The organism is Ruegeria sp. TASC047, assembly GCF_059612445.1.
This window is the reverse complement of the sequence record NZ_JBXWQP010000044.1, coordinates 1-57,671: the sequence shown is the minus strand read 5'-3', so window position 1 is coordinate 57,671 and position 57,671 is coordinate 1. Positions and strand designations below refer to the sequence as shown.

Annotated in this window: 47 protein-coding genes, 1 tRNA gene and 1 pseudogene (1 of these 49 running past the window's edge); 23 read left to right on the top strand and 26 right to left on the bottom strand. The window is 55.4% G+C overall.

The window, feature by feature from the left end:
- Together AC2FLO_RS17155 and AC2FLO_RS17150 are read right to left on the bottom strand one after the other, a co-directional pair.
- Positions 1–433, bottom strand: partial view of an inositol monophosphatase family protein gene (locus AC2FLO_RS17155; RefSeq protein ID WP_496754428.1) — the 5' portion only. Its footprint begins 359 nt before the window's first position; only the first 433 of its 792 coding nucleotides appear in the window; it begins with the start codon at positions 431–433; its stop codon lies off the left edge, out of view.
- Between the two features lie 93 nt (positions 434–526).
- Positions 527–2,575, bottom strand: coding sequence for a dockerin type I domain-containing protein (locus AC2FLO_RS17150; RefSeq protein WP_496754426.1), 2,049 nt, complete (start codon positions 2,573–2,575; stop codon positions 527–529).
- A gap of 228 nt (positions 2,576–2,803) precedes the next feature.
- Here AC2FLO_RS17150 and AC2FLO_RS17145 point away from each other — a divergent pair, with 228 nt between their 5' ends.
- From AC2FLO_RS17145 to AC2FLO_RS17125, 5 genes are read left to right on the top strand one after another with little or no spacing between them, the layout of a single operon-like run.
- Complete coding sequence (locus tag AC2FLO_RS17145) at positions 2,804–6,634, top strand: beta strand repeat-containing protein (protein ID WP_496754424.1); 3,831 nt, start codon at positions 2,804–2,806, stop codon at positions 6,632–6,634.
- A 46-nt stretch (positions 6,635–6,680) separates the two neighbouring features.
- Positions 6,681–7,520 carry a SapC family protein gene (locus tag AC2FLO_RS17140; RefSeq protein WP_480588680.1) on the top strand — a complete coding sequence of 280 codons (840 nt, stop codon included), beginning with the start codon at positions 6,681–6,683 and terminating at the stop codon, positions 7,518–7,520.
- Positions 7,510–8,853, top strand: coding sequence for a TolC family protein (locus AC2FLO_RS17135; RefSeq protein ID WP_496754423.1), 1,344 nt, complete (start codon positions 7,510–7,512; stop codon positions 8,851–8,853). The genes AC2FLO_RS17140 and AC2FLO_RS17135 overlap by 11 nt, the downstream gene beginning before the upstream one ends.
- Positions 8,850–10,997, top strand: coding sequence for a type I secretion system permease/ATPase (locus AC2FLO_RS17130; RefSeq protein ID WP_496754421.1), 2,148 nt, complete (start codon positions 8,850–8,852; stop codon positions 10,995–10,997). Before AC2FLO_RS17135 ends, AC2FLO_RS17130 begins: the two co-directional genes overlap by 4 nt.
- Positions 10,981–12,291 (top strand): HlyD family type I secretion periplasmic adaptor subunit, encoded by a 1,311-nt coding sequence (locus AC2FLO_RS17125; protein ID WP_496754419.1) that lies wholly within the window; start codon positions 10,981–10,983, stop codon positions 12,289–12,291. The genes AC2FLO_RS17130 and AC2FLO_RS17125 overlap by 17 nt, the downstream gene beginning before the upstream one ends.
- Before the next feature lie 115 nt (positions 12,292–12,406).
- Here the strand turns inward: AC2FLO_RS17125 and AC2FLO_RS17120 are convergent, their stop codons facing one another.
- The 3 genes from AC2FLO_RS17120 to AC2FLO_RS17110 all read right to left on the bottom strand — a co-directional run bounded on the left by AC2FLO_RS17120 (position 12,407) and on the right by AC2FLO_RS17110 (position 16,743).
- Positions 12,407–13,108 carry a response regulator transcription factor gene (locus AC2FLO_RS17120; protein ID WP_480483716.1) on the bottom strand — a complete coding sequence of 234 codons (702 nt, stop codon included), beginning with the start codon at positions 13,106–13,108 and terminating at the stop codon, positions 12,407–12,409.
- A complete protein-coding gene (locus AC2FLO_RS17115; protein ID WP_496754447.1) occupies positions 13,108–15,003 on the bottom strand; it encodes a PAS-domain containing protein in 1,896 nt (631 codons plus the stop codon). The genes AC2FLO_RS17120 and AC2FLO_RS17115 overlap by 1 nt, the downstream gene beginning before the upstream one ends.
- Positions 15,004–15,204: 201 nt before the next feature.
- Positions 15,205–16,743: an alkaline phosphatase family protein gene (locus tag AC2FLO_RS17110; protein WP_496754417.1), complete on the bottom strand. Its 1,539-nt coding sequence runs from the start codon at positions 16,741–16,743 to the stop codon at positions 15,205–15,207.
- Positions 16,744–17,000: 257 nt separating this feature from the next.
- On the opposite strand from AC2FLO_RS17110, the gene AC2FLO_RS17105 reads away from it, so the two are divergent.
- Genes AC2FLO_RS17105 through AC2FLO_RS17090 form a run of 4 tightly spaced genes read left to right on the top strand, consistent with a single transcriptional unit; the run spans position 17,001 to position 20,917 of the window.
- The gene (locus AC2FLO_RS17105; protein WP_496811728.1) at positions 17,001–18,125 is read left to right on the top strand and encodes an ABC transporter permease; all 1,125 of its coding nucleotides are present in this window, start codon (positions 17,001–17,003) and stop codon (positions 18,123–18,125) included.
- 1 nt (position 18,126) lies between these two features.
- Positions 18,127–18,942, top strand: a complete 816-nt coding sequence (locus AC2FLO_RS17100) for an ABC transporter ATP-binding protein (protein WP_496754413.1) — start codon at positions 18,127–18,129, stop codon at positions 18,940–18,942.
- 5 nt (positions 18,943–18,947) lie between these two features.
- Entirely contained in the window at positions 18,948–20,264 is a 1,317-nt protein-coding gene (locus tag AC2FLO_RS17095) for an MlaD family protein (RefSeq protein WP_496754412.1), read from the top strand.
- Positions 20,261–20,917 (top strand): ABC-type transport auxiliary lipoprotein family protein, encoded by a 657-nt coding sequence (locus AC2FLO_RS17090; RefSeq protein WP_480588671.1) that lies wholly within the window; start codon positions 20,261–20,263, stop codon positions 20,915–20,917. Before AC2FLO_RS17095 ends, AC2FLO_RS17090 begins: the two co-directional genes overlap by 4 nt.
- A gap of 85 nt (positions 20,918–21,002) precedes the next feature.
- On the opposite strand, the pseudogene AC2FLO_RS17085 reads toward AC2FLO_RS17090, so the two are convergent.
- Positions 21,003–22,105 (bottom strand): annotated as a pseudogene (locus tag AC2FLO_RS17085) (glutamate synthase-related protein).
- Positions 22,106–22,833: 728 nt separating this feature from the next.
- Between AC2FLO_RS17085 and AC2FLO_RS17080 the strand changes: the two are divergent.
- Both AC2FLO_RS17080 and crcB read left to right on the top strand, forming a co-directional pair.
- Complete coding sequence (locus tag AC2FLO_RS17080; protein WP_480588669.1) at positions 22,834–23,202, top strand: fluoride efflux transporter FluC; 369 nt, start codon at positions 22,834–22,836, stop codon at positions 23,200–23,202.
- Positions 23,199–23,561, top strand: coding sequence for a fluoride efflux transporter CrcB (gene crcB, locus AC2FLO_RS17075; RefSeq protein WP_496754410.1), 363 nt, complete (start codon positions 23,199–23,201; stop codon positions 23,559–23,561). The genes AC2FLO_RS17080 and crcB overlap by 4 nt, the downstream gene beginning before the upstream one ends.
- Positions 23,562–23,761: 200 nt before the next feature.
- On the opposite strand, the gene AC2FLO_RS17070 is transcribed toward crcB, so the two are convergent.
- Positions 23,762–24,379 (bottom strand): TetR/AcrR family transcriptional regulator, encoded by a 618-nt coding sequence (locus tag AC2FLO_RS17070; protein ID WP_480483707.1) that lies wholly within the window; start codon positions 24,377–24,379, stop codon positions 23,762–23,764.
- 145 nt (positions 24,380–24,524) lie between these two features.
- On the opposite strand from AC2FLO_RS17070, the gene AC2FLO_RS17065 reads away from it, so the two are divergent.
- The 5 genes from AC2FLO_RS17065 (at position 24,525) to mtnA (ending at position 29,517) form a co-directional block, all read left to right on the top strand.
- Positions 24,525–25,454 (top strand): AEC family transporter, encoded by a 930-nt coding sequence (locus AC2FLO_RS17065; RefSeq protein ID WP_480588667.1) that lies wholly within the window; start codon positions 24,525–24,527, stop codon positions 25,452–25,454.
- Between the two features lie 99 nt (positions 25,455–25,553).
- Positions 25,554–26,387 (top strand): S-formylglutathione hydrolase, encoded by an 834-nt coding sequence (fghA, locus tag AC2FLO_RS17060; RefSeq protein WP_496754408.1) that lies wholly within the window; start codon positions 25,554–25,556, stop codon positions 26,385–26,387.
- 3 nt (positions 26,388–26,390) lie between these two features.
- Positions 26,391–27,848 (top strand): Si-specific NAD(P)(+) transhydrogenase, encoded by a 1,458-nt coding sequence (gene sthA, locus AC2FLO_RS17055; protein WP_480870495.1) that lies wholly within the window; start codon positions 26,391–26,393, stop codon positions 27,846–27,848.
- Positions 27,845–28,300 (top strand): YaiI/YqxD family protein, encoded by a 456-nt coding sequence (locus AC2FLO_RS17050; RefSeq protein WP_496754405.1) that lies wholly within the window; start codon positions 27,845–27,847, stop codon positions 28,298–28,300. The genes sthA and AC2FLO_RS17050 overlap by 4 nt, the downstream gene beginning before the upstream one ends.
- A gap of 122 nt (positions 28,301–28,422) precedes the next feature.
- The gene (mtnA, locus tag AC2FLO_RS17045; RefSeq protein ID WP_480588663.1) at positions 28,423–29,517 is read left to right on the top strand and encodes an S-methyl-5-thioribose-1-phosphate isomerase; all 1,095 of its coding nucleotides are present in this window, start codon (positions 28,423–28,425) and stop codon (positions 29,515–29,517) included.
- Between the two features lie 62 nt (positions 29,518–29,579).
- On the opposite strand, the gene AC2FLO_RS17040 is transcribed toward mtnA, so the two are convergent.
- Positions 29,580–30,815 carry an MFS transporter gene (locus AC2FLO_RS17040; RefSeq protein WP_496754404.1) on the bottom strand — a complete coding sequence of 412 codons (1,236 nt, stop codon included), beginning with the start codon at positions 30,813–30,815 and terminating at the stop codon, positions 29,580–29,582.
- Positions 30,816–30,964: 149 nt separating this feature from the next.
- On the opposite strand from AC2FLO_RS17040, the gene zapE reads away from it, so the two are divergent.
- A complete protein-coding gene (gene zapE, locus AC2FLO_RS17035; RefSeq protein ID WP_496754402.1) occupies positions 30,965–32,023 on the top strand; it encodes a cell division protein ZapE in 1,059 nt (352 codons plus the stop codon).
- A 60-nt stretch (positions 32,024–32,083) separates the two neighbouring features.
- Here zapE and AC2FLO_RS17030 read toward each other — a convergent pair whose 3' ends face one another.
- The 4 genes from AC2FLO_RS17030 to AC2FLO_RS17015 are packed head-to-tail and all read right to left on the bottom strand — an operon-like array spanning position 32,084 to position 38,332.
- Positions 32,084–33,358, bottom strand: coding sequence for a bifunctional folylpolyglutamate synthase/dihydrofolate synthase (locus AC2FLO_RS17030; protein WP_496754400.1), 1,275 nt, complete (start codon positions 33,356–33,358; stop codon positions 32,084–32,086).
- The gene (gene accD, locus AC2FLO_RS17025) at positions 33,355–34,287 is read right to left on the bottom strand and encodes an acetyl-CoA carboxylase, carboxyltransferase subunit beta (protein ID WP_209597255.1); all 933 of its coding nucleotides are present in this window, start codon (positions 34,285–34,287) and stop codon (positions 33,355–33,357) included. Before accD ends, AC2FLO_RS17030 begins: the two co-directional genes overlap by 4 nt.
- A gap of 60 nt (positions 34,288–34,347) precedes the next feature.
- A complete protein-coding gene (locus AC2FLO_RS17020) occupies positions 34,348–35,232 on the bottom strand; it encodes a CPBP family intramembrane glutamic endopeptidase (protein ID WP_496754396.1) in 885 nt (294 codons plus the stop codon).
- A complete protein-coding gene (locus AC2FLO_RS17015) occupies positions 35,225–38,332 on the bottom strand; it encodes an ABC transporter transmembrane domain-containing protein (RefSeq protein ID WP_496754394.1) in 3,108 nt (1,035 codons plus the stop codon). The genes AC2FLO_RS17020 and AC2FLO_RS17015 overlap by 8 nt, the downstream gene beginning before the upstream one ends.
- Before the next feature lie 250 nt (positions 38,333–38,582).
- Between AC2FLO_RS17015 and AC2FLO_RS17010 the strand changes: the two genes are divergently transcribed.
- Together AC2FLO_RS17010 and AC2FLO_RS17005 are read left to right on the top strand one after the other, a co-directional pair.
- A complete protein-coding gene (locus AC2FLO_RS17010; RefSeq protein WP_480920814.1) occupies positions 38,583–39,344 on the top strand; it encodes a DUF6478 family protein in 762 nt (253 codons plus the stop codon).
- Positions 39,345–39,355: 11 nt separating this feature from the next.
- Positions 39,356–39,715 (top strand): hypothetical protein, encoded by a 360-nt coding sequence (locus tag AC2FLO_RS17005; protein ID WP_496754392.1) that lies wholly within the window; start codon positions 39,356–39,358, stop codon positions 39,713–39,715.
- A 136-nt stretch (positions 39,716–39,851) separates the two neighbouring features.
- On the opposite strand, the gene AC2FLO_RS17000 is transcribed toward AC2FLO_RS17005, so the two are convergent.
- The 7 genes from AC2FLO_RS17000 to AC2FLO_RS16970 form a co-directional block, all read right to left on the bottom strand.
- On the bottom strand, positions 39,852–41,192 hold the full coding sequence (locus tag AC2FLO_RS17000; protein WP_209507125.1) for a S41 family peptidase: 1,341 nt from the start codon (positions 41,190–41,192) through the stop codon (positions 39,852–39,854).
- A gap of 6 nt (positions 41,193–41,198) precedes the next feature.
- Complete coding sequence (locus tag AC2FLO_RS16995; protein WP_496754390.1) at positions 41,199–42,329, bottom strand: murein hydrolase activator EnvC family protein; 1,131 nt, start codon at positions 42,327–42,329, stop codon at positions 41,199–41,201.
- Positions 42,326–43,843, bottom strand: a complete 1,518-nt coding sequence (gpmI, locus tag AC2FLO_RS16990; protein WP_496754388.1) for a 2,3-bisphosphoglycerate-independent phosphoglycerate mutase — start codon at positions 43,841–43,843, stop codon at positions 42,326–42,328. Before gpmI ends, AC2FLO_RS16995 begins: the two co-directional genes overlap by 4 nt.
- A 103-nt stretch (positions 43,844–43,946) precedes the next feature.
- Positions 43,947–45,617 (bottom strand): sulfatase-like hydrolase/transferase, encoded by a 1,671-nt coding sequence (locus tag AC2FLO_RS16985; RefSeq protein WP_496754386.1) that lies wholly within the window; start codon positions 45,615–45,617, stop codon positions 43,947–43,949.
- Positions 45,618–45,687: 70 nt separating this feature from the next.
- Positions 45,688–45,924 carry a (Na+)-NQR maturation NqrM gene (gene nqrM, locus AC2FLO_RS16980; RefSeq protein WP_298849225.1) on the bottom strand — a complete coding sequence of 79 codons (237 nt, stop codon included), beginning with the start codon at positions 45,922–45,924 and terminating at the stop codon, positions 45,688–45,690.
- Positions 45,925–45,939: 15 nt separating this feature from the next.
- The gene (locus tag AC2FLO_RS16975) at positions 45,940–46,965 is read right to left on the bottom strand and encodes an FAD:protein FMN transferase (protein ID WP_496754384.1); all 1,026 of its coding nucleotides are present in this window, start codon (positions 46,963–46,965) and stop codon (positions 45,940–45,942) included.
- 66 nt (positions 46,966–47,031) lie between these two features.
- Entirely contained in the window at positions 47,032–47,217 is a 186-nt protein-coding gene (locus AC2FLO_RS16970; RefSeq protein WP_496754382.1) for a hypothetical protein, read from the bottom strand.
- A gap of 123 nt (positions 47,218–47,340) precedes the next feature.
- On the opposite strand from AC2FLO_RS16970, the gene AC2FLO_RS16965 reads away from it, so the two are divergent.
- The gene (locus AC2FLO_RS16965; RefSeq protein WP_496754381.1) at positions 47,341–47,865 is read left to right on the top strand and encodes a CBS domain-containing protein; all 525 of its coding nucleotides are present in this window, start codon (positions 47,341–47,343) and stop codon (positions 47,863–47,865) included.
- 2 nt (positions 47,866–47,867) lie between these two features.
- Here AC2FLO_RS16965 and AC2FLO_RS16960 read toward each other — a convergent pair whose 3' ends face one another.
- Positions 47,868–48,632 (bottom strand): metallophosphoesterase family protein, encoded by a 765-nt coding sequence (locus tag AC2FLO_RS16960; RefSeq protein ID WP_496754379.1) that lies wholly within the window; start codon positions 48,630–48,632, stop codon positions 47,868–47,870.
- A 184-nt stretch (positions 48,633–48,816) separates the two neighbouring features.
- Here AC2FLO_RS16960 and AC2FLO_RS16955 point away from each other — a divergent pair, with 184 nt between their 5' ends.
- Positions 48,817–49,830, top strand: coding sequence for an NAD-dependent epimerase/dehydratase family protein (locus tag AC2FLO_RS16955; RefSeq protein ID WP_496754377.1), 1,014 nt, complete (start codon positions 48,817–48,819; stop codon positions 49,828–49,830).
- A 55-nt stretch (positions 49,831–49,885) separates the two neighbouring features.
- Here the strand turns inward: AC2FLO_RS16955 and nqrF are convergent, their stop codons facing one another.
- The 6 genes from nqrF to AC2FLO_RS16925 are packed head-to-tail and all read right to left on the bottom strand — an operon-like array spanning position 49,886 to position 55,749.
- A complete protein-coding gene (gene nqrF / locus AC2FLO_RS16950; RefSeq protein WP_496754375.1) occupies positions 49,886–51,109 on the bottom strand; it encodes an NADH:ubiquinone reductase (Na(+)-transporting) subunit F in 1,224 nt (407 codons plus the stop codon).
- Between the two features lie 13 nt (positions 51,110–51,122).
- Positions 51,123–51,731, bottom strand: coding sequence for an NADH:ubiquinone reductase (Na(+)-transporting) subunit E (gene nqrE / locus AC2FLO_RS16945; RefSeq protein WP_209507136.1), 609 nt, complete (start codon positions 51,729–51,731; stop codon positions 51,123–51,125).
- Positions 51,731–52,384 carry an NADH:ubiquinone reductase (Na(+)-transporting) subunit D gene (locus tag AC2FLO_RS16940; protein ID WP_267365754.1) on the bottom strand — a complete coding sequence of 218 codons (654 nt, stop codon included), beginning with the start codon at positions 52,382–52,384 and terminating at the stop codon, positions 51,731–51,733. The genes nqrE and AC2FLO_RS16940 overlap by 1 nt, the downstream gene beginning before the upstream one ends.
- The gene (locus AC2FLO_RS16935; RefSeq protein ID WP_496754373.1) at positions 52,384–53,199 is read right to left on the bottom strand and encodes a Na(+)-translocating NADH-quinone reductase subunit C; all 816 of its coding nucleotides are present in this window, start codon (positions 53,197–53,199) and stop codon (positions 52,384–52,386) included. Before AC2FLO_RS16935 ends, AC2FLO_RS16940 begins: the two co-directional genes overlap by 1 nt.
- Positions 53,192–54,400 (bottom strand): NADH:ubiquinone reductase (Na(+)-transporting) subunit B, encoded by a 1,209-nt coding sequence (locus tag AC2FLO_RS16930; protein ID WP_496754371.1) that lies wholly within the window; start codon positions 54,398–54,400, stop codon positions 53,192–53,194. The genes AC2FLO_RS16935 and AC2FLO_RS16930 overlap by 8 nt, the downstream gene beginning before the upstream one ends.
- A gap of 5 nt (positions 54,401–54,405) precedes the next feature.
- Positions 54,406–55,749 (bottom strand): Na(+)-translocating NADH-quinone reductase subunit A, encoded by a 1,344-nt coding sequence (locus tag AC2FLO_RS16925; protein ID WP_496754370.1) that lies wholly within the window; start codon positions 55,747–55,749, stop codon positions 54,406–54,408.
- A gap of 296 nt (positions 55,750–56,045) precedes the next feature.
- Here AC2FLO_RS16925 and AC2FLO_RS16920 point away from each other — a divergent pair, with 296 nt between their 5' ends.
- Entirely contained in the window at positions 56,046–57,161 is a 1,116-nt protein-coding gene (locus AC2FLO_RS16920) for a THUMP domain-containing class I SAM-dependent RNA methyltransferase (RefSeq protein WP_496754368.1), read from the top strand.
- Positions 57,162–57,279: 118 nt separating this feature from the next.
- Positions 57,280–57,356, top strand: a tRNA-Pro gene (locus tag AC2FLO_RS16915).
- The last annotated feature ends 315 nt before the right edge of the window (positions 57,357–57,671 follow it).

The window sequence follows — 57,671 nt, the reverse complement described above, 5'->3', positions numbered from 1 at the left end:
CCACGTGTATCGGTGAACCGTTCAGTGTCGCGCCCTCTCCGCGTGTTGCCACAAAGGTTTCATCCATATTAGGATCCCGGATCACACCCACCGCAGTGCGCCCTTCGGTGACACCGGCCAGAACAATCGTCCATACAGGTAAGCCATTGACGAAATTCGTAGTTCCATCAATTGGATCAATCACCCAGTCAAAACCGCTATTGCCTGTGGCAGCGCCGTGTTCTTCGCCAAATATCCCATCCTGCGGCCAAGCATCCATGATCTTTTGGCGAATGAAGGCTTCGACGTTTTTGTCCGCCTCGCTCACCCAGTCCTGAGCACCTTTTTGATCGATGACCAGATTACTCCTGTCCAAGAAGTATTTCTCGGCTATCACCCCAGCTTCTTCACAGACCGCGATGGCAAAATCTCTGCGTTCCGAAAGACGATTCATGGCCTGTCCTTTTGTGTTTGTGTATCTAAGGCCAACATTGCGGTCCAAGCGGAAGCCTTGCAATGACTGAATTGCAGCACCGTTCATTTCAATTCATGCCGCCTCGAGGTTGCCGAGCAAAATGGACGTCATATCGACGGTTATCACCCCGTCTATGGCTACAACATCCATTCCAGTCTGATAATCAACGTTGCTTTTTGTAACTCCCGACAAGTCCGCATCTGAATCCAAGAAGACCCATTGAGGTTCATGCGCAGTGGTTTGCCCAACAGCCACCTGCAAAATCGCCAGTGCATCCACGGCATTGATGGTTCCATCTTGATTGATATCCGCCGCGATCAGGTTTTCCGCATCGGCAGGCCCCCATGTCGGATCGAGGCCAACCGAAATGCGTAACACTTGCAAAGCATCCATCGCGTCGATCTCTTTGCTCGCCGTTGAATAATGTTTGACGATGTCCAGTCTTCCGGGGAACGTGCCATCCGGAAGGTCTAAGTCAAATTGCCCCTGATCGTCAGCCGTGACAGATACCGTACCACCGCCGATCGGAGTGAATCTAATCTCCGCATCCGACAATCCGGGATTTACAGATCGGCTGTCCACTGTGATTGGCCCAAGCACACCATCCGAACTGTCCGGCGTCAAACCGCCGAAATCACCGAATTCAACCGGAATGTGATCGGGGCCTTCAAACCCGACCCCGAAAATATCGGTACTGGTCAGCGTTCCGCCCGAAGCGGACTGAACCTGCACCACCTCGCCCCGATACTCTATCCGCGCCCCTTGAGTGGTGCTGGTGAATGTCAACTGCTGAGGGGACCGCAACAGCAAGTAGTCGAACATGTCCAGACGGTCCACACCCGGCTGAAAATCCGTGATCGTGGTCAGACCGCTGCCCGACTGCATCACGAAAATGTCGGCCCCTGCCCCACCTGACATGGTCGTAGCACCTGTTCCGGCTATCAGTATGTCGTCGCCATCGCCACCCATCAGAGTGGTATCCAGAATACTGCCGCTCAGCATGTCGTCTGAGGCCGTCCCCGATACTGTTCCAAACCCTTTGTTCACGACCCCAAGATCATCGACAGGAACCGAAATGACAGTGACTCCAGCGTCTTGTTGCGACGTAACCAGAATCTGCAACTCATTGCCGACGTGAGCAAGGCTCAGCGATTCGACATTCTGCAATCCACTACTCAAAGTGTCGGCGAAACTGTCCAGATAGACCAACTGGCCTTCCGGTGTCAGCGTGAACAATGTAAGCCCATCGTCGCCGCCACCCGCCACGACGAATACGCGCCCGTTGATGTCCACGACTTCAACGTCCTGCACGGATTCAAAGCGGGTCGTGTGCGAATCCAGAATATGGTCTGTGGCGCTCAGGCTGCCGTCAGCTTTCAATTGAATCACACTGAGCGAGTTGCTGCCTGCGCCCGCCACGATCACCCAGGGCTTGCCGTAGGCATCAATCGTTTCGACGGCTGTCGGAGTCGAGATTCCAAGGGTTCCCATAGCCGAACTGTTGTCAATCTCGGTCAACTGACCGGAAAGGCTGTCGATCCGATAAGTTGAGACTGTATTGCTGGCCGCATCACTTGAGATCAGGAAATGGTCTGTTCCTGCGCGCAGCGTCTGTATCGCGTCTCCAGAGCCAGCAACAAGACCAGCAAGGCTCAGCGTTCCATCTGGATTAACAAGATATGTCCCGATTTGACCCGTTTCTTCATGAGCCATTGCTAGAACATCCATGGGTCCGATCGACACTTGAACAATCGCCGAGATATCTCCTCCTCCTGCCAGAGATCCGGTTTCCGAAAGGCTGTCCAGGGTGCCATCCACGTTCAGGTCATATCCGACCAACCCGACCGCCATATTCACATCCAGTACAAGTTGTTCGGATCCCGCCAGCGTTATCGGTGTGCCACTGCAACCAACGTGAAACGTGATTGTGCCGCTGTAATATTCCGTGTCGACCAATTGAGGCAACGCGCCCTCGACCAGCCTCCAGACCGCGACGCCGCCGCCCGGTCCGGTGACGGTATAAAGATAGGTGGTTCCGTTAAACGTTTTTAAAGCCGTATCGCCGATACCTGAATCGAGCGCCGCGCTCCCCGTTGCCACCACACCTTCGAATTGAAGCATCACAGCTAAACCTCCATCGCCACCCCTGGCCTTGACCAAAAGATGACCTGATGCACGGACCGAAACAAAAGCGGAATTGTGGTGAAAACGAGAAGTTCGGTTTCAGATTAACTCAATTTTTCACTTTCGATCGCAACAGTAACCAGTGGGAAAGACAGATGAGCCTGCCGTTATTAGCGCGACCTGTCTTCCATTTCGGTGATCGCGGAAACCACATGTGAGGGTAAGATGACCAAAGCACCAGAGTTCAACAACCGTCCGGCGGCTGAACCTTCGGAAACGGACCGCAAGCAACACATTCGCCAGTGGATCGATGGAAAACTTGGCCGCTGGGCAGGGCGCGGCGCGGCCGGCGGGTTGATTTCAACTTTGATGGCCTTGCCCGCGTTATCACAAGCCACAATCGAAGAACTGTATGCTTTTCAGTTCGCGGAAACCATTCCAGGTGTTCGCTCGGTCAAGTTGATGAAGAATGGCGATGTTCTTCTAAAAATGGCCGATGGCCGGACAATGATCGTGGCGGCTGAAAACGTCCAGATCCTGGACAGCGGTGCCATCATGATCGCTGAGAACGCGGTTCAGGAGATTGCCCAGTTCAGCGCTGTGGAAGCAGATGTTTCCGCGGGTGCGTCGGCAGGCGGCATCAGTGGTGCCGGCGCGGCGTTGGGCGGATTGGGCCTGGCAGGGGCGGCTGCGGCCGCAGGAGGTGGCGGCGGTGGCGGTGAAGACAGCCCCGTCGTATCCGAACCCACCCCGACTTACACAAGCCTCAACCTCGCCGAGTTGCAATCCACTGCGCTGAACAACGTTAGCACCAACGCCATCGCTCCCGAAGGGACTGCGACCATCGAAGTCACAATAGGGTCACTGGTGAAAACCGTGACACCCAACCCCGATGGCAGCTGGAGCATCTCTCTGACAGCAGCCGAAGCCAGCGCGCTTCCACAGGGTGTGTCGACGGTGACCATCAGGAACCTGGATGGGTCGGGGGCCGAGCTGTCGACACAATCCGTTCAGTTTGACATCGATACTGTCCCGCCAAGCCTGTCGATCACCGGGTTTTCTGACGGGCCGGTACTCAACCTGGCAGAGCAGGCCACCGATCTGACGGTCACCGGTGTAACTGATGCTGAAGACGGGCAAATCGTAACGGTTTCACTGAACGGGCAAAGCTATTCCGGTACGGTTTCCGGAGGACAGTGGAGCGTAACCGTCCCGGCGGCTGACCTTAGCGCCTTTACTGACGGCGCAATCGTAAATGTAACGGCAGACGTGACTGACGCGGCTGGAAACCCGGCCGCACAAGTCAGCGGAAGCTTTGATACGGATTTCACCGCGCCAAGTGTTTCTCTGGATCCTGTTGCGGGTGGATCAATTGACCTGATTGATGTGGTTGGTGACTTAACCTTAACGGGTTCCACCACGGCCGAGGACGGGCAAACCATCATCGTTACGTTCGACGGGCAGGTGTACACCGGCACTGCGACAGGCGGAAACTGGACTGTCACGATCCCCAATTCTGACCTCAGCGGTCTGTCCACCGGAACACCTGCTGCAATTGTTGTGGCGGTCGAGGATATCGCAGGCAACCCGGCCGTGCCGATTCTTGTTACTGTACCAGTGGACCTGACCGGCCCCTCAATTTCGATATCTCCGCTTTCCGTCGGCGCAGTTCTCAACGCCGCTGAAGCCGCGGCAAGCTTGGCTATAAGCGGGACAACCGCCAATGTCGAAGATGGCCAGCAAGTCACCGTCACACTGGATGGTCAAACATATACCTCGACAGTGACGGGCGGAACATGGACTGTAACTGTCCCAGCCGGTGATCTGGCATCTTTGGCCGACGGAGGCAGCTTTCAGATCACTGCAGATGTCAGCGACGCAAACGGGCTGACAGCCCCTCAGGCTGATGTGACACTTTCGAAAGACGTCACAGGATCGACCCTCAGCATCGACACGTTCTCGACCGGCGCATTCATGAATGCTGCCGAACAAGCGGTGGACCTGACAATATCGGGCGCAACGTCGGCCGAAGATGGCCAAGTCGTGACCGTCACTTTGAACGGTCAATTTTACACTGCTACAGCCACCGGAGGGTCTTGGAGCACAGTTGTCCCCGCTGCCGACCTTGCGGCCCTCTCTGATGCTGCCACCGTGGCGGTAACGGCGGATGTCTCCGACGCCGCAGGAAATCCGGCGTCACAGGCCAGCAACAGTTTCACGACCGATTTCACACCCCCTACCCTGGGAATAACCAGTATTTCTGCCGGCACTGTCATGAACGCTGCTGAACAAGGCACCGACCTGATTGTCTCGGGAACCTCTGACGCTCAGGATGGAACGGTCATTACTGTGGAGATCGCGCGCGCAGACGGAACTGTAGATGTAAGCGGTACAGCAACGGTAACCGGTGGTATCTGGACCTATACCGCAACAGTTGCCGAACTTTCAGGCCTCCAGGACGCAAGTACTTATAATGTCACGGCTTCTGTTTCAGACACTGCAGGGAATGGCAACCAAATCTCGACGAGTTTCACAACCGATTTTACAGCGCCAGCAATCACGATCGACAGTTTGCCGGTTGGCTCCGTATTGGATGTAATGGAACAAGCTACAGACCTGACAATTTCAGGCACGACGACCTCGGAAGATGGCCAAATAGTCACTGTCACGTTTGGCGGGCAAACCTATACAGGTGTTGCATCGGGTGGAACCTGGGCGATAACTGTGCCAGGCAGCGACCTGGGTGCGCTTTCAGATGGAACAAACTACACCATCACCGCAACAGTTGACGATGTCGCTGGCAACAGCGCAGTAGCGGCAAGCAGTTCGGTAACAACGGACTTTCGGCCAGTTCTGATGCTGGACGATGTCGGCGTGAACAACGCAGTGGCCCTTGCTGATGCCAAGGCGTCAGGCATTACTGTCAGCGGTTCCTCTGCCGGGCTTTCAAACGGCCAGACTGTGGATGTCTTGCTGAACGGTAGTTCCGTCGGTAGCGCGACGGTAACCGCGGACGGATCCTGGACACTGGCTGTTGCGTCGTCAGATTTCGCCGCCATAGAAGCTGGGGATGCCCTGACTATATCAGCCCAGGCAACCGTTGCAGGGGGACCAGATCCCTTACCTGTATCGGATCAGGTGGTTGCTCATGAACCAGCTGCCTACGTGATCTCTGAAGTCGGGCGCAGTGGGTCAACCGTAACGTTTGCCATTTATGCCGATGCAAATCGTGACATCTCTGGTGGCCTGGCTTTTACAGCGGAGCTTGAGTTTGACTCATCTGTCGCCACTTTCGACATCGGGTCTGACTCGGAAAACAGCGCGTTCGATTTGTTTCTGGCAAACCCAGGCACAGGTGACATCATCAACTTCGCTGGGGCGGCGACTGTTTTTTCCGATTTGTCTCAACCTATTGTCACCTTCACGATGACAGTACAGGATGCTGCTCAACCCATTGAGTTAACGATCAAAACACCTGAAGGTGGCCCTGTTGCAGTTCAGTTTGGCACCAATGGCAATGACATCCTCACCGCAGCAAACACGGACACAATCATTCGTGGCGGTGGCGGAGATGACAGCATTGACGTCATCGAAGCCGGGCGGGACGTCGTTGTCTTTGAAGCCGACCCGAACAACAATGGCGTAGACAGCATAACCGGTTTCACAATTGGGCCCGCAGCAGATGTAACCGACGCTCTGATGTTCAGCGGACTGAATATCGCTACGCTCCGAGGTGATGGCACGAGTTTTGAGCTTCTTACTGTCGGTGACGCATTGGGCACAGACACTGGATTTGTAGGCCTCGATACCGTTCTTGCAGACCTCAATGCCGTTACACTCGAAACGGCTATAGAGAGCCTTTCCGGAGCAATTGCAGGTGACGCGCTCTATGTGATGGCAACGGACGGAACGGACAGTGTCCTGATCAAAGCTGATTTCGTGACACCTGGCGATGCCAACGTCGAAACCCTCGCAACTTTCCATGGCCTAGCCGATCTCAGCAGTTTGACTGCCGACAACATCATACACACCGACCCAACCGGTGCGACGGCCTGACCCAGCTCAGGAACAAATTGGCGTTCATCAGAAACACGAGGCAGTTATGGCACAGAATGGCTTAACCCCGGTCACACGATCACAACATGGTCATCGGTTCTGGAAACGTTACACGTCGTTCGAATTCGCGCGCGATATGGTCGACTGCCCGGTGGCTGAGGCAGAGATCCTACAGGCAGCAGCCAATTTTCCGATCGCGTTCCGGAAATTCGAACGGGGATTTTACCCCGTGGCAATCTTATCGATGACACCAGACAAACCGACGCCATACGTGTCAGCAAAAGGGGAATGGCGCGCAAGCTATGTTCCCTCGGCACTACGGTGTGTGCCATTTCAATCCCGACCACCTGAGCTTCAGGACAAAACCGGAGAGGGGGAGTTTGACTTGCTTGTCAACGAAAGTCTGGACCTGGTTACCGACAACCCCGACGATGAGCCATTCTTTGACCGAACCGGAGCGCTGGGGGCTGAACTGCGAAATGTCCAGGCGTTCTTTCGCACTCTTACAGCATCACTGGAGAACACATATCAGTTGTGCCGTACGATAGGCGGCATGGGGCTTTTTTCTCCACTCGCCTGCGCACAAATGGACGAATGCCTCGACGGTTACTTTGATGTCAAGCTGGTTGCCTTGCGGCAAGTTCCTTCAGCGCATCTGTCATTGCTCGCCATGAACGGAGGCCTGCGCCTCATACATGCCCACCAAGTTTCCTTGACCCATTGCGCGTGGCTTTTGCCGGCTCAAAAGCGCGTCGAGCAATTGGAGAAAAAGTCGTCGACCGGCGTTAGCTCGGATGCTTCAGAATTTATGGAGGCGCTGGCAGCCGCCCAACGAAAGGAAAGCTTGCTTGACCATCGGTGGCAGGAGGGTCAGTATGCCATTTAGTAAGTATTCGCAGTATTTTGTCGCGCTCAGTCTGCTTCTGGTTTCGGTTTCCGCCTGCACAAGTCCACCCGATTTGACGCCTGTGACGATGTCCTTCGCAGCCCAAACAGCCGGTGCTGGGGCAACTAAACCATCAAAAACACTCAGTCACAGCACCTTCGGGCAACGGGTAAAAAAGGCGGTTGAGAACAACCCAAATCTGGCGCAAGTCAAATCCAGAATGGGAATCGCGAAAGCCAAACAAGACGCGGCTGAAGGCGCTTTTCTCCCGGAGATTTCGCTGGGGCTAAACGCGCGATCTGAAAGGATTGCATCAGATATTGCGGATGTATCGCCGTATCTGAGGGTCTCACAATTGGTCTATGACGGCGGGGCGGCTTCAGGGGATCTGACCGCTGCGCGGGCACGTGTCTTGGAAAGCAGAGGCGATCAGATTCAAACGGCCTCATCCACTGCTCTCGCAGCAATCGAGACCTATGTACTTGTCCTCGATCAACGAAAGATTCAAAGCATCGCAGCACAGAATGTTTTGACCCATGAAGAGCTTGTTCGCCAGATAACCGACCGAACAGAAAACGGCGTCGGTTCAAGTGCCGACGTCCTGGCAGCCCGGTCACGCATGTCCGATGCGCGCACAAAGCTGGCTGATGCGTATGCGCGCACAGACCGCGCCGAAGCGCGATTCCGCGAAGTATTTGGGGATGAACCTGGCACTCTTTCTGCACCAGTTCCGGCACCTGGGCTGGAAAGAAGTGACATGCAGATCATAATGAACAGTCCTCAGGTTCGGCGGTCCGATGCAAGCCTTCTGGCCGCCAAGGCGGAATGGTCCGCAGCGCAAGCGCGCCGCAGCCCTGATGTCAGGGTCGCCGCATTCGCAAACCAGGATAACAATCGTGACGCGAATTTTGGAGTAGATCTTTCTTTCAATTACGAGCTGGACAGCACCGGCCAACGCCGCGCCGCAATAGCAGCGGCGGAATCGTTGGTCAAAGAGACAGAGTTTGCGCGCGAGCAGCTTATCCGAGAAATTACGCGAGAATTGGGTTTTATCCGTTCGGATCAAAAAGCGGGTGCCGATCGGTTACGCGAAGCCCGGATTGCCGTAGAGGCTAACGCGGAAAGTGTCGCTGCATCCCGTGAACAATTTTCAATCGGCCGCCGTAGCCTCATTGAAATTCTGGATGCTCAGCGCGACTACGTAAATGCTCAGGAACGTTTGATCCTTGCGGAACAGAGCTACTTTCTGACCAATTATGCAGCCCTAAGCCTGACCGGAGACATACTCGACCTGCTCGGGGTTTCATTGGGCGACTGGGGCACTACACAATGAACGCATCCCACCCTGCCACCGATGCCTCGTTACTTACACCGTTTGAAGCCTGTCTGTTGAATATCTCGTCGGCACTTGAACGGCCATTGAGTCTCGCGGCGCTGCACGCGGCGCAAACTGGCGCAGATGGGGATTTGACAGTACGGGACATTCTCGCCCTCGCGCCAAAGGCGGGCATGCAGGCGGGGTATGGGGCAATGCGCCTTTCCGACTTGGATGACAATCTGACACCCACCCTGTTGCTGTTGGCAGAGGGTAAAGCCGTTGTCTTTCACGGACGAACGCAAGCTGGCGCCTTTTTGGTCTTCGACCCAGAGCTTGGCGAAGGTATCGGTGAAGTTTCCGAAGACATGCTGGCAGCCAGTCACACCGGTTACGCAATCCTGTTCCGTCGCCATCACGACGGTGAAACATTGGACGGGCCCGGTTCACATGGCGGTCACTGGTTCTGGAACGCCCTGTCCGCCAGCCGGTGGTCATACGTTCAAGTCGCACTCGCTGCGGCGCTGGCAAACCTCCTTGGTTTGTCTACGTCCGTTTTCATCATGGTGGTCTATGACCGGGTATTGCCCAACGAAGCAACAGAGTCTCTGATCGCTTTGACCCTGGGTGTGGCGTTGGCACTGTGTTTTGACTTTGCCCTCAAGTTGCTGCGGGCGGGATTTATCGACAAGGCTGGGCAGAAAGCCGACTTGTTGATGGGCCGGCGCATTTTCGACCAGTTGCTGAACATCCAGATGAAATCGCGCACTGGGTCTACCGGTGCCATGACCAGCACCATTCGCGAGTTTGAAACTCTGCGAGAATTCTTTACATCCGCGACGCTGGTGGCCGTTGTTGACCTGCCTTTCATCGGGTTGTTCATCCTGGTGATCTATCTGGTTGGGGGACAACTGGCTTTGATCCCTGCACTGGCCGTACCGGTGGTGCTCCTGACAGGTTTGGCGGTGCAGCCAGTTTTATCAAGGATGGCGGAACGAAGCTTGTCCGATGGACAGTCCAAGCAATCAGTTCTGGTTGAGGCTGTCTCGGGACTTGAAACCATTAAAACAACGGCAGCAGGCAGAAAAATGCGCGCACGATGGGAACAGGCCATCGAACAGCAGTCAGCGCATGGTGCACGAAGCCGAACCGTCACGCAATTTGCCCTGAACCTGACCGGATTCACCCAACAGGCCGCACAAGTGCTTGTCGTATTTCTTGGTGTTTTTCTGATCACAAACGGGCAAGCCAGCATGGGTGCGCTGGTGGCTTCGGTAATGTTGACTGGTCGGGCGTTGGCCCCTCTGGGTCAACTGGCGCAGACTTTGACCCGCATAAATCAGGCCAGGTGCGCCTATCGCAACCTCAATGCGCTAATGCATGCAGAAAGCGAACGCCCGGAGGGGCGCACATGGCTGACCCGATCTGATTTCAAAGGGGCAATTGCCTTCAATAACGTGCACTTCTCGTATTCTGACCAAAGCGAAGATACCCTGCATGGTGTCTCATTCACAATCAAGCCTGGCGAGAAAGTCGCAATTCTCGGTCAAATCGGATGCGGAAAAAGCACGATTGCGCGCCTGCTATTGGGGCTTTACACGCCGCGAGTGGGCTCGGTCATGATTGATGGATTAGACATACGTCAGATCGACCCGGGTGACTTGCGACGCAATATCGGATCCGTTCTGCAGGATGTCTGGCTTTTTTCGGGGTCTGTCAGGGACAATATCGCAAGTGGCGCAGTCCGGCCCAGAGATTGCGACATCGTCGAAGCCGGCCGTATTGCCGGTGTCGAAGAATTCGTGAACAGCCATCCTTCGGGCTATGACCTTCAACTCGCTGAACGCGGTGAGGGGCTTTCCGGTGGGCAACGGCAGGCAATCGCCCTGGCACGGGCACTTGTCGGGCGACCTCCGGTTTTGCTTTTTGATGAGCCAACCAGTGCGATGGACGTCAAAACCGAAGCCCAACTGGTTCAACGCCTGAGTGCGTCAACCTCCGGGTCAACCCTGGTCATTGTAACGCACAGAACCAGTCTGCTGGAGCTTGTGGACAGGGTTATCGTTCTGGAAAATGGAAAAATCGTAGCTGATGGACCCAAGAGCCTGCTGACGCAGCACATGCGTCAGAAAGGGAGGCACCTGAATGTCGCAGCATCCTGATCTGGCGAAGTTGGCGCGCGAAATGCAGGGGCGGTCCCCCGTTCGTGGTTCATTGCTCTTGCTGTTGATCCTGTCGTGTATTGTCTCGGGCGGGTTGTGGGCGCATTTGACCGAATTGGATGACGTAACGCGGGTCGATGGACGGATCGTGCCTTCGGGAGACATACAGGTGATCGACGCCGCCGAGCCTGGCGTGCTGCGGTCGCTTCATGTGCGCGAAGGCCAGTTGGTCGACAAAGGGGCATTGTTGATGGAATTGGACGCCACACAAATCGACAGCCAACTTAGCCAGGAACAACAGCGCGCTTTCGGGCTGCAAGCCCGTGCACAACGTCTGCAGGCAGAAATTGATGGAACACAATTGAATTTCGGTGCTCAGCTGATCGAAGGTGCGCCCAGTGTCGTGCGTTCGGAAACTGCATTGTATCAGGGTCGGCAAGCAGAGCTGGCAGCAGAAATCGCCATATTGGAACGTCAGCGTGAGCAAAAGCAGCGAGAACACGAAGAAGGTTTAGTGGATCAGGTAACAGCAGAAGAAACTTTAAAGGTGCTTGGGGAGGAGCGTGCAATCATAGCCCCGCTTGTTGAGCGGCAAATGGAACCGGCAACGACATTGCTGGCGTTACGGCGCAGCGAAGCCGAGTGGCGCGGCCGCAAAGTCCGTGCCGAAGCCGTGACCAGCAGGTTGCAAACCGGTTTAAATGAAATAGATGATCGGATTCAAGCTGCTCACAGCCGATTTCGAAGTGCGGCGCTTACTGAATTGGCCTTTGCAACTGCGGAACTGGCGACCTTGCAACCCGCCTTGCCTGCCTTACGCGACCGCGCTGCACGAGCGCAGGTTCGCTCTCCGGTTCGCGGTATCGTCAACCGCATCCACCGAACCACCATTGGAGGTTTGGCGCGGAGTGGCGAAGATCTTGTCGAGATTGTTCCCCTGGACGACACACTATTGGTCGAAGCTTACGTAAAGCCCGAAGATATTGCATTCTTGCGTGCTGGACAGCCCGTAAAGGTAAAGATCACGGCTTATGATTTTGCGCGATACGGGGCGCTGGATGGTGAAATCGTACGGATTGGCGCCGATACCGTCACACGATCAGAGCGGAACGACGAAGAGGTGTTCGTTGTGGAAATTCGCACGAGCAACACCATGCTCGATGGAAATGGTGTCGCAGTGGAAATCATACCCGGCATGATCGCAGAGGTTGACATTTTGTCAGGTCGAAAATCCGTACTGGAGTATCTACTGGAACCTGTCGTGAAGATAAAAGATCAAGCTTTGCGTGAGTGAGCGCAAAGACCAAAATATTTGTTCTTGCGACGCGTACTGTGTTTTCTATCTACACTGCCTGACGCAGAGGGGATCGAAAGAAATTCAGGTTCACACTCTGGCCAACAGAGCGTCGCTATTTCCAGTCGACATCCCCTAAAAAAATATACCCAGCACCGTAAATCGTTTTGATCAGGCGCGGATTCTTTGGGTCTTCACCAAGTTTCGTACGCAACCTGGAGATTCTGACATCCATAGCACGATCAAAGCTGTCGCCCGCTGCACCGCCCAAGGATTCCTGCATCTGTCCCCTGCTGATCAGCCGCTTGGGGCTTTCCAGAAACAAACGCAGAACCTCGCCTTCTGCATGGCTGAAAGGTGTTTCAGCCCCTGACCCGTCTTCCAGAACATACCGATCAAAATGCGCAATCCAGCCGTTGAATTCCGCCCTGTCCGATTGTGATGTCCGACCGCGCGGCGCGCGCAACCTGGCCCGTACCCGGGCTACGACCTCGGTGGGGTCAAACGGCTTGGTAATATAGTCATCTGCGCCAAGCTCCAGTCCTGTCACACGGTCCTGAACCTGCGCCCGGCCGGAAATAATGATCACTGCTGCACCCTGTTCCAGCGCCAAGCGATGAACAAGCGCCAGCCCGTCGGTATCTGGTAAGGACAGGTCCACAAGGCAGACATCAGGGGTTACTCGATTAAGGGATGCTTCAAACTCTCTGGCACGGGAAAAACTCTGCGTTCTGAAACCGGCATCCTCCAGCGCATCCGTCAGAATGCGCCGAATTTCGGGTTCGTCGTCGAGAATGGTCACCATTGGTTGCGACATCAGGCGGCCTCGGCTTGGATGAGAGCGGACAATTGGGCCTGTGAGAACGGTTTACGCAAAACAGGTGCCAAAGCAAGGGCCCGTTGATGCAGCGGATCTGAATTTGGCAGAGATGTCATAAGGATAAGCGGCAACCCCGGTTTCAACTGTTCAAGGATATCCAAGCCTGTACCGTTTCCTTCCAAACGGATATCGGACAAGACCAGCGAAATGTCCTTCACACTTGATATCAAGGCCAGTGCTTCATCAACTGAATTTGCTTCAATGACAGTAAAGCCCAAATCCACCAGCATGTCCCGAAACTGCCCGCGCAGGTCTTCGCTGTCTTCAACCAACAGTACCAATCCGTCCTGCGCCGGAGGAGCGGGCCGAAAAGGCAAACGCATGACAACCGAGGCCCCAGATGGCGTATTTCTTAGATTCAGATCGCCACCAGCAAGCTTGACCGTATCATAAACCATCGGCAGCCCCAGACCCGAACCGTCGCTCCCTTTTGTTGTGAAAAACGGGTTCAGCGCCTTTTCAAGCGCCTCGGGTGAAAACCCCGGCCCAGTGTCGGAAACCGTGACTTCGATCCAGATCTCACCAATGGCATGTGCACTGATTGTGATCTGGCCCGTGCTCCCGCAGGCATCCCTGGCATTCAGAACCAAATTTAAAAGCGCATCCTGAACCATACCCGGATCAAGCATCAATGTCTGTTTTGGCAAGGTGTTTACGACGGACAGGCCCACACCGCGAGGCAGCGAGGGCGTCGCCAGAATCCTCAGGTCTTCCAACAATCCCCCGATGTCAGTGGCCTGCGGTTGCGGCGTTCGGTTTCCAGTCATGTCGGCGATCCGGTTCAGCAGTTGCCCGCCCCGGCGTGCCGTTTGTTGAGTTGCGGCCACAAGTTCCTGCGCGCCATCCGGCAATTCCATCTTGTCGAGGCGGGACTGCATCCCAAGGATGATAGTGAGCAGATTGGAGAAGTCATGGGCAAGCCCGCTGGTCATCTGGGCTGCCATCGCCCGGCGGCGGGTTTGCTGTAATGCAACGCGTGCCTGTGTCTCTTCGGTGATGTCCACCGACATCACGTACACACCCCCTGCCCCATCTGGCGTAAACGAAACACGAATACGGCGGGAATCCTGATCTTCAGTGAACTCGAAAACCGACGGCTCTCCGCTATAGGCCTTAAGCAAATGGGCCTGAACCCGTTCAAAGGCGGCCGCACCCAGCGCTTCAGAAATGTGAAGCCCCAGAATATCGGACGGACGCCCGGGCATGACGGCGCTCAGGCGGCGGTTCGAGTAATCGTAACGGCCGTCGCTGTCCAAATGCGCGATATGAGCCGGCATCATCTCAGTCACCATACGAGTACGCGCTTCGATTTCGGTCAGTTCCCGCTTGGCCTCTTCAAGCGCCGCGATCGTGGCCGCAAGTTTGCGGTTGGTTGCGGACAGTTCTTCCGCGTGGCTCAGCAACTGTTCCGACAGTTCCTCTGACCGCGCCCGCAACAGGTTTTCCGCCCGCCGCGTGCCGGTAATATCCGTGTAGACCGCGACCCACCCACCTTGGGGCAGCGGCGCGCCTTCAATTGAAACAACCTGCCCATTGGGGCGCACGCGCTCCATGTAGTGGGGCTCAAACGCCAAGGCTTGCTGGACACGCAGATTGACCATTTCCTCGACACTTTCATCGTCGCCATACTCACCGCGGCTGGCAAGAAAGTGGATCGTGTCGCTAAACAGAGCGCCCCTTTGAACCAGCTCATCCGGCAAACCGAACATTTCCTGGAAGCGGCGATTGCTGAGCACCAGTTGCAACTTGTTGTCATAAATGGAAAGCGCCTGACCGATCAGGTTTAGCCCCGCGGTCGTCATCGCCTTGATACGCTTTTCCGTTATGTCCAACTTCGTTTTCTCCACGGCTCATGCCTAGCATCAGAAATCATGCACGGGTAGTGGAATTGAGGGGAGGCGTTTCGGACTCTGCCTTCGTTCAAGTGCTTTTGCCAATCTGCGAATGCGCAAAGAGAAATACGTCGACACACCTGCCCGTGACCGAGTGCCCGGTATAGTCAGAATAGATGAACGTTGACAAAAAACCGCGTTCTAAGATGTGTATCTGGGGCGGGATTTTGCACCCTCAGATGTGATCGAATGCAAGGACAATGTGTGGTCCATATTTTTCATCCGGTGGCGCAACATCTGTCGGCTTAACCGTGCGAGGTCCGTTGCAAAATCTGGATTCTCCGCGACGTTCTCGAATTCGCCCTTACTTTGGTGGTCGAACAGGATCGGGGGCAGGTCGGCAGCGAACTCGACCAGTGTGAACCGTTCATCCCGCAATATTCCCAAACACGAGTCGCTGTTACCGGTCCCCAAGTCTTGCTGCCACAGCGTCGGGTTTTCAGGTTCTGAAAAATCAAGTTCACTGAAAGAATAGTCGCGCCAATCGTCTGGGATATTACCCCGCAACAATGGCAACAAGGACCGACCATCCATAGCGTTCGGAACAGCCTGTCCAATCCAGTCCAGTATGGTCGGAGTGACATCCACGGACTCGGTTGGAACGGTGATCTTGCTTCCCGCTACAGCTTCGTTCCCGGGTAAACGGATCATCAGAGGTGTGTGATACGCTGCGTCGTAGACCGTCATTTTGCCCCAGCTGTGTCGATCCCCCAGCATTTCACCATGATCGGCGGTGATAACCAGCAATGTATCGTCGTATTGCCCGCTGTCCTTCAGGTACTGGACAACACGACCGATGTGGTGATCAACCTCGGTCGCCAGACCCAGATATATAGCACGCAAGGTGCGAATGTTTTCGTCCGTAGGTTCAACGTCATCGAAACCGTGAACGAATTTTTTCGCGCTAAAGGTATCCAGCTTTGGTCCAAAGAACGGGTGCACTGCTTTTTCTGCTGCTGCGCTCGGCAAGCAGTGCGGCAGAGGGATATCCGCCGGGTCATACATGTCATTGTATGGGGCCGGTGCGACCAAGGGCGGATGCGGGCGGATATAGGTCAAATGGGCGAACCAACCGTTTCCACGATGCGGCGCGATCCTATCAAGAAAGGCATCTGTCAGAAAAGCTGTATCGCTGTCTTCCGCCCGATACAGCGCGGGATCATTCAGCCGCGGGTGTCCACCGTCGGGCGAAACGGGCTTGTAGACATCCCAGTACTTTTCGAACTGGTACCCCTTTTTCATCAGATGCGCTTGCCAAGGATATGATTCTTCAAGGCGCATTTCGACAACTTCAACAAACCCGGTCATCGACTGTTCGTAAGACTTGAGGTCAGGGTCATTGGGATCATGGACGCGCGGATCGGCGGAGGTATCAGTGTACCCAAACAACATTGGCAAGTAACCAGCTTTGCGCATCTCCGTGGCGATGTTTGGGGTATCGTGCCGTAACGGCGTTCCGTTTCTTACCGACCGATGATTCATCGCATATTGGCCGGTCAGAATCGATGCGCGCGAGGGACCACAGGGATTGGTGACCGAAAAATGGCGGGTAAAGGTCACGGCCTCATCCATAAAAGCCCGCAAATTCTGAAGGTTCACATGGCCTGCCAAGGCCCCGGACAGGCAATCCGCTCTGAGTTGGTCGATGATGACAAACAAGACGTTCTTGGTCTGATGCATACCGACTTCTCCGATTCCGCGCCGTAATAACCAACGCGGAATGTGTATTGCTTCCCGCCACAGCGCAACCAATTTGTCGGTCAGGCAAAGGCGTGTTATCCCGACAAAGTTGCTGTGCGACAACCTCTGGCATGCACCTGTTCAGCATAGCTCCAATGCGACGGTCGGCGTGACGTCAAGGCCATCCAGCGCGGCAAAAAGAAGTCCAATGGCACAAAGCCATTGCGGTCATTGAATGTTTCAATTCACATGACCTCATGACGCAACCTTCGATAACCTCAGAACACGATTCCAGCGGTACTCGTGTACGCATATCCGGAGAGCTGCTCACGCAATCACTGCAAACCGTTGAACAGGGTTTTGCCTCTGTCCGCGCAACAGGAGAAAGGGTCGTTCTGGATTTGTCCGAGGTCGAAGCCTTGGATACAGGCGGTGCCTGGCTGATCGCGAACCTTGGCAAACGCTTTACGTCGCAAGGTGCAACACTTGAATTTCAAGGGGTGAAACCGGCACATGCCACTCTGATAGATACTGTAACCCGTAGCATACCCGACGAACCCGGTGAGCTTGATAAACCGCGAAGTCTGTTAGATTTGATCGCACAAATGGGTCACATCACTGTAGGTGCCTGGCGGGATACGCTTTCCATCCTCGAATTTCTGGGTCTGACACTGCATCGGCTGTTTCGTACCATTGTCATGCCATGGCGACTTCGCAAGGCAGTGCTGGTCACACACATGGAAGAGACCGGGTTCAAGGCACTGCCAATCGTGGCCCTTATGGGGTTTCTGATCGGTGTCGTACTAGCATTTCAGGGCGCGACCCAACTGAAGCAATTTGGAGCTGAGATATTCGTAGTCGAGCTGATCTCGATCTCGGTTCTGCGTGAATTGGGCATATTGCTGACGGCTATAATCGTTGCCGGGCGCTCGGGTTCTGCATTCACCGCATCTATCGGCTCGATGAAAGTGCAGGAAGAAATTGACGCAATGCGAACGCTGGGTCTGGACCCGATCGAAGTTCTGGTCATTCCGCGCGTTTTGGCGTTGTTGATCATGCTACCCATATTGGGTTTTGTCGCCGATATGGCAGGCCTGTTTGGCGGCGCCTTGATGAGCTGGATCGACCTGGGTGTAAGCCCCGGAATGTTTCTTACCCGTTTGAAGGAAAACACCGACGTCTGGCAATTGGCAGTCGGTCTTATCAAAGCTCCGTTCTTTGCGCTCGTCATCGGCGTTATCGCCTGCTGGCAGGCAATGCAGGTCAAAGGGTCCGCCCAAAGTGTCGGTCAACGTACGACAGCATCAGTTGTTCAATCCATTTTCATGGTGATCGCAATCGACGCTTTGTTTTCGATCTTCTTCTCAGAGATCGGGATATGACATGACCGGGGATACACCACAGCTATCAGCTGCCGCGACTAAAGGTCGTGAGGCTGTCATTCGTGTACGCGGGCTGCGAACTCAGTTCGGTACGCAGGTGGTACATGAAGACCTGAATCTTGACGTCTGGCGAGGCGAAGTTTTGGGAATCGTCGGCGGGTCAGGCACCGGTAAATCCGTATTGCTCAGAACTATCGTAGGGCTGAACAAACCCGCAGCCGGAGAAATCGAAGTTCTGGGCGTCGATGTTCTGAATGGTCCAGAGGATGATCGCCGCAGAATCGAACGCCACTGGGGCGTTGCCTTTCAGGACGGGGCACTGTTTTCGTCACTGACCGTGCTGCAAAACGTTATGGCACCGTTGCGGGAACATACAGGTCTCAGCGAGAAGCTGATGGAGTCTCTGGGTGCATTGAAGATCAGCCTCGTGGGTCTGCCGCAGCTGAGTTGCGGCAAGTTTCCGTCAGAACTGTCGGGTGGCATGCGCAAACGCGCCGCGCTAGCACGAGCGCTTGCCCTTGACCCCGAGATCGTTTTTCTGGACGAACCAACCGCAGGATTGGACCCGATTGGCGCAGCCGCGTATGATGAACTGATCGGCGAGTTGCAGCAGGCACTTGGGTTGACTGTTTTCATGGTCACCCATGATCTGGACAGTCTTTACGCGATCTGCGACCGCGTCGCGGTGCTTGCAGAAAAGCGCGTGTTGGTTGAAGGTCCGATTGAGGACATGACCAAGGTCGATCATCCTTGGGTACAGGAATACTTCACAGGCCCCCGCGCCCGCGCGGCGCAGCAGAAGGGGCAAAACAGGTAAAAGCAATGGAAACCCGGGCGAACTATATTCTGATCGGCGCGTTTACCCTTGCGGGGTTGCTGGGCGCATTCGGCTTTTTCCTGTGGCTCGCCAAATTTGAGATCACGCGCCAATACGCTTATTACGATGTACTATTTGACAATGTCGCAGGTCTGTCGGCAGCCGGCGGCGTGAACTTCAACGGCCTGCCGGTCGGGCAAGTCGTTTCCTTGCAACTGGATGAAAATGATCCGTCAAAGGTTCGGGTGCGGATCGAAGTGGACGCAGACATTCCGATAACCAATGAGACAATCGCGCAGCTTCAGTCCCTTGGCGTGACCGGTGTTGGCTATGTTGAACTGACCGGCGGATCGGCTAACGCTGAACGATTGCCACAAAAGAGTGTTATCAAGAGCAAACGCAGCGCAATTCAATCCCTGTTCGAAGGCGCGCCAAAAGTTCTGGATGAAGCCGTGACACTTTTGGAGAACCTGAACAAAGTCGTCGATGATAAAAACCGGGAAGCTGTGAGCGGTATTCTGGACAATCTTGCTTCGGCCACAGGTAAACTGGACAAGACACTGACAAGTTTTGAATCCGTCGCAAGTGACATCGGCAGCGCTGCGCAGGATATTGGCGCGTTTTCAAAGCGGCTGGACCCGCTGATTGAAACTGCGCAAACAACGCTCAAGACCGGCACGGAAACATTGGAAGCCGTCAAAACGGCATCCGGGTCTGCCAAGACGGCGCTGGACGAAGCAAAAACAACCCTTCAGACGGCGGACCGCATTTTGCAGCAGGACGTGAAGCCTTTCATCGAGCGAGGTTCGCAACTGGCTGAACGATTGACCGTTTTGTCTGATGAAGGCAGCATCACCCTAGGAATTGTGAACGAAACCGTGATGAACGCCAACACGACGCTTGGCTCGATTACTACGGCCATGGAGTCCGCCAAGGGGGCGCTGGCTTCGGCAGAATCCGCTTTTGACTCTGCAAATCGCGTCATGGAGGAAGACGTGGCACCTGTTGCGGAAGATGTCCGGAAGGCGGCCAATCAGGTGACCGAAACCGTCGCAGGCATAACGAAAAAGATCGACCAGATCTCGGACGACGTCCTGAGCGCGTCAAATTCCGCGTCCGAATTGCTGGGAACCATCGACGGCATTGTTCAGAGCAACCGCCGACAAGTGTCAGACTTCCTGCGGGTCGGGTTGCCTCAGTTTGTTCGTTTCATCGAAGAATCCCAGCGTCTTGTTATCAGTCTGGATCGCCTCGTAGACAAAGTTGAACGCGATCCGGCACGTTTCCTTCTGGGCACCCAAGCATCGGAGTTCCGTCAATGATCAAGCCTGCACTTGCAATGTTGATGGTCGCGTTGTTTGGCGGCTGCGCTGGTCTGGGCACGTTGCAACAAGCGGCGAAACCGAATGATTTGTATCTGCTGACCCCAAAAAGCACGTTTTCCTCGGCGCTGCCCAGGATTGAAAAGCAGATCGTCGTTCAGGAACCCACGGCAACTGCCGCAGTGAACACGGACCAGATAGCCATTCAGCCTACCTCGTTGCAGGTTCAATATTTGCCCCGCGCCCGCTGGGTGGATCGCGCGCCCTTGATCGTTCAAACCTTGTTGGTTGAAAGCTTTGAGAACTCGGGCAAAGTCGCAGCTGTTGGACGCTCAACCGTTGGCCTGCGGGCCGATTATGTAATAGCCCCGGACCTTAGAGAATTTCAGGGGGTCGTGATCGAAGATACCGCGAACGGAACCAAAATTCGCGTCGAAGTTCGTATTAACATTAAGGTGATCGACGAATACGAAGATAAAATCGTTGCATCCAGCTCGTTCCAGGAAAACGTCGTGGCGGCAAGCGATCAGACGCCGGATCTGATCAACGCGTTTGACCTGGCGTTGGGGCGCGCGATGAGAGATTCTGTTGAATGGAGCATTCGCAAGATCAATACCCACGTGGCAAACAACCCGCGATCCATTCCCAGATAACGAAAGTTGCATAAGACGGAGGAAAAAGCGGGCAATTACGGCCGCGCTTTCACATGACCAATCATCGCGCTACCTAATGTGGTTTTCAGAATTGTGCGGCCGAAGCTCGGTTCCAATCATCTGCAAATTCTTCGGGAATGTCGTCCTTTAACAAGGCACCGTTTTCCAGATAAATATAAAGCTCGGCATAGGTACGCTCATGCTCGTCCGCAGTTCGGCGCAGGATATCACGGGGATGTAACTCGGACGCTTTTTCCTTGCCCATCGCGCCCAAAAGCTCGCGGAAACTTTCCAGTGTGGCATCGTGATAGCGATGAACACGCCGGCGTTTCTGCGGCACATTCACGGCGCGCCCGCGGATGGGATCTTGTGTAGCCACCCCTGACGGACAACGGTTTGTGTTGCAATGCAATGCCTGGATGCAACCCACCGCAAACATCATCGCGCGCGCAGAGTTGCACATGTCGGCACCAAGCGCCAACTTCTCGACCATGTCATAACCGGTCGCCACTTTTCCGGAACAGATGATCCGAATCTTGTCACGCACTCCGACACCGCGCAAACAGTTGCTGACAAAGATCAAGGCTTCGTTCAGGGGCATACCCAACCGGTGGTAAATTCCACCGGGGCTGCGCCCGTGCCCCCTTCTGCCCCGTCAATTGTGATGAAATCCGGCAAGATACCCGTTTCAAGCATTGCTTTACAGATCGCCATGAATTCGGACGGCCTGCCGATGCACAGCTTGAACCCGACAGGTTTGCCGCCGGACATTTCTCGCAGGTGCTGGACAAAATGCATCAAACCTGTGGGCCCATCGAAGGCACTATGGGTGGGCGGAGAAATCACATCCTGATGTTCGGGCACTCCCCGTATCTCGGCAATCTCGGCATCGACTTTGGCAGCAGGTAGAACACCGCCATGGGCGGGCTTTGCACCTTGTGACAGCTTGATCTCAATAGCCTTGACCACGTCCCTTCCTGCCTTTTCGGCAAACTTGTCCTTGTCAAATCCACCAGCAGGGGTCCGGCACCCGAAGTAACCCGTCCCGATCTGCCAGATGATGTCCCCGCCTTCGGCCAGATGATGCGGTGACAGCCCACCCTCTCCGGTGTTATGCGCGAACCCCCCATCCTTGGCTCCTCCGTTCAGCGCGCGGATGGCATTGGCGCTGAGCGCGCCAAAGCTCATGGCAGACACATTAAGGCGTGAGGCGCTGTATGGTTGCGTACATTGCGGACCCCCCAGCATTATGCGTTCTTCACTTTTGTCTACATGTTTGGGGGCTAGTGAGTGGTTGGCGCGATGATACCCGGTTTCCGTAATGTCGTATTGTGTGCCGAACGCTTGTGTGTCCACCTGCCCCTTGGCCCGAGAATAAACCAGCCCTCGGACAATCCTGTTGAACGGACGTCCACTTTCGTTGGTTTCCACGAAATATTGGCGAATTTCCGGGCTTACAAATTCCAGCATGTACCGGAAATGCCCAAGAACCGGGTAATTGTTCAGGACGTTATGCTTGGTCGTCAGAACATCATAAAGACCGATGATCGCGTACGGCACCAAAATGATCAGAAGCCAAAGCGCATGAGACCAGAAGAACCCAAGGATCAGAACTAACGGCAGACAGACACAGCTCAGAAAAAAGAAAATTCTGCGTACAATCATGTTCCATACTCCTTGTGTTATTATCGGGCTGATGAGCCATGCTGTCAGAACTCAACGTGAAACAGATTGAAATTTTATTTCAAGTGCCCGCGGAAAAATGTCTGCTGAGGGACGCAAACGTGAAATCATGTTACGAACCGCCCAACTGTTGAACCCGGTGCAACCGGCGGATAAATCACGCTTAACGGACGACAAAGGGCCGATCCTTGGCAAACACACAATCCCACCTCTGGCGTGACCGAAAAAGCGTGATGTTTCTGTCCGTCTTCGCAGGCGGTGCGCTTGGGTCGTTGTTGCGTGAGGCGTTTGCACTAGAGATCCCAGGCCTAAGCTTTCTCACCTCGACTTTTGGCATCAACGTAGTCGCCTGTTTTGTTCTGGGCTGGCTATATTCCGTGCGCCATAAGGTGCACGCGCATGTTCTGCATCTTGGCGCCGTCGGGTTTTGCGGTGGATTGTCGACCTTTTCGTCTTTTGTCGCAGATCTTGAACGAATAGCCGACGGCGGCCTATGGGTAACGTCCCTGGCAATCGGGCTGGAAGTTTCATTTGGCCTTGCTGCCGCGCTGTTTGGTGAAAGACTTGGACGGCATTTTCATTCCGAAAAGACGCCGTCATGAGCGAAGTGTACCTTCATTCCATGTTCGCGTTGGGCGGAGGTCTGGGGGCCGTGATGCGCCATTGGCTGGCGCTGAGGATTCGGCACGACTTGCCACTAGCAACCTTGCTCGTAAATGTGTTGGGTAGCTTGCTGCTGGGGATCTGGGTTGGGTTTTTAGGAGGTCCAGTAGACATTCCCGAGGACCAAAAACGCCTTGTTTTCGGGTTTTGCGGTGGTTTTACAACCTTCTCCAGCTTTGCCTACCAATCGCTCGAACTTCACCGCGAGCGCACATTGCTTTTGGCAGCAGGCAATATTCTGATCAGCCTTGCTCTGTGCTGGTTTTCTTTCTGGCTTGGCCTGTTGCTAACGCGTTGAAGCGTATAAAGCTGGGCAACAAGTTTGAACGCTGACCTGCTTTTCTTTCCGGCCAATGTTGGGTCCCAAGCCACGCCAATAGTTCGACAAATAAAGAGTTTGAAAAGACTTATCGCAGTAAGCTGAACTGCATCGAGTGTTCTGGTGTGTGAGCAATGGCCTGTGTCCCTGATCCGGATATGGGCCATTTCTTTCTTGGATCAGACCCCATACCGGGCAAGAAACATGTCCACGGCTTGTGTCGCTACTTCAGCGATTTCTTCTTTGCTGAATGAATTCTGAATTCCAAATGCAGCCCGGGTCCAGATCCGTACTTTGCAAAGCTCGGAAAACTGCTCAGCCGCTATTTGGACATTTTCAACTGCTAACTCACCTTTAGCCACGGCTTTTTCAAGGTATTCTGCCATTTGACGCTGGCCGTTTTGCGGCCCCGCTTCGTAAAATGCACGACCAAGTTCCGGAAACCGATCTCGTTCGGCAACACAAATGCGGAAAACCTGCTGCGCGAAATCTGAAACTAGAAACGCCGTCAACTGTGTGGCCGCGATCATCAAAACTTCTCGTGCGGGTTTGGTCTCGTCGATCATCGCGACGACCCGTTCGGCCATAAGACAGCATTCCGTTTGTGCAACTTCCATGAACAAAAGGCGCTTGTCCGGAAAATAGCTGTACAAGGTTGCTTTTGACACTCCAGCCGCGCGGGCAATGTCATCCACGCTTGCGCCCTCGAATCCGTCCGCCATGAAAACCTCTCGGGCCCCGCGCAAAACCTGATCAAACTTTCGGCCTGTGCGCAGGATGGTGGCGGTCTGGGTCATGTCATCTCCTCAATCAATACCTGTCACAGTTTATAAACCGTTCGGTTCAGGTACAAGGATTCTCGTATTCCCTTTAACGCTGACCTCGCCCAATTTGGGGAGTTGAGCTCTTGCGACGGTTCTAAACCGTGCTAGGACTTGGCCCATGGCCGATATCTTTTTGCGTACACTTCCCTTTTTTGCAATCATCGGCCTTGGCTTTTGGGCTGGGCGCACACGGTTCTTTACGGCCGAAGCAACCGCATATCTGACCAAGTTCGTCTTCTTCTTCGCGCTGTCGGCAATGTTGTTTCGATTTGCCGCGACCCTGCCCTTTGCAGAGATTTTCAACGCAAGACTGATCTTCGGTTATCTCATAGGAACCGCTGCTGTTTATGGCATAGCAACTTGCATAGCGTGGATACGCGGCCTTAACGTGCCTACTTCGGCGGTTGAGGCACAATGCGCTGCTATTGGGAACGTTGGCTTTCTTGGCCTGCCGATGCTCGCGCTGCTGTTCACCGAAGCCGCTATTGGTCCGGTCATGCTGGTCCTGACCGTAGATCTGGTGGTATTCTCGTCTCTGATCGTGATCCTGATCAACGGTGGTCGCGACGGAAGGCTGACCCCAGCCACATTCAAACTGATTGGAATGGGTCTGCTCAAGAACCCGATGATTGTCTCGATCTCTGCCGGGCTCGTCTGGTCATCCCTGCAAATCCCGGTTCCCGATCCCCTGAACAACTTTCTGACCATCCTCGGTGGTGCCGCAACCCCCGGAGCGCTTTTTGCAATCGGTGCGTCCCTTGCTGGCAAATCCGCAGAAAGAATTCAGATCGCAGCCTGGTTGAGTTTCTGCAAGCTGGTGCTCCACCCGCTTTTCGTGGCAATCGCCCTGATCTGGCTGATCCCGGTTGGAACATTCCCGGCAAGCGTTGCAATTGCAGCAGCAGCTCTGCCCGTGGCAGGAAATGTCTATATGCTGGCCGCGCATTACGGCATTGCCCCACAGCGCGCCTCGGCTGCTATTTTACTGTCGACGCTCGTCAGCATTGTAACCATACCGCTTGTAATTGCGGCTCTAGGAACTCTCTGACCTTCACTTTAAAAATACTCACTCCAAAGGCACTCGGACTTTACGCCGGGTCCGTGGATCGTTAGCCATGTTGCGACTCTAGAATAAGGACGATGCCTAATGGAAGCCCTTTCGGAAAATGCCTGTTTCGGCGGAGTGCAAGGCGTGTATCGCCATGCTTCGTCGGCATGCCAATGCGACATGACGTTTGGCCTTTTTCTTCCGGCCGAGGCGAAAGATGGCCCGGTTCCGGTCTTGTGGTATCTGTCTGGTCTGACCTGCACCCATGAAAACGCGATGACAAAAGCCGGCGCACAAGCTTGGGCTGCGGAACAAGGCATTGCAGTGGTATTTCCCGACACTTCGCCACGCGGTGAAAGTGTTGCGGATCATGACGACTACGATTTGGGTCAGGGCGCTGGGTTCTACGTGAACGCCACGCAGGAGCCCTGGGCACCGCATTTCCGGATGTGGGACTACATTGCCGACGAATTGCCTACCCTGCTGTTCGAAAGCTTTGCCATCGATAGCGAACGTCAGGCCATTACGGGTCATTCCATGGGCGGGCATGGTGCATTGACGTTGGCCATGAACCTTCTAGGACGGTACCGCTCGGTTTCGGCCTTCGCACCCATCGCGAACCCGACGGGCGCTGACTGGGGGCGCAAACAGCTGGGCGCGTATCTGGGGGATGATGAATCCCTTTGGGCCAAACACGATGCTTCCCTGTTGATGAAAGAAACCGGTTTCGACGGCCCCATCCTGATCGATACGGGCACCAATGATCAGTTCATGGACCTGCTGCGCCCAGAAGCGCTTGCCCAAGCCATCGCTGAGCGTCGCCAGCAAGCAACCTTCCGCCTCCAGCCGGGGTATGACCATTCGTATTTCTTCGTATCTACCTTCATGGAAGATCACATCGTTTTCCACGCCGAAGCGCTGTACGGAGACTGAGATATGAGCAAATACGACTATGATCTGGTCATCATCGGGTCCGGGCCTTCGGGGCGTTCTGCGGCCATTCAGGCTGGCAAGCTCAAGCGACGGGTTCTGGTGATTGACCGAAAAGACCGTTTTGGTGGGGTGTCCGTTCACACCGGAACTATCCCATCCAAGACATTGCGCGAAACGGTTCTGAACCTGTCGGGCTGGCGCGAGCGCAGCTTTTATGGCCGTTCCTATCGGGTCAAGGACCAGATCCGCGCCGATGATCTGAAAGCGCGCCTGCATATGACGCTCGATCACGAAGTCGACGTGCTGGAACATCAGTTCAACCGGAACCACGTCGATACTCTGGACGGTTTAGCCAAGTTTGTCGGACCACATGAAGTGGAAGTCGCCACTGATGCCGGAGAGACCACACGTGTAACGGCCGCCAAGTTTCTGATTGCAACGGGGACCAAGACCTATCGCCCCGACTATGTTCCATTCAACGGCAAGACCGTGGTCGATGGCGACGAGTTTCTGGAAATGGCAGAAATCCCGCGTTCACTGGTTGTTATCGGTGCCGGGGTCATTGGGGTCGAATACGCCACGATGTTCTCCGCACTGGACGTTCGGGTGACGCTGATCGAGCCGCGGGATACGTTTCTGGACTTCATCGATAGCCGATTGATTCATGATTTCACCCATCAGATCCGCGAAAACGGTGTTGATCTGCGTTTAGGGTCAGCTGTCGAAAAGATTGAAGATGCGGGCGAGCATGTGGAAGTGACCCTTGAAAACGGGCGTCACGTGCGGGCCGAAATGCTGCTGTTTGCAGCCGGGCGCATGGGCGCAACATCGAAACTCAATCTGGACTCAGTCGGACTGGAAACCGATCACCGTAACCGGATCAAGGTAGACCGCAAGACATATCAGACCGCGGTTCCGCATATCTACGCGACCGGGGATGTGATCGGTCACCCTTCGCTGGCCTCGACTTCATTGCAGCAAGGGCGTGTGGCTGCCTGCCATGCGCTCGAGACACCTACACTGCCAGAAAGCCCATGGTACCCCTATGGCATCTACTCTGTTCCCGAAATTTCCACCTGCGGCATGTCCGAGGAAGAACTTCAGGAACGTGGCATTCCGTATGAGGTCGGCGTGGCCCGATTCCGCGAAACCTCGCGCGGGCATATCATGGGTCTGGAACACGGCATGCTGAAGATGCTGTTTTCGCTTAAAACCCGCCGTGTCTTGGGCGTGCAGATTGTGGGCGAAGGTGCGACCGAACTGATCCACATCGCTCAGGCGGTGCTGAACCTGAAGGGCACTGTCGATTACTTCGTTCAGAACACGTTCAACTATCCAACTCTGGCCGAGGCTTACAAGATCGCCGGGTTGGATGCTTTCAACCGGATGCCGATCCCGGACGAATTCAAGGTGCGGAAGAAACCTGCTCAACCAGAGAAAAAAGAGGCCAAAAAGGCGTGACAACGCTGTATGTCGATGGCGATGCCTGCCCTGTAAAGGCCGAGGCCGAACGGGTTGCAACACGACACAAGGTGCCTATGGCACTGGTGTCGAATGGCGGTCTTCGACCGTCAGCAAACCCGCTTGTACAGGTCATCGTGGTTTCGGAAGGTGCTGATGAAGCGGACAAATGGATTGCAGAACGCTGTGGCGCTGGGGATGTAGTTGTGACCTCTGATATCCCTCTGGCCGCGAAATGCGTCGAAACAGGTGCCCGAGTTTTGCGCCCCAACGGCGAGGCCTTTACGGCAGCCAACATTGGCCAGCAATTGGCGATGCGTGATTTGATGGCTGACCTGCGGGCCGCCAATCCATTGGGGGCCGGAGGCGGCGGCCGACCGTTCAGCAAAGCAGATCGCTCTAGGTTTCTGGATGCGTTAGAGCGGGAACTTCGCGCAGCGACCCGAGGATAAGTGCAATCACCGGCAAGCTAAAATGCCAGCCGGCATCCAGAAACGCCCGTTTACAAGCCCGCCGAAAGAAAGCAGGCTGCGAAAGACTTCTGATCAGGCTATTCGCAAACGGAGACCGAATTATGAAAGTACAGGGTGCTCATTACCGGTCGATTTGGTGGGACAAATCGGCAGGTGAGGTTCGGATTATCGACCAGCGTTGGCTGCCCCATGACTTTCGGGTGGTTACCCTGAAAACGCTGGATGAATTTGCGACAGCGATCCGCGACATGTGGGTTAGGGGTGCGCCACTGATCGGTGCAACAGCCGCGTTTGGAATTGCCGAACAGATGTCCCGTGACAGCTCTGACGCTTCGTTCGATGCCGCATATGACGTATTGCACGCGACCCGGCCAACGGCAATCAACCTGCGATGGGCATTGGACAGATGCCGCGACGCGCTGATGCCACTTGCCCCAAGTGACCGTGCCGAACGGGCCTGGGCAATGGCACAGGAGGTTGCTGACGAAGATGTTGAGATCAATGCCTCGATAGGTCGCCATGGGCTGCAACTGATCAAAGAAATTGCAGCCCGAAAGCCCGCAGGTGAACCGGTGCGGCTATTGACGCATTGCAATGCCGGTTGGCTGGCAACGGTGGATTGGGGAACTGCGACAAGCCCGATGTATCACGCGCATGACGCGGGCATTCCGCTTCATGTCTGGGTGGATGAGACCCGGCCACGAAATCAGGGGGCGCTGACATCCTGGGAACTTGGCGAACACGGCATTCCCCATCGTTACATCGTGGACAATGCAGGCGGTCACCTGATGCAACATGGTTTGGTTGACGCCGTCATCACCGGTACAGACCGGACCACGGCACAAGGCGACGTCTGCAATAAAATCGGCACCTACCTGAAGGCCTTGGCGGCGCGGGACAACGGGGTTCCGTTTTATGTTGCCCTACCCTCGCCTACGATCGACTGGACGGTTCGGGATGGAGTGACGGAAATACCGATCGAGGAACGTGATACAAAAGAAGTGACCTATGTCATGGGCGTGGACGGCCAAGGGGATATTGCCGATGTTCGCGTCACCCCGAACGGTACAGAGGGTGGCAATCCTGCCTTTGATGTCACACCCAACCGGCTGGTGACCGGGCTTATCACCGAGCGTGGCGTCTGTGCCGCCTCGGCCGAAGGCCTTGCCGGATTGTTTCCGGATCGAGTCGGCTAGATTAACACCCCACACGGCGTTACCGCTGGCACGCGCACGTAGGTCGAGCGCGAAACGTCACGTCAGGCAGGGACTGCCAGACGGTTCTCTCGGATCGGTAGATGAACGATGGCGCTGAAGGCCCCAATTGCCACACCGATCCACCAGACCAGGGCATAGTCACCATACTGGTCATACATGCGCCCACCCAGCCAGACGCCCAGGAAGCTGCCAACCTGATGGCTTAAGAAGATTATGCCATAGAGTGTTCCCATGTAACGCAAACCATAGAGGTGCGCGACAAGACCCGACGTGAGCGGAACGGTGGCCAACCAAAGCGATCCCATCACCAGCGAGAATGTAATGACGGACAGCGGCGTTATCGGGAAAACGATGAACAATGCCGCAGCAAGTGTCCGACCGGCATAGACCGAGGCCAGCAGGTATTTCTTAGGGAAATGATTACCTGCCCAACCCGCCAATAGAGTCCCGGTGATATTGGCCAAACCAATCAGTGAAATCGATACCGCGCCAAGTGCGGACGTGGATGTGATGCCGATGGAATACAGCACGCTGCCGGGTTCGATCGGGCCGCACATTTCGGTTACGAATGCCGGAAAATGAGCGGTGATAAATCCAAGCTGGTAACCGCAGCTGAAAAACCCAATAAATATCAAAGCGTAAGAAGGATCTCGGAACGCCTTTCCCAGAATTTCTCCCATGCTTTCTTGCAACTCTGCCTTTGAAGCTGGTTGAGGCGCCCGCATGAAAGGCAAGGTCAATACAAGCACAAGAATCGCAGCGGCAAACACGACGAAGACTTGTTGCCAGGGCAAGAATGACAGCAACCACTCAGCCGTCGGCGCGCCCAGAACCTGCCCGAAACTGCCCGCAGCAGTAACGATGGCCAGCGACATGGACCGGTTTTCATCAGAGGACGCGCGACCGACCACAGCCAAAACCACACCGAACCCGGTGCCAGCAATGCCAAACCCAACCAGCCACGCATAAACCTGATGCTCGAGCGGTGTGACGGACCAAGCCGACAGAACCAGACCAGCAGCATAGGTCAAGGCGCCGAGGATAATGGCCTTTCGGTCTCCTACTTTCTCAGCGATAGCTGCAAAGATCGGTTGACCGATGCCCCAAGCCAGATTCTGGATTGCAATCGCCAATGAGAAATCCGTGCGCAGCCAGCCAAATTCACTGGCGATCGGTATCTGAAACACGCCGAAAGACGCGCGCACGGCAAAGCTGACTGTGATGATGATGCATCCAACGATCAGGATCGGGTTCAACATGCGGGTGGATTGCGGCATAGAGACCTCGGGTAGCTTGGTCCGACGGACCGTACTGGATTTACGGGTTGCGTCAATTCAACAGATTTGCGGTCACGGATAAGCAAATTTGATACGTCAGGGAAAAGGCTTCTTTTCAACGGGCTGGGTCATGGGTAAGGCTCTGGGTCATGACGGATCTGATTTCGCACTACGAAGCACGCGTCGAGGATGGAACTCTGACGCGTGACGACGCTCAAGAAGCCGTGTTGCCCCAGTTTGAGCGCATCCGTGCGGCACTGGCCGAGCCGGTTAAACGAGGGTTTTTCCGCAAGGCTCCGCCTCCGCCTAAAGGCCTATACCTGTGGGGTGGCGTCGGACGTGGTAAATCGATGCTGATGGACATGTTCGTCGACACGCTGGGTGAAGTCCCCGCACGGCGCGTTCACTTTCATGCCTTCATGCAGGAAATCCATGCCGGAATGCACAAGGCCCGGAAAGAGAACGTCGAAGATGCTCTGGCACCCGTGGCAAAGGAGGTGGTGAAATCCGTCCGCCTGCTGGCCTTCGACGAGATGCAGATCACTGACATTACGGATGCGATGATCGTCGGCCGTTTGTTTGACCTGCTGCACGAAGGTGGCGTTGTTGTCGTGACCACGTCGAACAGGCATCCGGACGCGCTGTATAAGGATGGGTTGAACCGGCAATTGTTCCTGCCTTTTATTGCCCATATCAAAGACCAGTTGCAGGTATGGGAACTGGTATCGCCCACGGATTACCGTCAGAACAGATTAGAGGGGGCTCCGGTCTATTTTACACCCATCGGACCAGAAGCGCGGCAGAAATTACGGGATGTCTGGAATGATCTTGCAGGCGGACCTGCCGATCCGTTGAAATTGCAGGTCAAAGGCCGCGCTGTCGAACTGCCCGCATTTCGCAACGGGGTTGCACGGGCTTCGTTTTATGACCTGTGCGGCCGGATGCTGGGACCGGCGGACTATCTGGCTATCGCAGAAGCAATTAAAGTGTTGGTGCTTGAAGATATCCCCCGTTTGTCGAGAAATAACTTCAATGAAGCCAAGCGCTTTGTCATCCTGATAGATGCGCTCTATGAGGCAAAAGTTCGGTTGATCTGCTCGGCTGCGGCGGAACCCGAGATGTTGTATGTCGAAGGAGAAGGCACCTTTGAGTTTGAGCGTACTGCGTCGCGCCTGCGGGAAATGCAGGACCAGAACTGGGGGAAGTAGGGGCTTTGCCCCCGTCGCGCTGCGCGCGCCTCCCCCGGAGTATTTGCGAAAAGATGAAGCTTAACCGTTTTCGCGCAGGATGTTTCCGGCAAGATAAAGGGAGCCGCAGATCAGGACACGCGCCTGTGGGTCTTTGTCCGTGATTGTCTTCAACGCTTCCGAAACACTTGCAGCGACTGAAGAAGGCAGGCCAACTTTGGTGGCAGCGGCGGCGGTTTCATCGGCGCCGAGCGTGGCCGCCTCGCCTGGTATGGAGATGGCGGTCAGGCTTGCAACCTGTCTGGACAGTGGCGCGAGATACCCAGTCACGTCTTTCGTGTTGAGCATACCGCAGATTAAATGCGTGGGGCGTTGCGGCATCTTTGCCAGCACATCGGCCAGCGCGATACCTGCGGCCGCGTTATGCCCTCCATCCAGCCACAGTTCGACCTGGGGGGCTTGCTCGGTCAGCGGACCGGTTTTGAGACGTTGCATACGCGCGGGCCAGTCGGCATTGGACACGGCAGCCTCGTAGGCAGTGTCACCCATTGAAAGATGACGCAGAACCGCCAAGGCGGCACCGGCATTCTGGAACTGATGTGCACCCAGCAGGTTGGGGAGCGGCAGATCACGCAACCCGGTTTCGTCCTGATAGATCAAGCGCCCGTTTTCTTCATGAGCGTGCCAATGCTGGCCATGTATAAGCAGCGGTGCGCCCAACCGGGCGGCTGTGTACTCGATCACCTCCAGTGCCTCGTCTTCCTGCGGGCCGACGATGCATGGCACACCGGGTTTGATAATTCCCGCCTTTTCGGCGGCAATCTTTCCCAAAGTGTCGCCCAGATACTGTTCATGATCGATTGAAACAGGCGTAATGACTGTCACCGCCGGTTCATCAATCACATTTGTTGCGTCCAGCCGTCCGCCCAAACCGACCTCGAGCAGAGTGTAATCCGCTTTGCAGCGAGAGAAGGCCAGCAAGGCAGCACAGGTTGTGATCTCGAAATACGTGATGTTTTCGCCGCCATTCGCCGCGTAACACTCATCCAGAACCGCAGTCAGGTCGGGTTCTGAAATCAGTTCGCCCGCCAACCGGATACGTTCGTGAAATCGCGCCAGATGGGGCGAGGTGTAGGCATGAACGGAACGCCCTACCCCTTCCAAGCCCGCCCGGATCATGGCCTGGGTCGAGCCTTTGCCATTGGTCCCGGCAATATGGATAATCGGTGGCAGCTTGAGCTGCGGATTGTCCAAGGCGGCCAGCAATCGCCAGACGCGATCCAAGGTCAAATCAATGATCTTGGGGTGTAGCGCCATCATCCGGTCGAGGATGGCGTCAGATGTCTTGGTGTTCATTTTTTCCCGGTCTCTTCGGCCTGCGCGACCTTGGCCGTTTCATCCGGTGTCGGTGCTGGCAGGTCACCTTTGATCGCCGGCGGTTGGTTCATCAGCATCCGGGTGATGGTGATCAGTTCGTCACGCATCTCGGTACGTTTGGTGACACGGTCCAGCATCCCGTGATCCAGCAGGTACTCGGCCCGCTGGAAGCCGTCGGGCAGCTTTTCGCGAATCGTCTGCTCGATAACTCGGGGACCGGCAAAGCAGATCAGCGCGTTCGGTTCCGAGATGTGGACATCGCCCAACATCGCATATGACGCCGTCACACCACCGGTGGTGGGATGGGTCAGCACAACGATATAGGGCAGATTTGCTTCTTTCAGCATCTCGACGGCCACGGTTGTGCGCGGCATTTGCATCAGGCTTAGAATGCCTTCCTGCATCCGCGCTCCACCCGCTGCCGAGAACAGGATCAGTGGGCGCTTTAGCTTAACCGCTTCTTGAGCGGCCGCGATGATCGCGTTGCCCACATACATGCCCATTGATCCGCCCATGAAGGAGAAATCCTGCGCTGCCGCAACGATAGGCGTGCGCCCGATTTCGCCTTTGGCAACCAGCATCGCCTCTTTTTCGCCGGTCTTTTTCTGCGCCGCTCGCATACGCTCGGGGTACTTCTTCTGGTCGCGGAAATGCAAGGGATCTTCTTTTGGCGCTGGCACTGCAACCTCGGTGAAAATACCGCCGTCGAACAGGTGATTAAACCGCTCGCGTGGGGTAATCGCCATGTGATGGTCACATTGGGTACAGACGTTCTGATTTTCCGCTAGTTCACGATGAAAAAGCATCGTTCCGCACTCGTCACATTTCTGCCAGAGGTTTTCGGGCACTTCGCGGCGAGAGAAGATCGAGTTGATCCGGGGGCGGACGTAATTTGTGATCCAGTTCATGTCGGAACCTTGGCTTGTGCAGTGTTGACGTCAAATAAGACGCCACGGGAAGAAATGCAATCAACGCCTGATCGCAAGCCGCGCCGCCAGCCAGCATACGAACATCACAGCCAAATCCACCACCAGCCAAGGACGAAGCTGTTCGGCGTCAGATGCATCGAACGGAAGCGAGAAAAGCGCCAGCCCGCTCAGGTTGTCCGGCAAGGAAACGAACAATAGTGCGATGATGTTATTGAAGAAATGCAAGGCGATAGCTGGCCCCAATGTACCTGATCGCGCTGTGAGATCGGATGCAAGTATCCCAAATATTAATGCCCACAGCACAAACAGAATTGCATTTTCTCCTGCCAGTTCTGGCGTGTAATGGCCAGCGGCAAACAAAACAGACGGTATCCCCATCCAAATGACGGGCGATTGAAACCTGGCGGCAAGGGCTTGCTGAACGTACCCTCGAAACAGAACTTCTTCGGCGCTGGTCTGAATCAGGACGACCAATACCGAGACCGGAAGCAACAAGAGCCATGTTGAAAATGGCAGATTCTTTGACAGAGATCCCCCCAAACCGTAGGGCGGTAGCAAGACACCGACAGCGCCCAAGATGAGCAGGGCTTTCAGCACTTTCAGAAATTGGGCCGCAACCAGACCCCGCTGGCCGAAAATTGATCCCAAGGATCGGTGCTGCAGCTGACGCGCGGCCACTGCCACGCCAAGAATGATGAACCCGAAACTGGCCAGCAACAAAAGCAGCGCCAAAGGTGTGCTGCCTTGCAAAAGTTCCTGAGCCCACTTCGCTGAGCCCAACCCCGCGACCACGGTAAAAAACACCAGGTTCAAAACGCTGACCAACACGGCGATCAATGCCAGCCCCAGCAATAAACGCCAGAGTTCGGGTCTGGCGCGGGCTGTTTCGACCAAACGCGCATGAGCTGAATACGCACTAGGCATTCTTACCAATACCTTCCTGTGCCGTTTCATCTGTCACGGGCGGAAACATGTCTTCGGCGTTCTGGGCCACGCTGATTCTGTTCGAGAGCGTCGTCAGATACCCTGCAACTGTCTGCAGCAACTGCAAAGCGACCGAAGCGTCACTTTCAACAACGGCACGCAGCTCTTCCGCGCCGATACGCAAAAAGCTGCTATCTTCCGTCGCGACCAGATCCAGCTGCCTTGGTTCCCCAGTAATAATGGACAGGTCTCCGATAAGCCGACCGGGTTCTATGATCGAGATTGTACGTTTCGTTCCATCCTCATTGGACCAATCCAGTTTGGCCTGTCCTGAAATACACAAATAGGCCGCATCCGGTGCCTGACCGCGGGAAAAAATGACTTGCCCGGCGCTGGCTTCGTACCATTGCGCCGAAAACGCCAGCAGCCTCTGGTTTCTGCCATCCAGGCCTGAAAACAGCTGCGTTGCTGACAGGATCTCGAGTTTCCGGCTCAGATCGTCCGACGTGCTGTCCTCATGCGCTGGTCTGCTTCGCGAGACGCCGTCGATCCGTCCATCCTTGATTTCCACAAACAAGTCATAGGCTTCGGGATGTGCAAAATGATCCTCCATGAATATCATGATGGAATCGGGCAGCAGTTCCCGTAGTTTCAGACGCGTGCGCAACCGGCTTTCCGAGTCGTGGCTGGCTAGTGCCTTGTCCAGGATCAGGATGTCGGGGCGTTTGATGCCTGCGCGCGAAAAAGCGGCACGCTCCTGAAACACGGTTGGAAGGTTGTTGCCGCCCAGCCCGGACGGAAGGTCATAAATAATGGCCGCTGCCCGACGGCGCAGACCGGCTTCGTTCATGGCCTCTGCAACGATGTCTTCGATATCTTCGGCATGGGCACCCGCCATCAACGATATCCGGCCATAGATCGCGTTCTCCATCACGGTCAAGCGCGGCACATAGATGTCAGGCGCCACAGACATGAACAAACCGTCCATGGCACCACGCAACCGTTCAGCCTGGGTCTTGCGGATAGCAAGAATTTTTTCCTTGTATTCCTCTGGGAAATCCGGGCCGATCTGTTCTGCGGTCAGAAGGAAAGGCACTGTCAATAGCAAGGCGCGCTCCTGATCGCTCAGCGCAGCATTCCCTTTGGCTTTGCGCCGGTCCTGGATGTCGAGCAGCCGATGATACATGTCCTTGGACATGCCAAGCCGCAGGAACAGAGGATGGTCGGCCCCGTCCCGCCCAAATGTCTTGCCAAGAGTATCCATGACAGCATTCGATATGCTGATCGCGTCATCTGCCAGATCATGGGTGCTGAGCAATTGCACGAACCGCGCGTCTCCGGCCAGAATGTCTGGAGATATGTCTCGCGACGGTGCCGCGAACAACAGGTTGCCCCCAAGCGGGACGGCCGGGTTAAACTGGTTTGGATCGAACCTATAGACATACCGATCCAATCCTTTTTCTTTCAGCCGTTCTGCAATGGTTTCTCTCAGCCTGACTATTTCCTGTGCCAGTACAGGGTGTATTTCTGGATCAAACTGGGAGCGCAGAGTGCGCCGGAACATGAACTCATCAATCCCCATAGCTTCCACCAGCTGGAACCACCAGTCACGTATTCCATCAATATCGTCCAGACCGGCAAGCCCCGGATCGATCCACTCATCTTCCAGCGAATCCGGTGGGTTACCCGCCCGAACAGACTCGATCTGACGACGGGACGGGGTTCTTATGGCATCTGCCTCGTGCTGCGGATGTGTGCGCAACGGCATCATGAGGTTATCGCCCAAAGTCCCATCAAACAGATAGGGGCGTGAATAGGCATACCCGATCCGGGCCGCGATAACTGATTGGTGCAAATCGTCCAGCTTGTGGCCAGCTATGACCACATCCCCCTGAACAGGCAGAACCTCGCGGGTCAGCAACTGGCCCAACGCACTACGTTCCGACGCATGGGCGGATTGAATCGCCACACGCGCGCCCCGTGGGATGGTCAGATCAATGTCTTCCAGAATGGTTTTGCCGTCGCCATCGCGAACGGTCACATTGCGCAATTCGATATCACCGGTCAGATGTGGGATGGTTTCCGGCTCGCCGATGAACAGCTCTTCGGGGATCATGTTGTCTGGGGCAAATCTTTCGGTGACCACCTCCCACCGCAGGGACATGTCCTGTACCTGGTTGTAGTAGGTCAGAAGGTCTTTCCAGGGGCCGCTTAGGTCTTTGTACGCGCCCAACGCGGCAACCAGTGCACCTACTGTCACCTCGCCCGTGATCGCCAGGTATCCGCCCACCGAATAAAACAGGAATGGCGTCATCTGAGTGATCAAATTGTTCAGGAACTTCATAAAGAATTTCTTGTTGTAGATCTTGAACCGGATCTCGAACAAGGTCCCCAACCTGTGACTGAACTGGGCCAGACGATAGCGCCAGCCGCCATTCGTGCGCAGGTCACTGATGCCCGCCGCGCTTTCCCCGATTTCCGAGCTCAGACGCCGAACCTCCTGAATACGATCCTTGTTCAGCAAGTTGATCTGGCGCTGCAACTTTGGGATCAACCAGGCCTGAAGCGGAATCAGCGCGATGCTTGCCAAACCGAACCAGATGCTTTGCATGAACAGAAAGGTGACGATTGTCATCATCTGGCCAAACTGAAACACCGGTTGCGCGATCGCATCCCCCATAAGGCCGCCCATCGGCTCGGCCTCGGATGTGATCATCGAGACCAGCTCTCCTTGGCTGGTGGTCGCGAAATAGGACTTTGGGAACCGCATCGTGCGTTGAATCAGGGTATAGCGCAGACGGCGCAGCATGCGTTCGGACAAGATGCCTTTCATCGTATTGATGCGCATCTTCATCAACCCACTGGCAACCACAGTAGCCAGAAATGCAAAGCATAATATCATCAGATACTGAACCTGAGACACTGTGATGCCCAAGATTGTCACCGTATCGCCTGGCGCACCGATGGCATCGTTGATGATTTGTTTAGGCAGCTCCAGCGACGCATATAGAAACGGGAAAGACAGGACCGTTAACAGCAGCAGGACAAGTTGCTGTTTTTTTGAATGCTTCCAAATAAAAGAAAATAACGTGGGCTCCATAGCCTGGCCTTATCGATAGCTGAACTGATGTTTGGCTGTTCAGGGGTAACCCATTTTTAGGAAACAGACGGTAAGCATTGACCCGACGTATTGCAAGAATTGACGGGGTCAGACTCCTAATCCGGCACCTATCTTTTTTACGCTTAGCCACCAACCAGAAAACGTAGCGCTTAAGTAGTGTTTTTGTGATTGCGGGTTTATTCCTACTCATTTCTTTGACTAAAGAAGGACATTATCGGACGAAGAGACCATGCGCAGGATTCTGGATCGCTATATTCATCGCCGGACGCTCGGCCGCTGGCGCCGGGCCGTACAGCAGGCGCCAGATTCGGCGCAGGCCGAGTTGCGGGTGAAACGCGATCAGGCGCGCAGTCTGCGTGGGCAACTGGATCGCCTTATCCAACTGGCGGATGCGCGCTTGCTCCGCCCGAAAATGGGATCAACTCAGTTTCACCGGCCTGTCGGCACCGACTGGAGCTGGCGACCCGACCTGTGGCGCGCGCCGTTGTTGCAATCCGGCATGGCCTCTGTTCCCCGTAAAACGGTAATGGACGATCAGGTCAGCTTATTTCACGACTGCCCATTGACCGAAATCGCTGTACGGCAAATCCGCAACCGGGGGGCAAGTGATCTGGCCCCGTTCAGTCTGGAGGTCGAGGTCTTTGGCTTCGAGGGGTCGTTCCTGTCGGTATCAATCGATTTGCCGCGTGAGGTCGCCCGCGACCTGACACGCGAGCATCTGATCCGGTTGGAAACCCTGATTGACTGCGAGAAACCGTCTGGCGTGTTTGCACGTCTCAATGTTCAGCACGGGCCCAACATGGAGCAGGTTTTGCGGCAGCTAGACCCTTCTGACACCGTGAACGCAGTTGATTTCGACCTGGCTCACCTGCCTCTGAATGACCGTCGGATCGAAAAGATCTGGCTGGATCTTATTTTTGAGAAACCGCAGATGAACCGTATGAGTGTGCGAGACCTTACGTTTTGCCGCTTCCATCGCGCGGACTTGTGAGACGATCAAAGATGAAACAACCATCCCTGACTTTCATTCAGTTCGAAAACGGTATTTGGCACGGCCATGTTGAGGCCGAACGGCAACCAGATTTGGAGGTTCGATATCTGGGCAAAGCTCTGGAGGGTGTTGAGCTTTCGCCTACAGACAACGGATGGAACCTGTATGTTCAGGTACCCGTCACAGCCCTGTCCGAAGGCGTGCACAGCTTCGTCATAGTCGACGCAGGCAGTGTCGATAAACTTGGGAGTTTCTCCATAATGGCAGGAGAGCCCGCCGCCGATGATCTCAGGGCTGAAGTGGATCTTTTGCGCGCGGAGCTGGATATGCTGAAACGCGCTTTCCGACGGGTAAGCCGCGGAGACGGCTGAAACGCTTGCGAAATCGGATCATCCATTCGGTTATGCGCGCTCTGCGCGGCGCCTTCGGATTGCGCTGCTGGATGATGAAATGAAATCTCGCGAGACAGAAAGAAAAGGGCCGCGTTGTACGCGACCCATTGTTTTGTTATTGGGATGGCCCGTGCGGGGTGAACGCTGACAAGCCTTTGAGGATGTCTATGGCATATGCCAGTTGATAATCCTCTTTCCTCAGCTCAGCGGTTGCTTCGGCCCTTGCACGATCTTCCTCGATCTGGCGGATTTCATCCTCGCTCAGGCTGTCATTGTTCAGACTGCCGCGCAAGTCAGCTTCGGACCGGGTACGCCCGTTGCTCTCTTCCTCTTCTTCTGCAGGTGCAGGGCGAGGCTGTTCAACAATGATGTCCGGGCTGACGCCAAGGGCCTGGATTGATCGTCCTGATGGTGTGTAATAGCGCGATGTGGTCAGGCGCATAGCGCCGTCGCCGCGCAGCGGCATGACCGTCTGCACGGATCCTTTGCCAAAGCTCTTGGTGCCCACAACGATAGCGCGGCGATGATCCTGCAATGCACCGGCCACAATCTCGGATGCCGAGGCCGAGCCGCCATTGATCAGCACCACAATTGGCTTGCCTTCAGCCAGATCCCCAGGGGTAGCGTTGAACCGCTCACCCTCATTCGGGTCGCGGCCGCGCGTGGAAACAATTTCGCCTTCGTTCAGGAACGCGTCCGAGACTTTGATCGCTTGAGTCAAAAGGCCGCCTGGGTTGTTGCGCAGGTCCAGAACAAAACCGTTCACCTTGTCGATGCCACCCGCTTCGGCAATCTGTTCCTGCAATCCTTCCTGCAGGTTCGGGAAGGTCTGGTCGTTGAACGTGGTTACACGCAGCACGACACTGGTGCCTTCGGTCCGTGCGCGCACAGCGGTCAACTTGATTGTATCACGGATAATAGTGACATCGAAGGGATCAGGCTCACCCTCGCGTACGACGGTGATGATAATTTCGGATCCGACCGGGCCGCGCATCAGGTCAACCGCTTTGTCCAGCGTCAGGCCCAGAATACTTTCGCCGTCCACATGGGTAATGAAATCCCCGGCTTCGATTCCGGCTGCGTCGGCGGGGGTATCGTCAATAGGTGAGACGACTTTGACAAAGCCTTCTTCCTGCGTGACTTCGATACCCAACCCACCAAACTCACCCCGGGTCTGCACGCGCATCTGTTCGGCGTCGTCAGGAGAAAGATAACTCGAATGCGGATCAAGCGATGTCAACATGCCGTCAATGGCCGCCTCGATCAGTTCTTCCGGCTCAACCTCTTCGACATACTGGGCGCGGATACGTTCGAAAATGTCGCCGAACAAATCCAGCTGTTCATAGACGCTTGCCTTGTTCTCGGCCTCCTGCGCCAGCAGGGGTCCTGCGATCTGAGTTGTTGCAAGAATACCTGCCACAGTTCCAGCCAGACCGGCCACCACAAATTTCTTCATACGCGTTTATCCATCCTTGTCGGTCCGAAACCACGATTCCGGGTCCACGGGGCGATTGTCTTCTCTTACCTCTATATAGAGCGTTTCTGAGCGGTCAGTTCCAGTGCCATCACTGCTTGTTGACAAAATTGCGCCGATTTCCGGCATTTCACCGGGCATCAGACCAACTGGTGTGCCCTCTGGGATCACCTGACCGGTCTGGCCATAGACCTCCTGCAAACCGGAAAATACGAACAAAAGACCCGATTGAGGTTCAAGTATTATCAGGTTCCCCAGGTCCAGCAGCGGCCCGCGATAGCGAATTGTCGCAGCGGTTGGCGATGTGACCAAGGCGCGCGGGCGTGTACCTAAAATCAGGCCGGGGCGCGTGACACCAGCGGCGTCCGTTTCACCGGCCTTGTGCAGCAAGATGCCCTGTACCGGCATTGATATCCGGCCTTTCCTGTCCAAGATGCTGGCATTGCTGTCGAGGATCTCTCCTTCCGAGATCTCGGACAGACCACTTGCAAAACCATCCAGTGTTTCGGTCGACGAGATCAGAATGGCCGTACGTACCGGGTCTTCCACGAAACGGCGGGGCAAATCCGTGCGGTCGGCGATTGCCTCGCTCAGACGGGTACGGGCTTCCTGAACACCCATCAGACCCTCTGTCAAAGTTTCCGAGGCCTTTTGCTGCAAGACACGCAATGTCTGCACTTCATTCAGGTCCTGCGCCAGTTCCTGCGCGCTGGCGTTCAGGCCGGGGGTGACCTCGGACAGCATAATACCCGCGCGGGCAGCCCCCAGCGGGCCGGAGGGATGTAACATCAAAACGGGTGGTTCGGTCGTTTCAATGGTTTGCAGAACACCAAGCAATCGCCGGATTTCCTTTTCGCGCGTCCGCAACTCGGCACTCAGTTGCGCCTCGCGGGTAGCCGCTTGGCGCAATCCCACCCGCATCGCACCCAACCCGGCCTCATAGGCATGGATCGTCTCCGTAAGAGCATTGACCCGGTCCCGGGCGTCTTCGGCCTCGGACAACGCCATGGACGCCTGTTCGAGCATCTGCGCTGCATCCGAAGCAGCCTTGGAAGCGTCTGACTGGGCCAGCGCCGGCAAGGCCAAAAACAGACACACTGCCAGAGCAGCCGGTTTCATGACAGCAGGCTTTCCCCGTTCATTTCCGGGGGTTTAGGCAAACCCATCAGTTCAAGCAGGGTCGGGGCGAGATCGGACAAACGTCCTTGGCGCAATATAGAACCTTCTGGCCCGCCAACCAGCGCTACCGGAACAGGATTGAGCGTATGGGCCGTATGCGGGCCGCCGGTCACAGGATCAACCATGACTTCGCAATTACCATGATCGGCCGTGATAATCATCGCCCCCTTGACCTTTTCAAGAGCCGCAATGACTTGCGCCAACCCCTGATCGACGGCTTCACATGCTTTGATTGCGGCATTCAGATCACCTGTATGACCAACCATATCGGGATTGGCATAATTTGTAACAATCAGGTCATACCCGCCTTCGATGGCTTCAATAAACTTCGCCGTAACCTCTGCGGCCGACATTTCGGGCTGTAGATCGTAGGTCGCCACTTTCGGCGAGCTCGGCATAAAGCGGTCCTCACCTAGTTCGGGCGTCTCCTTACCGCCATTCAGAAAGAACGTAACATGCGGGTACTTCTCGGTTTCCGCCAGTCGAAACTGACGGAGCCCTTGCTTGGCGACCCACTCGCCCAACGCATTTACAATCGCGCGCTTTGGAAAAACCGTGGTCATGTAAGCATTATGCCCGTCAGAGTACTCGACCATGCCCAGCAGTGCTGAAAGCTTCGGGCGCGGTCCTGTCGCGAACTCGGAAAATCCGGGCTCTCCGATGGCGCGCAGGATTTCACGTGCACGGTCAGCGCGGAAGTTCAGGCAAAAGAAACCGTCGCCATCGTGAATACCGTCATATCCCGTCAATACGGTTGGTGTGACAAACTCGTCAGATTCGGACTGGTTATAGGCGTGATCAACCGCGCCATGGGCGCTGCTGGCTGTTCGGCCCTGCCCGTTGACCATTGCACCATATGCTTCACTGACACGCTCCCAGCGATTGTCGCGATCCATGGCAAAGTACCGCCCGCTCACGGTGACGATGCGTACGTTTTCGGGCAGGCGTTCTTCCAGCTCAGCGATGTAAGTCAGAGCTGACCTTGGCGCGACATCACGCCCGTCCGTCACTGCGTGCAGTGCAACCGGGACACCGGCATCCGTTATGGCAGTGGCTGCGGCAAGGATATGGTTCAGATGACCATGCACGCCTCCATCCGAGATCAACCCCATCAGATGCGCAGTACCGCCAACGGACTTAACACTGGCGATGAAAGCTTGCAGAGCTTCGTTTTCAAAGAATGTCCCGTCTTCAATGGAAAGGTCGATCTGGCCCAGATCCATGGCGACCACACGCCCTGCACCGATATTGGTGTGCCCGACCTCTGAGTTGCCCATCTGCCCGCTAGGCAGACCCACATCGGGGCCGTGGGTGATCAGGGTTGAATGCGGGCACTCAGACATGATCGCGTCAAACGTCGGCGTGTTTGCCAGATAGGGTGCGTTGGCTTTTGTGTCCTCGGACAGGCCCCAACCATCAAGAATGCACAGGACTACAGGTTTGGGGGTGGCCATTGATGTACTCCATTTGCTGCTCTTGGGTCACCTTCTATCCTTTGGACTTCGACGGGTGAACCGCCTTTTGCAATGATGTTCAATTATAACCAACACAGAGGTGTTAGTCCTTCAGATAGCTTTGGAAAGGGTGCGCCCTGCGATTGCGGTATTTGACTGTCAGATCCAGCGGCGCATCGTTTTCATCATAAACGCCCAGAACAACACCCCTGCCCCGGCTTTTGGTGCGCATTTCAATCAATTGCTGCTCGGACCGGGTCGTGCGCTGTGACGCCCGCCGCGTCCAGGCGAACAGGTGCTCGTACATTTCGGCGATTACACCGGCATGTTCGGCGCTGTCACCCAGATCGTTCAACTCATCAGGGTCGTTCTCCAAATCGAACAGGATTGGCCGGTACCCACCTTCACAATGGATCAGTTTCCATTTCTTACTTGCGACCATGAACATCACCGCATCGCGGACCGGCATGTCCAAAACATTTGCGATTGGCGAAGCCGAGTAGTCATATTCGCAGATCACCACATCGCGTTGCAGCGTGTCCACCTCCCCATAAAGGATGGGCAGCAGGGAGTGACCTTCCAGAATATGCGTCGCCACTTCCCCACCAGCCGCATCGACAAAGGTCGGTGCAAGGTCGATGGATTCTACAAGCGCATCGCTGACAGTGCCACGTGTCGCGTCCGCCTCGGGCGACGGGTCATAAATGATCAACGGCACTCTGGTTGAGGCGTCGTGGAAAAAGGTCTTTTCCCCCATCCAGTGATCGCCCAGAAAATCACCGTGGTCTGATGTCAACACGATCATCGTGTTTTCCATCCGCCCGGTTCTCTCCATCCAGTCCAGCAGGCGGCCCATCTGATCATCGGCTTGCTTGATCAGCCCCATATAGGCCGGGATAACCGCCTCACGCACATCCTGCCGCGAGAAGGTCTGGCCGATCTTTGTGTCCATGAAGGCTTTGAGCACGGGATGCGCATTCTGACGTTCCGCCTCGGATCGCACCACAGGCAACACATGTTCCGGCCCATACATCGAGGCGTATGGGTCCGGTACGATGTACGGCCAATGCGGCTTGATAAAGCTCAGATGACAGCACCACGGGCCATCATGCGTTTCCATGAACTCGATCCCGCGCCCGGTCAGATAGGGCGTTTCGCTGTCTTCCTCGGCAATATTCGCGGCTTCGGGTGAATTCTTCAGAAACCAGCCAGACAGAACGTTCCCATCCGCATCCAGTCCGGAATTGGCAAAGTCATGCCAGGGATTGTCACTCTCATACCCCTTTGCTTTCAGGAACTTGTTGTATTCCTTTGCCCCGTCCGGGTCATAATACCCATCCGGACCTTCGGGCAGCATACCGTCATCCCGTTCATATACGTCAAACCCACATTCGGCGACGCGCGCACCTATCAAGCTGTCAGGTTCCAGACCAAGCCGCGCCATCCCTTCGGCGTCTGCACGCATATGGGTTTTGCCGACCAGCCAGCAATCCATCCCCGCCTTACGCAGGTGATCACCCATCGTTATCTCGCCGACTTTCAACGGAATTCCGTTCCACGACGCGCCGTGAGAATGCACATAGCGCCCTGTATAGGTGGACATGCGCGAACTGCCGCAGATTGGTGACTGGATATAGGCCCTGTCAAAACGGACACCTTTGGCGGCCAGCCGATCTATGTTGGGGGTGTGCAGATGTGGATGCCCGTAGCAGCTCAGGTAATCCCAGCGCAGCTGGTCGAACATGATGAACAGGATATTTTTTGCCTTGGCCAACGCAATGCTCCCCAAACCTTACGGAGACCTAGTTAGCATTTCCACCCACAGAGCGAAGCAAAACTTCTCTTCAGGCCTGACGTTCCATCTGTTCCAGCATCTTCTTGGCGCGCTTGCATTGCAGTTGATCGCGCAACGGGCTGTCGGGGTCCACGTCTTTCTGGCAGACAACGCACTTATCAGCACCGGAAATAGCGTTCAGGCCGCCACAACTGCCTTTGATGGTCTTGCCCATCAGCATAACGCCCAGTGACATACCAACCATGACGAGGGCGAGAAGAATGAAGGCCAGAATAAAAGTGCTCATCTTGGTTCCTACCTGTCAGTTGGTACCCAAAGCGTCTTTGAACGCTGTGCTGTGCGCCGTAATATAGGCTTCATCGCCGCCTGTCACATCCCGTGAGATGAAATACACGGCAAGTTTATGCTCTTCTGCCAGTTTCAGGCCCTTTTCCTGACCCAAAGCCAGCATCGCAGTAGCCCAGGCATCGGCCATCATCGCGTTTTCCGCCAGAACCGTGACCGAGGTTGTCCGGTGCGTGATCGGGCGACCAGTGGTCGGATCGATGATATGCGAATAGCGCACACCGTCATGTTCGAAGTAATTCTTGTAGTCGCCCGAGCTGGCCATACCCCGGTTATTCAGCGACACGATCAACTGAATGCTCTGACTGCCGGTCTCCGGTTTTTCGATACCGATCCGCCAGGCTTCACCCTGTTCGTTCTGGCCTTGTGCGACCAGATCACCACCAATCTCAACCAGGTAATTCTCGATCCCTGCATCATGCAAAGTTTCAGCAACCGCATCGATGCCATAGCCCTTGGCAATAGCCGACAGGTTGATACCCACACTGGCGTCAGATTTCGCAAGAGTGCCGGCGTCGGTGTCGAGTGTCAGCAAACGGCTTTGTCCAACGCCGCTGAGAGCGGTTTCGATTTCGGCGTCCGAGGGCACTGGATCTTCAGGCTTGCGGGGGCCAAAACCCCATAGCTCGATAAGCGGCCCCAGCGTTACGTCGAACGCGCCGTCGGTTTTTTCGTGTACGTCGTTGGCCGCCGCGATGACCAAAGCGAACTCATCCGAGACAGATATCGGATCTGTACTGTTCGAGGCCGAAAACTCAGAGACCTCGGACTTCGGATCCCAGTTGGACATCTTGGCATTGACCTCTGCCAGTGTCTTCTCAATCGAGTTTGCCAGTTTGCTCTCGTCCAGATCGTCGCCAATGGCGGTGACATTAAAGGTTGTCCCCATTGTTTCGCCGGACAGGCGGACCACTTCGGGTTCTTTGTCGAAGAGACAACCGGAAAGAAAGGCAACAAGGGCCACTGACGGCAAAAGACGCATGGGGCGAGCTCCGGGAAATTCTGTGCCCGGCATATGCCAGCGCCCTCTGCCAGAGTCAAATCCACATCACAGCTTTAGAGGTAAGAAACCCAGCATCAACAGGCCGATTCCTGCTGGCAGCCCAAACAGCCACGCCCGCTTCTGCCATCCCGGTGCCTGCTGTTTCCAAACCATGCGAAAGTTGTGACCACACACGACGACCACAAAGAAGATCAGAGCGGCTACGGGTGGGGTAAGATAGAGTTCACTCACAAGCTTGATCGTCCTTTGTTGACCACAGATTTCGCGCATTCGAGCAATTGCACCCTATACAGGTCGTTTAGCTGCGCTAAGGTGAAAGGGAAAGACGTTGCAAGAACCATAAGGAGATTGCCCATGGCCCCAACCTCTTACCAGTCACCAACACGCGGCGACAAGGCAGACAAGACGACCTACAGCCAATCGGCAGAATCGAACTTGTCGCACTCGCAGACCACCGTGGCCAAACTGCTTGAGGGAAAAGGGGACGCGGTGTTTTCGGTGCGACCAAACGATACCATCCATTCGGTGGTCAACACGCTCAAGGAAAAGCGGATCGGTGCCGTTTTGGTGACGGATCAAAACGGGGCCTTGCAAGGCATCCTGTCGGAACGTGACATCGTGCGGCGCATGGCTGACACACCGGGACAGACCTTGCCGCAATCGGTCGAAGACCTGATGACCAAGGAGGTCAAGGCCTGCACACCTGACGATCTGCTGAATGACGTGCTGAAAACCATGACCGAAGGGCGTTTCCGCCATATGCCGGTTCTGCGTGATGGCAATTTGTGCGGTGTCATCACTATCGGTGACGTGGTGCATTTCCGTCTGAGGGAATTGGAGTATGAAGCGCTTCGCATGAAGCAGATGATCGTAGGATAGTTTCAACCGGTTGAAAAAAACCTGACACTGCCGCCGTCTATTTCAGCGGCAGTTAATCTGCCTGAGGCAAAGGCACCTGTATCGATCGACACAACCCGGTTTCTAACCTGGGGGTGGCTTACAATAGTATGACCGTGAACAACCCATTGCGCGTCGCTGCGTGCAAGCCGCGGAAACATCGGATGACCCCAAAGACAGATCTGGCGATCCTGGGATTGAATGGATTGCCGCGGATCAAGTGCCGCGTGGACAAAGGTGACGTTGCCCCTGGTCCAGGTCAGCGGCAGATTTGCAAGCCAGTCCAGCAAGCTGTCGCCCATCTTGTGCCGCAGACGCTCTGCCAGTTCAGGCAGATGCTTGCCACTGTCCAACTCGTCGGGACATTCGAGACCGAAAGATGCCAAAGTTTCCGCTCCGCCGTTATGAAACCAAAGCCTGGCGTATCGTTCCGGGTCGTTTACAAATTGCAGCAGCATCTCTTCGTGATTGCCAAGCAGGCATTGCACCCGCCCGTCTGACGCCTCACTCAGGTGATGCAAATGCCGCAGTACCTGCGCGCTGTATGCCCCCCGATCGATGTAATCGCCCAGAAAGACCAGCGGGCTTTGATCGTCGAGTCGTGGCAAAACCGCCTGAAGCAAATCAAGACGGCCGTGAATATCACCGACAGCTGTCACCTTTTCCGCGGGTGCCACGTCGCATGGCATCGCATTGGTGCTTTCCTTCGCCGCGGATTGGAACCGCCGTCTGATCCAGTCTTTTATCATGGCATTTGATCCCTACCCGCCCTGCGTAGTGGTCGCAATCAACAACTGTTTGAGTAGGCAAAGTGTTGACCACGAGCCTTAGATTGTCCGATATGGCCCGCAGGATGTTCGCAAGCAGTTGATCTGATGATAGGATCAACGTCTTTCGATCAGCGATGAATTTGCAGTGAGTTCTGAGGGTTTTATGAAACGAGTTTTGATTACAGGTTCTGCCGGGTTCATCGGATTCCATCTGGCCAAATTGCTTCTGGCAGAAGGGTTTCAGGTACATGGCTATGACGGGATGACCGACTATTATGATGTGACCCTGAAACAGCGTCGACATCAGATACTGCTTCAAACCCCGGGATTTACGGCAACTGAAGACCGTTTGGAAAACTTTGACCGTCTTGTGCAGGTCGCTGAGGAGTTTCAGCCCGATGTCATCGTCCATCTGGCCGCGCAGGCAGGCGTGCGGCACAGCCTTGAATATCCTCGCAGCTATATCGAGTCGAACGTTGTGGGCACGTTCAATGTGATGGAAATCGCGCGTCAACATAAAGTGGAACACCTTTTGATGGCGTCGACCTCATCAATCTACGGTGCAAACGAGGACATGCCGTTCATCGAAACAGAAAAAGCCGACACCCAACTGACGATCTACTCCGCCACCAAAAAGGCGAATGAGGCGATGGGGCATTCCTATGCCCATCTGTGGGATTTGCCGACCACCATGTTTCGGTTTTTTACCGTTTACGGCACTTGGGGGCGCCCCGATCTGGCCTATTTCAAATTCGTCGCTGCGATACTGGATGGCAGACCAATCGACATCTACAATCATGGCGACATGTATCGCGACTTCACGCATGTAGAAGACCTTGTGCGTGGGATCAGGTTGCTGATCGATGTTCCGCCGGTCCGCCCGACCAGCCGCGCGGATATCGAAGATGGTGACAGCTTGTCGCCCGTTGCACCGTACCGCATCGTCAACATTGGCAACGGAGACAAGGTGCGTCTGATGGATTTCATAGAAGCCATCGAAAAGGCTGTTGGCCAGAAAGCGGTCAAAAACTTCATGCCAATGCAGATGGGCGATGTTCATGCCACCTGGGCTGACAATCGGCTGCTGCAGCGGCTGACGAATTATCGCCCGCAGACCGACCTGAAGGACGGTATCGCGCAGTTCGTCGCCTGGTATCGGGACTACTACGGAAAATAGGTCGATCTGGCGCCGGAATGAAAAAAACCGGCGCACACAGCGCCGGTTACTTTAGTTACCCGCCAAAATCGTCGAGCATGATGTCTTCGCGATCCACGCCCAGATCCAGCAGCATGTTGATAACCGACTGGTTCATGATTGGCGGCCCACACATGTAGTATTCACAATCCTCGGGTGCAGGGTGGTTCTTGAGGTATTCTTCGAACAGAACGTTGTGGATGAAGCCGGTATAGCCTTTCCATTCATCCTCGGGCTGGGCATCCGACAGAGCGACATGCCATTCAAAATTGTCGAACTCTTCCGCCAGTTGGTCGAAATCCTCGACAAAGAACATCTCTTTCTTGGACCGCGCACCGTACCAGAAACTGATCTTGCGGTCGCGGTTCTCAAGGCGTTTGAGCTGGTCAAAGATGTGGCTGCGCATCGGTGCCATACCGGCGCCACCACCGATGAAGACCATTTCCTTCTTGGTTTCACGTGCGAAAAACTCGCCAAATGGACCCGAGATTGTGACTTTGTCGCCTGGCTTCAGGTTGAAGATGTAGGATGACATCTGACCCGGAGGAATTCCTTCTGAGCCCGGAGGCGGTGAAGCTACCCGAACATTAAGCATGATCATGCCCTTTTCATCCGGATAGTTGGCCATCGAATAGGCGCGCTCGATAGGTTCGTTCACAACCGACTCGTATTGCCACAGATTGAAGCGATCCCAATCCTCGCGATATTCTTCCTGCACGTCGAAATCAGTGTATTTCAACTGATGAGCAGGCGCTTCGATCTGGATGTAGCCCCCGGCACGGAAATTCACGTCCTCGCCTTCGGGCAGGTCCAGCGTAAGGGCCTTGATAAAGGTCGCAACGTTGTCGTTCGAGCGAACTGTGCATTCCCATTTCTTGACGCCAAAGACCTCTTCTGGAACCTCGATTTCCATGTCCTGTTTCACCGCTACCTGACAGGACAGACGGTCGCCACAGGATGCTTCGCGCTTTGTAATGTGACTTTCTTCGGTCGGCAGGATCGAACCGCCACCCGAATGCACTTTCACGCGGCACTGGGCACAGGTACCACCACCACCGCAAGCTGACGGAACAAACAGTTTTTCGGCCGCCAATGTTTGCAGCAGTTTGCCACCCGCAGGAACCGAGATAGTCTTTTCACCGTTGATGGTGATGTTGACGTCGCCGGTCGACACCAGCTTGGAACGTGCAGCCATGATGATGGCCACCAGCGCCAGAACAATCAGGGTGAACAGGGCAACGCCGAGCGAAAAGGTTTCCATTCTCTCGCCCCCCTTACAGTTTCACGCCTGAGAAGGACATAAAGGCCATCGCCATCAACCCGGCGGTGATAAAGGTGATACCCAGCCCCTGAAGCCCGTCCGGCACATCCGAGTACTTCAGCTTTTCGCGCACGCCTGCCATCGCGGTGATCGCCAGCGCCCAGCCAAAACCGGATGAGATGCCATAGGTGGTCGCCTCGGCAAAATTATAGTCGCGTTCGACCATGAACAGCGAACCACCCAGAATGGCACAGTTCACAGTGATCAAAGGCAGGAAGATCCCCAGCGCGTTGTAGAGCGGCGGGAAATACTTATCGAGGATCATCTCGAGGATCTGAACCATCGCTGCGATAACGCCGATATAGGAAATCAGCCCAAGAAAGGTCAGATCCACATCCGGGAACCCGGCCCATGCCAATGCGCCCGGTTTCAGCAGGAAGGACAACAACAGGTTGTTGGCGGGCACGGTGATCGCCTGCACCACCATGACTGATATTCCCAGTCCGATGGCAGTCGAGATCTTTTTCGACACGGCGATGAAGGTACACATGCCAAGGAAAAAGCTGAGCGCGAGGTTTTCGATAAAGACCGCCTTCACGGCCAGAGAGATAAGCCCTTCCATCAGTGCGCCTCTACCTGCTGGATTTTGTATTCACGTTCTTCGACCTGGTTCGGCTTCCACGTGCGGAAAGCCCAGATCAGCAGGCCGATCACGAAAAACGCCGAAGGTGGCAGCAGCAACAGGCCGTTGGGTACGTACCAACCGCCATTGTTGACCGTTTGCAGGATCGTAACGCCGAACAGGCTGCCCGATCCGAACAACTCGCGGATGATGCCCACCAGCATCAGGATCAGGCCATAGCCCATGCCGTTGCCCAGACCGTCGATGAACGACGCCACCGGCGGGTTCTTCATGGCGAATGCCTCGGCGCGGCCCATTACGATGCAGTTGGTGATGATCAGGCCGACAAACACCGACAGCGTCTTGGAAATCTGAAAAGCATAAGCTTTGAGGATTTGATCCACCAAGATCACCAGCGAGGCGATGATCACCATCTGCACGATGATCCGGATCGAGCCCGGGATCTGGTTGCGCAGCATCGAGATGAACATCGACGAAAACGCCGTCACCGACGTCACCGCTATGGCCATGACAAAGGCCACTTGCAGTGATGACGTTACAGCCAGTGCCGAACAGATACCCAGCACCTGCAAGGTGATCGGGTTGTTGTCGACAAGGGGGTCGACTAGCAGCTCTTTCTTGGTCTGCGACATCAGATCTCTCCTGCTTGCAACTTGGCCAGGAACGGCGCGTAACCCGCATCGCCCATCCAGAATTTCACAAGGTTGTCGACCCCGCGCGATGTCAGGGTCGCGCCCGCCAGCGCATCTACGAAAAACTCAGGCCCGGCCGCTGGTTGTGACTTGGCGACGGTGATCTGCAAGGCGCCCGCGTCATCATGCAGTTTCTTGCCGCTCCACAACGCCTTCCAACGCGGATTGTCCACCTCAGCACCCAGACCTGGCGTTTCACCATGCTGATAGAATTGCAGGCCGAAAATGTCGTTGCCGTTCTTTTCGAGCGCGATGAAACCATAAAGCGTGGACCACAACCCATAGCCATGCAGCGGCAGGATCACCTTGTCCAACGCTCCGCTGTCGTCGCGCAGCAGATAGATGACCCGATACTTTGCCTTGCGACCAATGCCTGCGGGGTCATCGTCAAGGGCAACACTTAATTCCGGATCACTGGCAGCGGCCAGATCGTCAAAGGTGGCTGGGTCGAACTGATCGTCCGCAAATTCGCCCGTCGCCAGATCCAGAACATGAGGTTCGAACGCGGCAAAGGCCTGACTGACATCGATGCCAGGTTCATACACACCCGCCACTTGCAGGATATTGACCTGCTTGTCCTTCAGCTTGTTGGCCTCCTGCACCGGGCGCAGGCTGACTGCCGCAGCCGACACGATCATCGAGGCAACGAGACAAACCGCAACAGCGATGAAGATCGTTTTGCCAACCGAATCCGGCGAGGCCGCCAGAAACCGGGCAATCGCGCCCTTGCGTTCATGGGATTGCGTATCAGACATGGCGACGCGCCCTCCGTTTGATGTTGGCCTGAACGACAAAATAGTCGATCAGCGGTGCAAAGACGTTGCCGAACAGAATGGCCAGCATCATACCTTCGGGGAAGGCTGGGTTAATCACACGAATTAACACAACCATGACACCAATCAGTGCACCATAGATATAGCGCCCGACATTGGTGTGGCTTGCCGAGACCGGCTCGGTCACCATGAAAGCCAGACCAAAGGCGTAACCGCCCAACACGACATGCCAGTACCATGGCATTGCGAACATCGGGTTCGTCTCAGATCCGATCAGGTTCAACAGCCAGGTGAACGCAATTGTGCCCGCCAGACATCCCAAAATCAGCCGATAGTTGGCAATCTTGGTGATCAGCAGGAAGGCCAGACCGATCAGGCAGGCCAGAGTCGAGGTTTCCCCGATACTGCCCTGAATGGTGCCGTAAAACGCGCTCCACCAGGTGATACCGTCAGCGGCCAGTGCCTGGTAGCCTTCGGCAGCCGAAACAGCCAGAGCCGTCGCCCCGGAAAACCCGTCAACCGGGGTCCAGACTGCATCGCCCGACATCTGCGCGGGATAGGCGAAATACAAAAACGCCCGCCCCACCAAGGCAGGGTTGAGGAAGTTCTTACCAGTGCCGCCGAATACCTCTTTGCCGATGACAACACCAAAGATAATTCCCATAGCAACCTGCCACAGAGGCGTGGTTGCAGGCATGATCAGGGCGTAAAGCATCGAAGTGACAAGAAAGCCTTCATTCACCTCATGCCCGCGGACGGTTGCGAAAATGACTTCGAAAATACCGCCTGCCACCAGCGTGACAATATAGATTGGCAGGAAGTACATAAGCCCGTGCATGACATTGGCAAAAATGCTGTCCGGACTAAGCGAGATGCCAAAAACCTGAAGAACTGCAATCCGCCAGCCGGTTGCAGACTCTGGGCCAAGCGCGGAAATGGCCGAGTTTGCCTGATAACCGGTGTTCCACATTCCCCACAGGATGCACGGAATAGTAGCAATCACGACATACGTCATGATCCGCTTCATATCCACGTAAGACCGCGCATGAGGAGCAACGGTGGTTACGGTTTTCGGAGTGTAGATGAAGCTTTCCACCATCTCGTAGATCGGAAAAAGCTTCTCGTACTTGCCGCCCTTGGTAAAGTTCGGCTCGATCCGGTCAAAGAAGTTACGCAATCCCATTCGGATCAGCCCTCCTTTTCAATCTTGTTCAGGCAATCGCGCAGCGCCAGCCCGTATTCGTATTTCGCCGGACAGGCAAAGCCCACAAGGCCCAGATCCTCTTCGTCCAGTTCAAGCGCACCCAGTGCCTGTGCTGTATCCGTATCCATCACCAGCAAGGCCCGAAGCAATTGTGTGGGCAGGTAATCCTGCGGCATCATCTCCTCGAACACGCCTGTTGGCACCATTGCACGGCGGCCACCGTTCAGGTTGGACGTGAAAGCATAGAGTTTCCTGGAAAAGGCCGAGCCCAATACCGGCTGGACGGAATACTTGGAAGGCATTGGTCGGATCCAGCCCATCGGAATCTGATCGTGATCCTCTCGGATGATACAGATCTGACGGGCAAACCGCCCCAGATATGCGGTCGGACCGTCGGCATGCTCACCCGACAGGATCGAACCCGAGATAATACGGGGCGTTCCGTCCACACTTACTTCACCTCGTGTCAAGTCGTCCGTGGACGCGCCCATCACAGTGCGGATCAAACGCGGCTGACGCGCACCGGGCCCGGTCAAGGCGATCACAACACTCGGATCCAGACGCCCGGTCTGCATCAGGCGGCCAATCGCGATGGTGTCCTGATAACCGATAGTCCAGACTCGCTTTTCCCCCGCAATCGGTTCGAGGAAGTGAATATGCGTTCCGGCCAAACCAGATGGATGTGGACCGGAAAACGCCACGGCCTCGACACCGGCAACATCCGCGCCGGGGATCGTGTCGCCTTGTTTCTGGCAAAGATAGGTTTTGCCCTCGGTCAGCTTGCTGATTGCTGCCAACCCAGCGGCAAAGGCCTCGGGTGCCTCGGCAATGATCGTGGCGGCATCAGCCGCCAATGGGTCACTGTCCATGGCTGTCACGAAAATCGCGTTCGGTTTGGCACCGGGTTCCGGCGTTTTCGAATAAGGCCGCGTGCGGAATGAAGTCCATAGACCAGCGGCGCACAGTTTTGCAGTCACGCCTTCGGCGCTATGCGCATCGCCCACGCTCGAAAAATCCAAGCCCGTGTCATTGGTGTCGGACACTTCGATGACGACGCTCTGCAACACCCTGCGGGCACCCCGGTTGATGGCAACAATCTTACCAGTCACCGGTGCGACCATCATCGCGTCAGGCGCATCTTTGTGACAAAAGAGCGGCGTACCCCGCTCGACACTATCACCTTCCTGCACCAGCATCTTTGGCTTCAGGCCAATGTAATCCCCACCCAGAACGCCAACGGTCGAATATTCCGGACCCGGATGAATGGTTTGGTCGGGAGCGCCTTCCACTGGCAGGTCCAACCCTTTTTTAAGTTTGAAAGTTTGCATGCCGCTACGTTCTTCCAAGCCTCTTTCCTGCGCCAGCCCTGCCGACACCCTTTAGGGGTCATGCAATAACGCGGTTTTTTCCGGTGCCCATCGCAAAAGCGTCGAAACGGGTCCAAATTCCGCAGGCGTATTTCTGATCACGGACCCTTTACGCGCGGATGCCCGCAAACGCAAACCTGTTACCGCCGAAAGTTAAGATCAAACTGCAAAATCTTGGAGTTTTCCCTCAAGATGGCCAAAAATACGGGTCAAAATTGCGTGTCGCGCCCGCTGAACTTCCAGTGTAAGCAACCGGAATGAAAAAAGACACAGACTTCGAAATCTTTCTGATTGCCACCCCGGGCCTTGAAGCCCCCCTCTGTGCCGAGGCGCAGTCCAACGGGTTCGCTCAGGTCAAGACGATTCCAGGGGGTGTCATTTGCCGTGGTTCGTGGTCCGAGGTCTGGCGCGCCAACCTGACCTTACGCGGTGCAAACAAGGTTCTGGTTCGTCTGGGCAGTTTTCCTGCCGTGCATTTAGCCCAATTGGACAAACGTGCGCGCAAATTCCCGTGGGGCGAGTTCCTGCGCTCCGATGTTCCGGTCAAAGTCGAGGCCACCAGCCGCAAATCCAGAATATATCATGCCGGTGCCGCACGGCAGAGAGTTGAACAAGCGATATCCGAAACTCTGGGCGCTCCGATATCTTCCGACGCCGATGTCAGGATCTTGCTGAGAATCGAAAAGGACATCTGTACATTTTCCGTCGACAGTTCTGGAGAGCTTTTGCACAAGCGTGGTCATAAAGAAGCAATTGCCAAAGCGCCAATGCGCGAAACGATGGCAGCCATGTTTCTGCGTGACTGCGGTTTTAGCGGCAATGAACCGGTGTTGGACCCGATGTGCGGTTCGGGTACTTTCGTGATCGAAGCCGCCGAGATTGCCCTGGGGCTGCGCCCTGGTCGGTCCCGCAGTTTTGCGTTTGAAAACCTTGCGGGCTTCGACCCTGACCGCTGGCAAGACATGCGCAGCGAGTCAGAGGTCGCTGAGTGTTTTCTCACCTTCTGTGGCTCTGACCGCAACGCCGGAGCTATCGAAGCCGCAACAGCCAACGCCCATAGAGCGCAGGTTAACGCCAACACGCGTTTTCAACAGCTTTCCGTCAGTGACATCAAACCCCCTGCGGGACCCGCCGGGCTGGTCATTGTGAACCCTCCCTACGGGGCGCGAATTGGAGATGAAAAGCGTCTGCGCTCTGTCTACGGAGCCTTGGGTAAATCTTTGATGAGCCGGTTTCGAGGATGGCGTGTTGGGATTGTGACCAGCGCTCCGGCTTTGGCTCGGGCGACCCGCCTGCCTTTGCTGGCGCCCGGTCCGGTCGTGGACCACGGAGGCACCAAGATCCGTCTGTACAAAACGGATCCGCTGCCATGAGAGTCGCGTGACCTGTTTAGCCCGTCCGTTACCGATCCAAAGACGGAAGATTAGGATGATCGCTTCTCAAAATCCTCTTGCGCATCGGCAAAGCCGCGTATAGATCACCCGCCACGGTCGGAGTGTAGCTCAGCCTGGTAGAGCACTGTCTTCGGGAGGCAGGGGCCGGAGGTTCGAATCCTCTCACTCCGACCAATAAAAGCATTAAAGATCATAGCCTTGTCGCTTTTTCACAACCTCCTTGAATGAAGCTCTTCGTGCCAAAATGGCATGAAAAATCAACAGAGTTCAGAGAACATGGAACATTTGCGGCTTACAAACTACGTTTCTTCATCCACTCATCAGCCTGATTTCCGGCTGCGCAAGCGGCCCGAAAACGAAATCTGGGAAATCGTATGGACCGACGAAAACGGTAGCGTTAAGCGAAGGTCTACTAGGGTCAGGACTCATAGCCAATAGATGACGGTGGCCGCCAGTGCGATGGCTGATAGGAAGACCTTTGGGCACCTG

Coding starts and splice junctions, on each gene's coding strand:
- AC2FLO_RS17150 (WP_496754426.1), bottom strand. CDS start 2,575: ATGCTTCAATTCGAAGGTGTGGTGGCAACGGGGAGCGCGGCGCTCGAT.
- AC2FLO_RS17145 (WP_496754424.1), top strand. CDS start 2,804: ATGACCAAAGCACCAGAGTTCAACAACCGTCCGGCGGCTGAACCTTCG.
- AC2FLO_RS17140 (WP_480588680.1), top strand. CDS start 6,681: ATGGCACAGAATGGCTTAACCCCGGTCACACGATCACAACATGGTCAT.
- AC2FLO_RS17135 (WP_496754423.1), top strand. CDS start 7,510: ATGCCATTTAGTAAGTATTCGCAGTATTTTGTCGCGCTCAGTCTGCTT.
- AC2FLO_RS17130 (WP_496754421.1), top strand. CDS start 8,850: ATGAACGCATCCCACCCTGCCACCGATGCCTCGTTACTTACACCGTTT.
- AC2FLO_RS17125 (WP_496754419.1), top strand. CDS start 10,981: ATGTCGCAGCATCCTGATCTGGCGAAGTTGGCGCGCGAAATGCAGGGG.
- AC2FLO_RS17120 (WP_480483716.1), bottom strand. CDS start 13,108: ATGTCGCAACCAATGGTGACCATTCTCGACGACGAACCCGAAATTCGG.
- AC2FLO_RS17110 (WP_496754417.1), bottom strand. CDS start 16,743: ATGCATCAGACCAAGAACGTCTTGTTTGTCATCATCGACCAACTCAGA.
- AC2FLO_RS17105 (WP_496811728.1), top strand. CDS start 17,001: ATGACGCAACCTTCGATAACCTCAGAACACGATTCCAGCGGTACTCGT.
- AC2FLO_RS17100 (WP_496754413.1), top strand. CDS start 18,127: ATGACCGGGGATACACCACAGCTATCAGCTGCCGCGACTAAAGGTCGT.
- AC2FLO_RS17095 (WP_496754412.1), top strand. CDS start 18,948: ATGGAAACCCGGGCGAACTATATTCTGATCGGCGCGTTTACCCTTGCG.
- AC2FLO_RS17090 (WP_480588671.1), top strand. CDS start 20,261: ATGATCAAGCCTGCACTTGCAATGTTGATGGTCGCGTTGTTTGGCGGC.
- AC2FLO_RS17080 (WP_480588669.1), top strand. CDS start 22,834: ATGTTTCTGTCCGTCTTCGCAGGCGGTGCGCTTGGGTCGTTGTTGCGT.
- crcB (WP_496754410.1), top strand. CDS start 23,199: ATGAGCGAAGTGTACCTTCATTCCATGTTCGCGTTGGGCGGAGGTCTG.
- AC2FLO_RS17070 (WP_480483707.1), bottom strand. CDS start 24,379: ATGACCCAGACCGCCACCATCCTGCGCACAGGCCGAAAGTTTGATCAG.
- AC2FLO_RS17065 (WP_480588667.1), top strand. CDS start 24,525: ATGGCCGATATCTTTTTGCGTACACTTCCCTTTTTTGCAATCATCGGC.
- fghA (WP_496754408.1), top strand. CDS start 25,554: ATGGAAGCCCTTTCGGAAAATGCCTGTTTCGGCGGAGTGCAAGGCGTG.
- sthA (WP_480870495.1), top strand. CDS start 26,391: ATGAGCAAATACGACTATGATCTGGTCATCATCGGGTCCGGGCCTTCG.
- mtnA (WP_480588663.1), top strand. CDS start 28,423: ATGAAAGTACAGGGTGCTCATTACCGGTCGATTTGGTGGGACAAATCG.
- AC2FLO_RS17040 (WP_496754404.1), bottom strand. CDS start 30,815: ATGCCGCAATCCACCCGCATGTTGAACCCGATCCTGATCGTTGGATGC.
- zapE (WP_496754402.1), top strand. CDS start 30,965: ATGACGGATCTGATTTCGCACTACGAAGCACGCGTCGAGGATGGAACT.
- AC2FLO_RS17030 (WP_496754400.1), bottom strand. CDS start 33,358: ATGAACACCAAGACATCTGACGCCATCCTCGACCGGATGATGGCGCTA.
- accD (WP_209597255.1), bottom strand. CDS start 34,287: ATGAACTGGATCACAAATTACGTCCGCCCCCGGATCAACTCGATCTTC.
- AC2FLO_RS17020 (WP_496754396.1), bottom strand. CDS start 35,232: ATGCCTAGTGCGTATTCAGCTCATGCGCGTTTGGTCGAAACAGCCCGC.
- AC2FLO_RS17015 (WP_496754394.1), bottom strand. CDS start 38,332: ATGGAGCCCACGTTATTTTCTTTTATTTGGAAGCATTCAAAAAAACAG.
- AC2FLO_RS17010 (WP_480920814.1), top strand. CDS start 38,583: ATGCGCAGGATTCTGGATCGCTATATTCATCGCCGGACGCTCGGCCGC.
- AC2FLO_RS17005 (WP_496754392.1), top strand. CDS start 39,356: ATGAAACAACCATCCCTGACTTTCATTCAGTTCGAAAACGGTATTTGG.
- AC2FLO_RS17000 (WP_209507125.1), bottom strand. CDS start 41,192: ATGAAGAAATTTGTGGTGGCCGGTCTGGCTGGAACTGTGGCAGGTATT.
- AC2FLO_RS16995 (WP_496754390.1), bottom strand. CDS start 42,329: ATGAAACCGGCTGCTCTGGCAGTGTGTCTGTTTTTGGCCTTGCCGGCG.
- gpmI (WP_496754388.1), bottom strand. CDS start 43,843: ATGGCCACCCCCAAACCTGTAGTCCTGTGCATTCTTGATGGTTGGGGC.
- nqrM (WP_298849225.1), bottom strand. CDS start 45,924: ATGAGCACTTTTATTCTGGCCTTCATTCTTCTCGCCCTCGTCATGGTT.
- AC2FLO_RS16975 (WP_496754384.1), bottom strand. CDS start 46,965: ATGCGTCTTTTGCCGTCAGTGGCCCTTGTTGCCTTTCTTTCCGGTTGT.
- AC2FLO_RS16965 (WP_496754381.1), top strand. CDS start 47,341: ATGGCCCCAACCTCTTACCAGTCACCAACACGCGGCGACAAGGCAGAC.
- AC2FLO_RS16960 (WP_496754379.1), bottom strand. CDS start 48,632: ATGATAAAAGACTGGATCAGACGGCGGTTCCAATCCGCGGCGAAGGAA.
- AC2FLO_RS16955 (WP_496754377.1), top strand. CDS start 48,817: ATGAAACGAGTTTTGATTACAGGTTCTGCCGGGTTCATCGGATTCCAT.
- nqrF (WP_496754375.1), bottom strand. CDS start 51,109: ATGGAAACCTTTTCGCTCGGCGTTGCCCTGTTCACCCTGATTGTTCTG.
- nqrE (WP_209507136.1), bottom strand. CDS start 51,731: ATGGAAGGGCTTATCTCTCTGGCCGTGAAGGCGGTCTTTATCGAAAAC.
- AC2FLO_RS16940 (WP_267365754.1), bottom strand. CDS start 52,384: ATGTCGCAGACCAAGAAAGAGCTGCTAGTCGACCCCCTTGTCGACAAC.
- AC2FLO_RS16935 (WP_496754373.1), bottom strand. CDS start 53,199: ATGTCTGATACGCAATCCCATGAACGCAAGGGCGCGATTGCCCGGTTT.
- AC2FLO_RS16930 (WP_496754371.1), bottom strand. CDS start 54,400: ATGGGATTGCGTAACTTCTTTGACCGGATCGAGCCGAACTTTACCAAG.
- AC2FLO_RS16925 (WP_496754370.1), bottom strand. CDS start 55,749: ATGCAAACTTTCAAACTTAAAAAAGGGTTGGACCTGCCAGTGGAAGGC.
- AC2FLO_RS16920 (WP_496754368.1), top strand. CDS start 56,046: ATGAAAAAAGACACAGACTTCGAAATCTTTCTGATTGCCACCCCGGGC.